The sequence below is a fragment of the Magnetospirillum aberrantis SpK genome (assembly GCF_011022235.1).
GTDB lineage: Bacteria > Pseudomonadota > Alphaproteobacteria > Rhodospirillales > Magnetospirillaceae > Magnetospirillum > Magnetospirillum aberrantis.
The window spans coordinates 1-55,590 of sequence record NZ_JAAIYP010000032.1; the positions used below are offsets into that span (position 1 = coordinate 1).

Here is a 55,590-nt window from a genome sequence, read left to right on the forward strand (position 1 = left end):
ACGCCCCCCGCATGGGGGAGCGACTCTTTCAAGAGCCGTGCCGAAACGCCCTTTCCGGTTTCAATCCACGCCCCCCGCATGGGGAGCGACACGACAAGCGGCTGGGCAACTTCGACACCCCCGAGGTTTCAATCCACGCCCCCGCATGGGGAGCGACGCCGCGACGCCATCGAGTTCGTGGATCGCGTGGAGTTTCAATCCACGCCCCCGCATGGGGAGCGACACCTACAGACACCGCCACACGACGCGAGGCCGCAAAGTTTCAATCCACGCCCCCGCATGGGGAGCGACTCCTTAGCTCTAACATTTTGAGGTGCTTTGGTAAAACAGTCCGCTTCCGCGAAGGGCGGGGGCGTTCGGTCGGACAGTGGGGTGGTTGGGTGGGGCCACGGGGAATTGTTGAGCCGAACCAAAAGGATGGCTATTCCGCGAACGTTACGCCCTTTAAGTGGGGGCTCGTGGTTCGCGGTTGTCTCAGAAGATCAGAGGGCCATCCAGGTCCAATGGCTGCTTGGCGCCGTGGTGTTCGACACGACGTCGGCCATCAGCGCCCAGGTTGTAGAACCGCAGAGAGTCACTCTTGCCGTCGATGATGGAAAGCAGGCGGGCGCGCAGTTCCACCCAGCGGGCGGGCGGAAGTTCGCATTCGAAGACCGAGAACTGCACTCGCTGACCATAATCCTGGCAGGTCTTGGCGATACGGCGCAGACGCTTGCGGCCCGCATTGTCGGTGGTTTGGACGTCGTAGCTGATGACCACCAGCATAGCTCAGGGCCACAGCAGCGCGGGATAGCCGTCCAGGTCACCGCGAACATGGCGCGCCATCAGCAAGGCTTGCAGATGGGGAAGAAGGCCGATTTCAGCGTCTTCGCCAAGGAACGGGTGGCGAATGGTTTCGCGCTTGCGGGTCTGCCAGGCCTCGATCACGGTGTGCCGGGTTGCGTCTTCCATGACCACTGCGCCGCTGTCCAGGGTCTTGAAGCCGTCCAGCGCCACCTGTCGACGGTTGACCAGCGACAGCACCAGCCGGTCGGCCAGCACATGGCGTAGTTCCTCCATCAGGTCAAAGGCCAGACTGGCGCGGCCGGGCCGGTCACGATGCAGGAACCCCACATAGGGGTCCAGGCCGACGCCTTCCAGGGCCGAACGGACATCGTGGGCCAGCAAGGTGTAGACGAATGACAGCAGGCAGTTGACCGGATCCAACGGCGGTCGCCGATTGCGGCCACGAAAGGTGAAATCGGCATTGCCGATCAGGAAAGGGAACGCCGCCCAATAGGTGGCACCGGCATCGCCTTCGACGCCGCGCAGTCCGTCCAGGTCACGCTCCCGGTCCAGTCGGGTCAAAGCGGCGGTCATCGTGTCGGCGGCCTGGGTCAGGGGCGTGGCGCGGGCGGGATCGCGGTTGTCACGGGCGCCCCGACGCAGCACGGAACGGGCGTTGCCCAATTTGCCCTTGAGCACGAAACGCGCCATCGCCGCCGAACGCTCGGGATCGTCGGCCCAGCGGAATTGCTGGCGGCGCAGCAGCACGTTTCCCTTGGTCTCGCCATGCACCGAGGCGAGGAACCGCCCGTTCTCGCTCATCCAGCTCAGCGCCACGCCGTGCTCGGCGCAGGCGGCCATCAGATAGGGGCTGACGTTGACGCGCCCCAGGCAGACGATGCCCTCCAACCCCATCAGCGGCAGGCGCCGGGGTGACTGCCCCTCGATTCGCACCGACACGCATTGGCCATCCTTGCCAAGATAGGAATCCGAGGTCAGCACATAGAGGACGTTGAGCAGCTCTTTCACGGCTCCTCCAACTTGCGGACGAAATAATCGGCGACCGATGGTTTGGCCAGGGCGTCGGGCAAGCACAGATCGGCCAGCGAGCAGCGTTCGCAAGACGGATTGGGAACCGGTGGCGGTGTCTGGCACTGGACCAACATGGCGCGGATGGCGGTGGCGGCCTGTTCGACCCGTGCGCGCAGGGCCGGGTCGAACAGCACCCTCTGACGCCGCCGGGTTTCGGCATAGAACAGGGCACCCTCGGGCACCGGCACGCCCAGCGCTTCCTCCAGACACAGTGCCTGGGCACACAGTTGCACCTTGTCGCGGTCGTCCCGTTTCTCACGGCCGCGCTTGTGCTCGATGGGAAAGGGAACCTCGCCATTGCCATCGGGAGCAGGGCGGAACTCCACCACGTCGGCCCGCCCCGACAACCCCAGACGTCTGGATCGCAGGGGCAGGCCGGTAATGCGGCGGACACCGTGGCGGCTTTCGCCGCCCTGCCGGTCCACCGCCTGATGCAGTACGTTGCCCTCTGCGGTCCGTTCGTTGTCGCGCCATATCTGTTCCAGATGGATCAGGGCGCATTGACGCGGACAAACAAGCCAATGCTGGAGGGCCGACAATGGGATCAAGTCGTCCTCCTCCTCCATGGCGGGCCTCCGGCTACAGGATTTCGGTGGGTTCGACCCCCGCCGGAATAGCCGCGCGATCAATGGCGACGGCGTAATCCTTGAACGAATTGGCTGGGCCTTCGGTGACGCGCTTGACGTCGATCGCGTCGAACAGCACCGGCGCGGGGGCGTCGCCCAACTTGCTGGCATGTTTGAAGACGATCAGCTTACGCGCCGACATGATGCCGCGCGCCGCCGAGCGGTCGTGGTCGAACATGTTGACCAGGGCCTTCCACAGCAAGGCCAGGTCGTCGTCGGAAAAGCCGGTGCGCTCGGCCAGATGGGCCGAGATGAAGCCGTCACAACGATACAGGCCATAGCGCAGAATGTGTTTGCGACCGATGGTCCGTTCCTTCTCGGCGTCCTTTTCGTTGGTCACCGCCATGCGGGTGATGGCGATTTCCTGGGGATGCACTTCCTCGATGGATTTGGCGAAGGTCAATTGCACCGGACCACGCACCTGACCGCAATTGACCTCGGTGGTCATGACCGCGCCGAAAGCGCGGATATCGAAGAAGTTGGCGCACATCCAGGCGGTCAGCTCGCGGGCCTTGGCCTCGTCCTTGGGCAGCTTGCTGTCGGGCTTGAGCCCCAGCGCCTTGTACGCCTGTTCGTTCTCGCGGTTCAGCACGCCTTTCTCGCGCACATAGATGTTCAAGCCGTCTTCCACCCCCAGGTCGGCGCGCACCAGATCGACGTAATTGCGCACCTTGCGCTTCAGGCAGACATCGGTGACCAATCCATGGTTGGTCTGGTAATCCAGGCGCGGCATGTTGCCCGCGTCGGGGTCGCCGTTGGGGTTGCCCATGGCCACGTCGAACAGATAGGTGAACTCGTAGCGGTTCTGGATCGGCTGGGCCATGGTGTCACTGCTCCGGGTTGGTCGGTTGGTCGGGGGTCTTCTTGGACCGCCACAAATCGTTGCGCTGGTGGTAGTAGCCGATGGCGAAACGCCCCTGCTCCTCCAGCGTCAGCATGGCCGGCAGGGTAATGGGCAAGGCGTCGGCGATGTCGCCGATCATCTTGTCCAGCCACCCGGCATCGGCCTTGGACAGGTGGTGTTGGGCCAACCGGATCAGGTTGGGGAAGACCGCCCCCGGCGACGCCGAGGCGGCGCCGAAATAACGGTCCTTGATGGTGGCGTTCAGGCCCGTGCCCAGGGCCAGTTGCTGCGCCCGTTCCAGGGCGGCGAACAACCGTCCCAGGCGATAGGCGGTATCGGTTTCATCGGTGTTCAGGCTCACGGGTGGTCTCCACGCGTCGGAACGGAACAGGCAGGCCTTGACCAGGGCAATACGCAGGTAGGAAACGGAATCGTAGGGGCCGTGCTCGGACCGCATGCGCTCCAGCGCCATGGACAGCAACGGCCGGGGATAGGCGGTGCCGGTCAGCACCGCGCGGGCCAGGGTGCCGGGCAGAGGGCCGGGAATGTTCTCGTCCTTACCCAAGGGAGCGACGGCACGCAGCAGGGCGCGCATGCCGGGGAACGTCGGTTCGCTGTCCAGCGTTTTGTCGGGAAAGCGTTTTTCCACATGCAGGGCGCTCTGGTGGGCGGCGACCCTGCCGACCAGTTCGCCCAGATTGGATTGCAGCCAATAGCGTAGCGACACCCGACTGCCACCGGGAGCGGCGACACCCAAGACGAAGTAACGCGATTCCAAGGGTAGGTTCCCCAGGCTGTCGCGCGGCGTGACACCACGGCGGATCGAGGTCAGGATCTTCTCGACGCGGTCGCGCAGGTTTTCGTCCAGACCGCCGTCGCTGTCGTCCAGCCCCAACAAGGCGGCGACCACGTCTTCCTCGTCGTCTTGGGGCTTTTCCGCCCAAAAAGCCAACACGGTATCGCCCAGATTCAGACGGTGGCGACTGCCCGGCTTGACCAGGGTGTTGAGGGCGGCGGCGTAGCGAAAGGCGGCGCCCTCGCCCACCGGAGCGTTCTGCCCCTGGTCATGGCCGTAAGAGGTGAAGGCATCGGCGTTGAAGCTGATGACCGGGGCGCCGTTGCCCTGGGTGCCGGGCAGCTTGATACCCATGTGCAGACGGGCGACCGGGGCCTGTTCGCCGGTGACCAGGCATTGCCCTTGGGCAGCGGCGGGACGGCGGGCGAATTCCGCGTCCCACAGGGCGACCAGGGCCGGGCGCTGGTGTGCCCAATCCGGCGTCCCCTCCAACCCGAAGACCAAATTTGTGCCCGAGACCTCTTTTTCCCAATCCAATCCGTGTTTCGCGCACAGATCGGCGGCACTTTCGGGGCTCCACCGGGTGAAATGGGCCAGGATGGCCGTCGCCAGCGGCTCGTCGCAGCCGGTCAACAGGCGCTTATGCAAGACGCGGGCATGGGCCATGTATTCCAGCGCCTTGTCCCCTGTCTTGGCGTTGGCGCCCAACAGAAAGGCGGTGCCGTCGCACAGGAAGTAAGGCTGAGTCTTGGCGGCCGAGGTCCGCACCTCGCCATGGTCCGGTACCAGCATTTCCTTGGGAAACGGCTTCTTGCCGGTCCTGTCGCGCAGGTCGGCCAGCCGCGCCACGCTGCCGTCGCCGTTCAGCACCAGGGCGAAATGCACGCTGCGGCGATTCCAACCAAGGCGGGGCGTGCCGTCGGGGTCGGCCTCGGCCAGACGGTGATAAAGCTGTTCCAGCGCCGCCAGGATCACCGGCTTTCTCCGCCCAGGGGGAAACGGGTGTCGATCACGCCGTCGCGCATGACCGCACGGAAAAAGCGCGGGGTACGGCCGTGGGCGTGGTCGACATCGTGCAGCATGAAGCCCAGGTCTTTCTCACCCATCAGTTCGGCGGCGGGAGACGGGGCCTCGCCCTCTTCCAACAGGCGGAAATGGGCGGGAAACTCGCGACAACCGAAGCTGGGTTGGTGAAAGCACTGACCCTTGCGGGCGCGGCGGGTGAACATCTCAAGGTGTTTGGCGGGATTGTCCTCGGCCCCGGCCCGTGCGGTCATCTCGAACCGCGCCTCGATCACATAGGCCACGTCGCGCAGGATCATGCTGACCCGTTGCGCCCGCCAGTCCTCGACCACCAACTCGGTCCGGGCACCACCGGCCATGGCGCGGGCGGCAAGATCGGCCGAGGCCTTGACGCTGACCTCGTTGCGGCGGATGGACTCGAAACGGACGGGGTTAAGGACGGTGACGCGCTCGATCTGCCAACGGATGGCCGGCTTCCAATGAATGGCCTCCAGGATGCCGCGCGCCGCCGAGGGGGTGATGACGTCATAGGAAACCCGCTCGGCCTTCATCTCGGGGCGGGTGAAACAAGCCCGTTCCCCCCAGACGTGCAGCCGGATTCCGTGTGCCATGTAGCCCCCCCCCTTTCCATGACGAAATTAATCGTAACGGGGGAAATTGAACATTTCAATGCGTGTTCTTGCATGTCTCTTAACGTCTACAGGTGGAGCGTAAGGTCCGCGATGAAAGCGCCGCGGCTTTGCCGGCGGGCCTTGGCCAGATCATCCAGACGCCGCAGCACGCGCTTCGGCAGGGTGATGTTGACACGTTCGATGGTGTCGTCGAACAAGGCAGGGTCCAACTCGACAACGCCGACACTCCAGCCCTCGTATCCGGGAAGACGGCGGACATCCTCCAGCTTGGACGGAGCCGGGATGGCGGTGCCGTTATCCAGCGCGCAATCCACCCAGGCCGCCACGGCCTCCTTGGCGCTCTCCATGGCCTCATCCAGCGTGTCGCCAGCCGAGAAGCAACCGGGCAGATCAGGAACCACGATTCCGAAGGCCGTGTCTTCCGAGCCTTCTTCAATCAGGATGGGATAGCGCATCATCCCCTCACCCCCATCTCCCCGTCATACGCCGCCGCGTCCAACACCCACACCCGCTCGGCCACCAGTCGCAGCGCATTCCCCAACGCCTTGGCCTGGGCGGGACGGATTTGCACGGTGTGGGGGTGCAGGTCGCGCAGCAAGGCGGGATGGGGGCCTTCGGCCTCCAGGCGGCGGATCAGGTCCTGGGCCTGGGCGGTGCGGGGAATGGTGACGTCCACCTGTCCGCCCTCGATCAACTGGAACGCCTGGGCCGCGCTGCGGAAGGCGAAAGCCATTTGCTTGGTGGCCTCCAGAAGACGGCAAATGCCGTGAACGTCGCGGTTCTCGTCGCGAAACAGGTTCTTGAAATACCACGCCACGGCCTCCGGCGCCGCCGGGTCGGCGGCGAACGCCCCGGCCAGCACCTGACGGGCCAGATTGGCGTGGTTGGTCCACAGGGAGGGAACAGGATGGCCGGGTGCGGAAAACACCGTCACCACCGCGTCATTCCGCCCGCCCGAGCGGTTGCAGCGTCCCCCGGCCTGGATGATGGAATCCAGCCCGGCCAACGAGCGGAACACCACCGGAAAATCCACGTCGACGCCGCATTCCACCACCTGGGTCGCGACGACCCGGCAGGGCTGCCCCTTGTCCAGCGCACTCCGAATGTCGGCCAGAACCTGGGTGCGATGGGCCGGGGTCATGGCCGCCGACAGATGGAAGGCGCCGGGATTGCCCCGGATCAGGGCGAACAGTTCGCGGGCGTGGCGGCGGGTGTTGACCACGGTCAGAACCTGCGGCCGCGCCAGCATGCGTTCGGCCACCGCCCGGTCATCCAAGGGCCCGGCCCATTCATAGCGGACACGGCGCATGGCGGTGTGCAGGGCATGGGGGTCCGAGACAATCTCGGTCACACCCGTCAGGGCGCAGCCCGGCAACCAGTCGGGATCTGTCAAAGCCGGTTGCGTCGCGGTGCTCAATACGATGGTGCAGCCGTAATCGCGGGCCAAGGCTTGCAGAACGTGCAGACAAGGATTCAGAAAGGCGGTGGGCAGCAATTGCGCCTCGTCCAGCACGATCACCGCGTCAGCCAGATTGTGCAGCTTGCGACACCGTGACGGACGGTTCGAAAACAGACTTTCGAAGAATTGCACCGAAGTGGTGACCACCACCGGCGCATCCCAGTTTTCTTCGGCCAGCCGTAATTTCTCCCGCGCTTCCGGCTCGGGGCCATCGCGGTCGGCGGGATGGCGGAAGGCGCTGTGATGCTCCAGCACGTTCTCCGCCCCCAGGGCATCGCGGTAGATGGCGGCGTTCTGCTCGATGATGCTGGTATAGGGAATGACGACGATCACCCGACGCTTGCCCCAGCGTTTGGCATGGGCCAGGGCGAAGGCCATGGAGGCCAAGGTCTTGCCGCCGCCGGTGGGTACCGAAAGGGTGAACAAGCCGGGAGGCGTCTCGGCCTTGCGTCGACACTCGTCTAGAATCCGCCGCCGAAGCTGGTTGACCTCGGTCGGCGGCGCATCCGCCATCTTGGTGCCCAGATAGGCGGACAACCTGGAGAGCAGCACGTCCGCGTCGAACGGGGTTCCCCGCAAATGTGGCACTTCGGGCCGGTAGAATGCCTCTGTGGCCAGGAAATCGGCATCCGTCAGGCAAGAGAAAACCATACGGATAAAAAGCGCGGCTCCCTGATCGTTCATCCGAACCGGCGGCGAGCCGAGGGGCGGCAGTGGTGGCTGCGCAGCTTCATCGAAGGGCGCGGGCCGCGTGATCCTTTCCGCCAGTTCCCCGGCGTCGGGCATGCCGCCATGGTGTCCTGCCACTGCATAGGCAAGCAACTTGCCGAGAGGAGACATCCGCACAGCGGCCTGAATTCCGGCGGATACGTGGTCGACCGAAGCGGGGTCGCCCTGCAATCGTCTCTGGAACGCATCGCAAGCCTTTCCCAGGTCGTGCAGCAACCCCGCGGCCTGCCCCCAGGCACCGGCCCTGAAAGCGGCGGCGAAGGTGCCGGCCATGGAGCCGACTTCAAGCAGATGGCGCTCAAGAGCTTCATCCCCATCGCCTGATGAATGCGCGAACCACACCACGCCCCGCCTCCGCAGCCAGACAAAGACTAAAAATGCGCTGGGATGATTTTAGCTTTCTTTCATCAGAACGTACAAAACCCTCACAGAGGTGACCTCGTCTCCGAGGCATGCCCCGGAGACGGTGTCGGCGCGGTTTGGCGATACGTCTCGCCCCAACAAATTTTGATGGGGTGGACGGCCCCTGCTGACCGGCATCGAAGTGCCCTACCGTGGTCGTCGGAAAGATCGCCGCAACCGAGGGAACCGTCCGATGGAAGTTTGCATTGTTGGTCTTGACCTTGCCAAGAGCGTGTTTCAGGTCCACGGCACCGATGCCGAAGGGCGCGTTCTGATCCGCCGACAGCTGCGTCGCGGCGAGGTCGGCAAGTTTTTCAGCGCGTTGCCGCAAGACCCTGCACGACCGCATGCTCAAACCATGACATCGGGGAACTCCGTCTTCGTTGGACGAAACCCTTACTGAATTTATTTCAGCGGTCCCCGCTACCGGCTTTCTTCAAATGCGCCCCCCTAATAGGTCGCCGGATCGCAGGCCTGACGGTGCAGTTTCAGGGTCTTGCACAGCTTGCGTGCCGCGTCCTTGTCCGCCAGCGGACCGGCGACCACACGATACCGTCCCTTGACCTTCTTGATCCGTGCGTCGAAGCCGCCCAGTTCCTCGGGGAATTTGGCCTTGATGCCGGTCCACAATTTCCGCGCCCCGGCTTCGCTTTTCGACGAGCCCAGCGAAACACCCCAGCCGGACGCCATTTCTCCGGCGGGCGCCATGGGACCGGCCGAGCCCGGAGCGCCGGGCCGCAACCCGGTGACGGTACCCGACACGGGTTGCCCCGCCAGTTGCATGTCGAGGGATTTTCCGATGGCGTCGCGTTCCTTGCGGGCCTCCCCCTCGGAAACCAAGCCGGCAGCCAGCAGACGCTCCACCCGACCGACCGCCTGGGCGGCCTCGATCATGTCCTTGGGCGGCAACGGCGCATTGTCGAGGCGCCGGAGCTTTTCCGGCAACAGGGCGTCAAGGATCATGGTGCGCTCGGCCACATGCTCGGGCGCGCTCATTTCCCGACGCTCAAGGGCGTCGGCCAAATCGCGCAAGCGACGGACCAACGTCTCGTCCCCCGGAATAGGCCGGTCCAATCCCACCGATGGTGGCGATTGGGTGAAAGGCAGCAAGGCCCCAACATTGGCGGCACGGCGACGGTTATATTCGTCCGGCGTGACCAAGCCCTCGTCCAGCAGACGCTTAAGAATGCGGAACCGGCCGGCCACGTTGGTTTCCGCGTCGGAAACCTTGCCGGGGGAAGCATAGGATGTCCCCACCGGTTGCAGGTCGCTGGCGCTGACCATCGGGCGTGGCGGCGACCCGACCGGCACGACCGACGGCAGCGGGGGCGCCCCCACTCCCGGCGCCCCGGTCGCCGTTCCCGATTCGCGAATGGAGCGCGCGGCCGAACGGCCGGTGATCTTGTCGACCAGCGCCATATTGGAACGCGCCACGTCGACGATGGAGCGCGGCATCACCGCGCCGCTGTCGACGGTGCTCATGATGGTGCCGGGAATCTGATTGGTGACGATCACTTCATAATATTGCCGCGCCAAATCGTATTGGCCCATGCCCTGATAGGCCAAGCCGGCATTCAACAACGCCACCGGATCGCGCGGATTGTAGCGCAGGGCGGCGATGGCGTAGCGTTCGGCCGCAGGAAAGTCGCCACGGGTCAAAGCCGCCGACGAAGCGTCCGCCGCTCCGGCATTGACCATGCCGTTGACCGTGTCCTGGGTGCCACGCGGGTCGAGGATCGGAGCACAGCCGGCCAGCGTCGCCAGGGCGACCAGTGTCGCGGCCGTGCGTCCAAGACGAGTAAACGACCTCATCGAGCTCCCCCACACCATAAACGCCAGCCCGGCTCCCCCTGGTCCTTCCTGATACACCGAGAGGCCGGGCAAGGCTACACCCTGGCAGAATGAAACAGGGCGGGTTCATACTTTGTTAAAAGCATGCGACATAACCGCCCGCACCGTTCAACCGGCGACGCCAAGATGATATAGCTGGTCACGCCGAAAACGCGAGGCCCCATGAACGGCGACGAAATCGAACTCAAGCTGGCCATCGCCCCCGAAAGCCGGACCCGGCTGGGACGGTTGCCCCTGGTGCGCGACCACCGTGTCGGCACCACCGTCAGCCGGATTCAGAAATCCGTCTATTTCGACACCCCCGACCTGACCCTGGCGCGGGCCGGTGTGACCGTCCGTTTGCGCCAAGGCGGCGGCCCGGTTCAGACGGTCAAGACCGCCGGCGAGCGCGTGTCGGGATTGTTCAACCGGCGTGAATGGGAGTGGCGCTTGAACGGCCCGAGCCTGGACACTGCCGTCCTGGCGTCAACCGGCCTCGGGGTGTTCGCCTCCCCCTCCGTACTCACCACCCTGGAGCCGTGTTTCGTCACCGACATCCGACGCAGCCTGACCATTCTGGCCGGTCCCGGCTGGCGGATCGAGATGGCGCTGGACCGGGGAGAGATCCGGGCCGGGGAACGCACGGCCCCGGTCTCGGAAGTGGAACTGGAATTGCGCGAGGGCGCGTCCATCCATCTTTTCGCCCTGGCCCGCCACATCGCCCAGGCGATTCCCGTGCGGCTGCTACCGCATTCGAAATCCGATCGCGGCCACGCCTTGGCGGCAAACCGGCCGGCCGCGGCGGTCAAGGCGACAGCCCCGGCCCTTGATCCGGGCATGACGCTGTCCGACGCTTTCCGCGCCATCGCCCACAATTGCCTGCATCACCTTCTTGCCAACCAGGACGCCTTGCGGGAGCGGGGCGACGGCGAGGCCGTGCATCAGATGCGGGTGGCGTTGCGGCGCCTGCGCTCTGCCTTTCGGATATTCAGACCGATGCTGGCCGGACAGGAACTGGACGCTTTGCGTCCGCGCCTGGGCTGGCTGCTGTCCCAGCTTGGCCCCGCCCGCGACGCCGAAGTATTCCTGGCCGAAATCATCGCCCCGGTGGTGGAGCGCCATCCCGGCCATGCCGCGTTGACCACGCTTCGCGAACGTTGGCGGGTGGAATGCCTGGATCATCTGGCGATGGCGCAGACGGCTGTCGCCGACCCGCGCTTTTCCCTGTTGCTGCTGGACCTGGGGGCCTGGGTCGAGGCCGGAGAATGGCAGGCCTCTCCCCTGGCCGGGCAACCGTTGGCGCCCTTCGCCGCCAAGGTCCTGAACCGGCTTGCCCGCCGTCTCAGAAGAGCTGGCGGCAAACGCCCCGACCGGTTGCCGCCGGCCGACCTGCATCGCGTGCGCATCGCCGGCAAGCACCTGCGTTATGCGGGAGAGTTCTTCGCCGCCCTTTACGGCAAGCGGGCCCGCGACACCTTGACCGTCCTGGCCCGTCTTCAGGATACCCTGGGCGAGATCAACGACATCGCCGTGGCCGGGCCCCGCCTGGCGGCCTGCCACCATCTGGGCGACGCCGCCTGGGCCGCCGGGTTGGTCACCGGCTGGCACGAGGCACGACGGCCGGAACTTCTGGCCACCGCCCGCACCCTGTGGGGTGAGTTGCACCGCCGCCGCCGGTTCTGGCGCGATTAGCTTTCGTCCTCGACCTTCTTGCCGTCAAGACCACGCTTCAGCAATTCCGCCGCCTGACGTGCGGCTTCCTTCTCCGCCTTGGTGCGGCCAAAGGCGACACGGTTGGCGTCCGCCTGCTTGGTCTTTTCCTCTTTCGCCTTCGCCTTGCGCCAGCGGTTGAGGTTGACGATTTCGGCCATGCCCGGGTCCCCTTGGAAAAGCGTGCCCAAATCATAGCCCGAACCAGGAAAATGCGCCCTGGGAAAAAATCACTGCTTGCGCAGCCGAAAAGAGCCTGTTATATCCCCGGCCCTCACACCGGAGCGGGTGTAGCTCAGTTGGTCAGAGCGCCGGCCTGTCACGCCGGAGGTCGCGGGTTCGAGCCCCGTCACTCGCGCCACTCCTTGTGTGAGACTTGATACCGGATCACCGATCCGGTCTGGTTGCGGGTGTAGCTCAGTTGGTCAGAGCGCCGGCCTGTCACGCCGGAGGTCGCGGGTTCGAGCCCCGTCACTCGCGCCACTTCTTTTGAAGCCATCGGGCAACTCGCCCTGGCGCCCCCTCCCCGATCGCATTACTTTCTCTCCGGCCTTACCACTCGTCTGTCCTTCGGACCGGGAGAAGCATATGAAAGTCACCGTCGTTGGAGCCGGCATGGTCGGCGCATCGGCCGCGTTCGCCATGGTAATGCGCGGCGCCGCCTCGGAAGTGGTGCTGGTCGACCGCAACCGCGCCCTGGCCGAGGCCCAGGCCCAGGACATCCTGCACGCGACGCCTTTCGCCTTTCCCACCCGCGTCACCGCCGGCGACTGGGCGGACGTGGCTGGATCGGGCGTGGTGGTCCTGTCCGCCGGCGTCGGGCAAAAACCCGGCGAAACCCGGCTGGAACTTTTAGGCCGCAACCGGGCGGTGTTCGCCGACATCGTGCCTCGGGTGCTTGAGGTGGCGCCCGACGCCGTGTTGTTGGTCGCCAGCAATCCGGTCGACGTAATGACCGCCATCACCACCGAACTGGCGGGGTTGCCACCCGCTCGTGTGATCGGTTCGGGGACCGTTTTGGACACCGCGCGTTTCCGCGCGCTGTTGGGGGAATTCCTGGGCATCAGCCCGAAATCGGTTCATGCCTGGGTTCTTGGCGAACACGGCGATTCCGAGGTTCTATGCTGGTCCAGCGCCTCGGTCGGCGCCATCAGCGTCGAGGCGCTGGCGCTCCAGCATGGCCGGCCGCTGACGGCTGACGACCGCGAGGCCATCGACAAGGGGGTCCGTGGCGCCGCCTATAAGATCATTGCCGGCAAGGGCGCCACCTGGTTCGGCATCGGTGGCGGTATCGCCCGCATCGTCCAGGCCATCGCCGGCGACGAACGGGCCGTCCTGACGGTTTCCACCTTGATTCCCGAGGTGGAGGGCGTGACGAACGTCGCCCTGTCCCTGCCCCGCGTCATTGGCGCCAAGGGCGCCGGCGACGCATTGTGGCCGGAACTGGACGCCACCGAACGTACGGCCCTGCGCCACAGCGCCGAAGTGTTGAAGGCGGCAGCGGCAGGGTTGTGACGCCCAGCCCCATGCCGGGCCTTGGTCAGGCCCGGTTTTCCTGCATGGTGTTGGCGTAGTCGAACAACTGGATGGCCATGCTGATCAGCGAATCGGCGTCCTCGGGGCGATTGAGCGCTTCCGACATCAGACGAGCGGCCTCGAGCTTGATGTCCAGGGTGTTGTTTCCGTAGAGCACGGCAAACTTTTCCGAGCTGCCCATGGTATTTTTCTCCGAGTGTTGAGGCGAAACCCCAGGCTTTCCGCCAAGATCCCGCTGTGACCTGACCAACACTTTGCAGGTGGCGTGCCAATTTGGCGGCCACTTTTTCATGCTCAAAAAAACGACAATAATAATTTTTGCACAAACACTGTGCTCAGGCATGGCTGCCGCCCAACATCGGCGGACAAACAGCCTATTCCATGAGCCATATCAGCGCATGAATGCCCACATCCTGTGCACGGATGTCGTGCTCACATTTTAAACACACCGTAATCCATTGTTATGAAATGATTTTCTGAAAGCACCCCATTTGGCACGACACTTGATAGCCGCGCTCGCATCGCCACGCGCGAATAAGGGTTCATACGAGGTCGTACAATGGAATCGATGAAAACTGGGGTGGATGTACTTTTCGTCCTTTTGGGCGCGGTCATGGTTCTGGCGATGCACGCCGGATTTGCATTTCTTGAGGTCGGCACCGTCCGAAAGAAAAACCAGGTGAACGCCCTTGTGAAGATTCTCAGCGACTTCGCCGTATCCACCGCCGCCTACTTCTTCGTCGGCTATGCGGTGGCTTATGGCACCACCTTCTTCGCGCCGGCGGCAGTGTTGGCCGGCAAGGCCGAAGGCGGTGCTTTCGCCGCCGGCGGGTACGACCTGGTCAAATTCTTCTTCCTGGCAACCTTTGCCGCCGCCATTCCCGCCATCATCTCGGGCGGCATCGCCGAGCGCGCCAAATTCGGCCCACAACTGATCGCCACCTCGATCCTGGTGGGACTGGTCTACCCCATGTTCGAGGGTATGGTGTGGGGAAGCCGTTTCGGCTTTCAGGAGATGATGACGTCGGTGTTCGGCGTCGCCTTCCACGACTTCGCCGGTTCGGTGGTGGTACACGCGGTCGGCGGCTGGATCGCCTTGAGCGCCGTGCTGCTGTTGGGTGCCCGGCGCGGCCGTTACCGCAAGGACGGCCATGTGGTCGCCATTCCGCCGTCCAACATTCCTTTTCTGGCGCTGGGCTCGTGGATCTTGTGCGCCGGCTGGTTCGGCTTCAACGTCATGAGCGCCCAGAGCATGGAAAATATTTCCGGTCTGGTGGCCATGAACTCGCTGATGGCCATGGTCGGCGGCATCCTGGCCAGCCTGGTGGCCGGACGCAACGACCCCGGCTTCGTCCACAACGGCGCCTTGGCCGGCCTGGTCGCGGTGTGCGCCGGTTCCGACGTCATGCATCCCATCGGCGCCTTCGTCACCGGCGGCATGGCCGGCGGCTTGTTCGTGCTCGCCTTCAACCTGTGCCAGAACAAATGGCGCATCGACGACGTGCTCGGCGTTTGGGCCTTGCACGGGCTGTGCGGCTTCATGGGCGGCATCCTGTGCGGCGTGTTCGGACTTGAATCCCTGGGCGGCCTGGGCGGCGTGTCGCTGGGCGCCCAGGTGACCGGCACCGCCATCGGCGCGTTGTTCGCCCTGTGCTCGGGTCTGGCGGTCTATGGCGCCCTCAGGGCCACGCTGGGCATTCGCCTGTCCCCCGAGGACGAGTTCATGGGGGCCGATCTGGCCATCCACCAGATCACCGCCTATCCCGAAGAGATGACCAGCATCCACGACGAGGCACCGCTGGCCATCCGCGCCGCCGCCGCACAGGCCCCGGTGCACGGCTGATCCCGGCTATTTTCCGCCAAGCCGGCCCGCCGTTGAAATGGCGGGCCGGCTCTTTTTTCGCTGGCTGCCCTGCTTGAATACGCACAGCGAACGGATGCCATGACCCAAAGGTTGTGCTAGGTTTCCCCTATATTGTGCTCCCCACAGGGGACAGGGGTGAAATCTCATTCTTCCTGGGCTCGGCTGCGCCCTTCCACCAGCAAGGCGCTGGCGATTTTCGGCGGGATAGCCATGGTCGCGATCATGACCGTGACCGCGACCGAAATCTGGCGCCAGCGCACCACCACCGTCGCCGCCGCCGAAAAAAACCTTTCGGCGCTGTCGTTGGCCCTGTCCCAACAGACCGAGCGCGCTTTCCATTCCGTCGAACTGGTGGTCGAAGCCACGGCCCTGTCGATTGAGGCCGCCGGCGGCCTCGAACGCGCCGGCACGGAGACGCTGCACAATGTGCTGCGCGCCCGCATCACCGGCGTTCCGCAAATCTCCGGGCTGGCGGTCATCAACGCCCAGGGACGGGTGGTCAACGGCGCCCGCCTGTTCCCATCACCCACGGACGACCGTTCAGGGCTGGATTACTTCATCCAGCACCGCGACACCCTTTCCAACGCCATCCTGATTTCGCCCACGCGCCCGTCCCTGGTCGACGGCCGCGCCATCATCCCGGTCAGCCGAAGGGTGTCGGCACCCGACGGTTCGTTCCAAGGCATCATCGTCGCCACCGTCGACCCGGATTATTTCCAGCAATCCTTCCGCCGGGCGCTGCCGGCCGAGGGCGGCGCCAGCGCCATTTTCCGATCCGATGGCATCTTGTTGGCGCGCACGCCGGCGGTGGACGGCATGGCCCCCGGCCGCAGTTACGGCCATCTGCCGATTTTCCGCCCCGACGCCCCACGTCACGGCCTGGGCTGGGGTGCCAGTCCCATGGATGGTGCGGTCCGCATCCTGGCCTATGACCGTCTCGACCTTTACCCGCTGATCGTCAACGTGTCGCTTCAGGAAAGCGCCTTGCTGGCCGATTGGTACGGCAATTCCGGCCGGCTGGCCCTGGCGGCGGCGATGGCCACCCTGTTGTTGGGCGGCGCTGCGTTCATCTTGGTTCGCCAATCCCGTCGCGAAGAGGAATTCGTCGTCGCCCTGCGCGACAGCGAACAAAGGCTGCGCTTCGCCCAATACGCCCTGGACCACGCCGCCGACATGGTGTTCTGGATCGATGCCGAAGCGCGCATCCTTTACGCCAACGACGCCGCCGGATCGCGCCTGGGCTACGCCCCGACAGCCCTGGTGGGCATGCCCATCGACCGCATCGACCCGCATTTTTCATCCGATTTCTGGCCGCGCCTGCTGCGCCGGCTCAAACAGCGCGGCACCGTCCGTTTCGAAACCACCAACCTGACCGCCGATGGCGGCGCCTATCCGGCCGAGGTGGCGGCCAATTGCGTGGCCTTTGCCGGCGCCGATTATGTCTGCGCCTTCGTGCGCGACATCAGCCAACGCAAGCTGGCCGAGGCGGCTCTGGCGGAAAAAACCGCCAAACTTGAGGCATCCAACGCCGAGTTGGAACAATTCGCCTATGTCGCCTCGCACGACCTGCGCGAACCGCTGCGCATGGTCTCGAGTTTCGTCACCTTGCTGGCCCGCCGCTATGGCCCGCTTCTGACCGACGAGGCGCGCGAGTTCATCGCCATGGCCCAGGACGGCGCCGTGCGCATGGACCGCCTGATCCTTGGGTTGTTGGAATATTCCCGTGTCGGACGACAGGAACGCCCCCTGGTGCCGGTGCCGCTGGCGGAAATGACCGCCCAGGCCCTGCGAGCCCTGGCCGTGGCCGTCGAGGAAGCCGGCGCCACCGTCGAGGTGGCGCCCGACCTGCCCAGGGTGATGGCCAACGAGGAAGAATTGCTGCGCCTGATTCTGAACCTGTTGGGCAACGCCCTGAAATACCGCCACCCCGACCGCCTGCCGGTGGTCACGGTGGGATGGCGGCGCGAAGGGCCAGAGGTGGTGTACTGGGTCGCCGACAACGGCATCGGCATCGCGCCGCAATATCACGAACGGGTGTTCGGCATCTTCCAACGCCTGCATTCGCGCGAGCGTTACGAAGGCACCGGCATCGGCCTCGCCATCTGCAAGAAGATCGTCGAACGTGCCGGCGGCCGGATCTGGATCGAATCCACCCCGGATCTGGGCAGCACCTTCTATTTCAGCCTGAAAGTGGCCTGATCAGGTCCAGGATGGCATTCGTCACCGCCTCGGGCTGGTCGCGTTGGGGCGAATGACCGCAATCGGGCAGCAGGATCGCCCGCACGGGCCCAGAAACGCCGTCGGCCACCGCGTCCACCTGGGCACGGGTGGCGTATTCGTCGTCCGCGCCCTGGATCACCGTCACCGGAACGGTGATGTTTGCCAGCAACGGGCGGTATTCCATGGCCTTGAAACGTGGGTCGAGCCAGGTGTCGTTCCAGCCGTGAAAGGCGCAATCGACGTTGGCGCCATGATGGCGGGCCAGCCGAGGCCGCAAGTGTTCGGCATAGGTGTCGCGAACCTTGGCGATGGCGGCGACGCACATGTCCTCGACGAAAGTGTGCGGCGCCAGCGCCGCCACCGCCCGCACCACTCCGCCTCGGTCCTGCGCGGCATGGACCAGCGCGATGGTGGCGCCGTCGGAATGGCCGACCAGGACGGCCGAACGGATGCCGGCGGCTTCCAGCACAAGCGGCAGCACGTCGCGGGCCTCGCGCTCAAGGTAGTCCATGGGACGCGGCAACGGCACCGGGTCGGAACCGCCATACCCCCGACGCGAATAGACGAAGGCGGGCAAGCCGGCGGCGGCGGCCACCCGGTCGGGAAAGTCGCGCCACAACGCCGCCGATCCCAACCCCTCGTGCAGGAACACCAGGACAGGGGTATCGGTCAGGGGCATCCCGATCCAGCGGCATTCCAGACGCACACCGTCGATGTCGAGCGCGTCCACTCCCGCCCTCAGTCTCTTTCTGGACCGGGCAGCGGCTCGGGGCCGGCGACGTTGCCGTAAAGGCGCTGCAACAGCCCCTTGAGCACACGGACCTCGTCCTCGGTCATGCCGGCCACCGCCATGCTTTCCCAATCCATGGCGCGCGGCACGATGGACTCGGTCTTGGCACGGCCTTCGGGGGTCAACGCGATGATCACCGCCCGCGCATCCTGACCGGAACGGCGGCGGGTGACCAGATTGCGCGCCTCCATGGCGGCGGCGATGCGCGACAGCGTGGACAATTCGATGGCTGTCAACCGGGCCAGATCGCCCAGACGTTGCTCGCCTTCATCCAACAGCGCCGCCATCACCCGCCACATGGGCAAGGAGACGCCGAAGGCATCCAATTCGCGCGAAACATTGGTGGCCAGCGACACGCCGGCACGGCTTAGCAGATAGGGAACGTATTCCCCAAGTCGGAAGCGCACGTCTTTATCCTCCCTGGCCGTCCTCTATCGGGACGTGTCCTTTTGAATCGATCAATGATTTCCGACGCAAGGGAAGTCAAGGTTCTTGTGCGCGACCTGGATCAATTGGCCCGTGTTGATTGGCCTAGGTTGATCGGCCACGGCCCGCGGTGCATTCTGATATCCATCGCTGATCCGGGAGACGGCCGTTCCATGTCCATGCTGTTCACGCTACCCCAACCCGCCGTGCCGGTGGCCGGCGAAGACACCCTTTATCCGGTGCGCCGCGTCTTCTGCGTCGGCCGCAACTATGCCGGCCATGCCCGCGAGATGGGGTCCGACCCCAACCGCGAACCGCCGTTCTATTTCACCAAGGCCGCCGACACGCTGGTTCCCGGCGGCGGCGCCATCCCCTATCCGCCAGCCACCGCCAACTTGCATCACGAGGTGGAACTGGTGGTGGCGTTAGGGGCCTCGGTGTTCCAGGCGACACCCGAGCAAGCCACCAAGGCGGTGTTCGGCCATGCCATCGGCCTGGACATGACCCGGCGCGATCTGCAATTCGCCGCCCGCGACAAGGGGCGGCCGTGGGATTTGGGGAAATCGTTCGAGTTTTCCGCGCCCATCACCCCGCTGATCCGCTCGGCGCAGCCCATCGTTTCGGGCGCCATCACCCTGACCGTCAACGGCGAGATCCGCCAGCGTGGCGACATTTCCGACATGATCTGGTCGGTGCCAGAGGTGATCGCCCATCTGTCGCAATATTACCACCTGAGCCTGGGCGACCTGATCTACACCGGCACCCCGGAAGGGGTCGGCCCGGTGCGCCCCGGCGACCAATTGGTGGGCCGGATCGACGGCTTGGGCGAACTGGCCGTCACCATCGTCAACCCAGCCTGAACCGGGCGGACACAAGAAAGGGGGCCAAGGCCCCCTTTCATTTCACATCAGACCCCGCCGGCCCTCACATCGGGCTGAGCCCCAGACGCCCGAACAGGCTTTTGTCGTCGCCGGGCTTGGCGTTCTTGGCGGTCAGCAGCTTGTGGCCGCAGAACACCGAATTGGCACCGGCCAGGAAACACAGCGCCTGCATCTCGTCACTCATGCCCTCGCGTCCCGCCGACAGGCGCACGAACGACTTGGGCATCATGATGCGGGCGGCGGCGATGCAGCGGACGAAATCGAACGGGTCGGGCCGTTCGGCCTCGGCCAGGGGCGTGCCGGGAACGGGGATCAACAGGTTGATCGGCACGCTGTCGGGATGCTTTGGCATGTTGGCCAGCTCGGTCAGCATCTTGGCGCGGTCCTTGCGAGTCTCGCCCAGGCCGATGATACCGCCGGAACAGACGTGCAGGCCGGCGTCGCGCACCACTTCCAGAGTGTCCAGGCGGTCCTGGTAGGTGCGCGTGGTGATGATTTCCTTGTAATGCTCGGGGCTGGTGTCGAGGTTGTGGTTGTAATAGTCCAGGCCGGCTTCCTTGAGCCGCTGCGCCTGCCACTTGTCGAGCAAACCGAAGGTGGCGCAGGTTTCCATGCCCAGGGCCTTGACGCCCTCGATCATGGCCACCGCCACCTCGAAGTCGTCGCCCTTGGGGCCGCGCCAGGCGGCGCCCATGCAAAAGCGCGAGGCGCCCTCTTCCTTGGCCTTGCGGGCGGCTTCCACCACCTCTTCCACCGCCATCAGCTTTTCCTTTTCCAAGCCGGTGGCGTAATGGGCCGATTGCGGGCAGTACGAGCAATCCTCGGGGCACGACCCGGTCTTGATCGAGATCAGGCGCGACACCTGGACCTTGTTGGCCGGGAAATGGGCGCGGTGAACCTGTTGCGCCTGGATGATCAGATCCATGAACGGCATGGCGAAAAAGGTTTCGACCTCCTCCACCGTCCAGTCATACCTGAGTTCCGCGTCACCGGGCGTAATCTGGGCCGCTGCCGTCACGATACCAACCTCCTTAAAGCCTTACTGCGCAAAGGGTCTTGCCCTTTTTGCGGGGAGCGCAGATTAGAACCGCAGACAGTCCCTTTGCAACAAGCGCGAAAAGCCTCTAGAACACGGGACCCATGCACGACCTCGATTCCCGGCTCGACACAGCCATCGCAGAATTGACCGCCCAGGGCCGCCGCCGCAGCTTGCGCGGCGTGGAACCGCTGGACGGCGGCCGTATCCGCGTGAACGGCCGCGAATTGGTCAATTTCTCCTCGAACGACTATCTGGGGCTCAGCCGCCATCCCATGGTGGTCGAACGCGCCCGCGAATGGGCGGCGCGCTGGGGGGCCGGCTCGGGGGCGTCGCGGCTGGTGACCGGCCACATGGCGGTGCTCGACGCCGTCGAAGACAAGATCGCCGCCGCCAAGGGGGTCGAGACGGCGCTGATCCTGGCCTCGGGCTGGCAATGCAACGTCTCGGTTCTGTCGGCGCTGTTGGACCGCGCGTTATGGGGAAGCGAGCCGCTGGTGTTCGCCGACCGTCTCAACCACGCCAGCCTGCACATGGGCTGCGCGGTGGCCGGGGCGCGCCAGAGCCGTTTCCGCCACAACGACCTGGGCCATCTCAAGGATCTTCTGGCCCGCACCGCCCGCGAGCCGGGACCGCGTTTCATCGTCACCGAATCGGTGTTCTCCATGGATGGAGACGTTCCCGATGTCGACCAGTTGGCGGCCATCGCCGAGGAATGGAACGCGCTGTTGTACCTGGACGAAGCACACGCCACCGGCGTCCTGGGCCCCAACGGCTTCGGCCTGTCGGTGGGCGCGCATGTCGATTTATCCATGGGCACCTTTTCCAAGGCCATGGGCAGCTTCGGCGCCTATGTGGCATGTTCCAGGTCTGTTCGGGACTGGCTGATCAACAAGGCGTCGGGGCTGATCTACGCCACCGCGCTGCCGCCGGCCACCCTGGGCGCCATCGACGCCGCCATCGATCTGGTGCCAAGCCTGGGACCGACCCGCACCCGTCTGCAAGCCATGGCGACGCATGTGCGCGAACGCTTTCATGAGGTCGGGCTGGACACCGGAGCATCCAGCACCCAGATCGTGCCGGTGATCCTGGGCGACGAGGAACGCACGCTCAAGGTGGCTGCGCGGCTTGAGGAACAGGGGCTTTTGGGTATCGCCATCCGGCCGCCCACCGTGCCCAACGGCACCAGCCGCATCCGCTTCGCCCTGTCGGCGGCCCATTCCGATTCCGACATCGAAAGACTGATCGAAACCACCATCGACGCGGTGAGGACGGCATGAGCGCCAAGCGGACCCTGATTTTCGTCCACGGCTGGGGGTTCGATTCCAGCTTTTGGCAGCCGGTGGCGGAATTGCTGCCGGAATTCGCCCGCGTGTTCGTGGATTTCGGGTTCCGTACCCAGCCGGCCCACCATCCCAAGGTGCCGGGCGCCATCGTCGTCGGCCATTCCATGGGTTTCGCCTGGGCGCTGGCCAACCTGCCCCGCCCTTGGGCCGGAGCGGTGGCGGTCAACGCCTTTCCCCGCTTCACCCGCTCGCCCGACTTCGTCTCGGGCGTGGCGCCGCGCATGGTCGAACGCATGGTGTCGCGCTTCACCGAGGACCCGGCCGCCGTCACCACCGACTTCCTGCGCCGTGCCGGCGTGGAACAGCCCAACGTCGACGACATCCATTCCAACACCCTGGGCGAGGCGCTGGAATGGCTGGCCAATTGCGACCAACGCGCCGCCATGCGCGAGTTGGAATGCCCGATCCTGGCGCTGGCCGGCACCCGCGATTCCATCGTCCCCGAAGCCATGAGCCGCGAAGCCTTCGCTTCGGTGCCGCTGGTCCTGGCCGAAGGCGCCGACCATCTGTTGCCGCAAAGTCATCCCGATTGGGTGGCCAGCCAGATCAGATTGTTCTCGGCCCAATTGCGATGAACCGGAAGCAACTGGTGGCGGAATGTTTTTCCGCCGCCGCAGCAACCTACGACAGCGCCGCCCAGGCGCAGGCCCAGGCCGCCGACCGCATGGTCGAACTGGTGGCCGGGCTGAAGTTGCCGCCGCGCCCGACCGTGCTGGAAGTCGGCTGCGGCACCGGACTTCTTACCCGCCGTCTGTTGCCGCGTTTGGGCGGCGACTGGATGGTCACCGACCTGTCGCCGGCCATGGTCGCCGCCGCCGCAGCCGCCATCGGCCCCGACCAAGCCCGCTTCCGCGTCATGGACGGCGAATCCCCCGACGCCATGCCGGGCCTGTTCGACCTGATCGTCAGCAATCTGGCCGTCCAGTGGTTCCACGACCTGGGCCGCGCGGTCAACCGCCTGCGCGCCCGGCTGGCGCCGGGGGGAACACTGGCGTTCTCGACCCTGGGGCACGGCAGTTTCGCCAATTGGGTCGACGCGCACGCCCAATTGGGATTGCACGCCGGCACCCCCGCCTATCCCGACACCGAGGCCCTGAAGGCACGGCTGCCACGCAATGCCCAAGTCCTGACCGAAACCGTAAAGGTGCGCCATGCCGACGGCCGCGACTTCGCCCACGCCCTGAAACGTATCGGCGCCGGAACACCGGTCCCCGGCCACATCCCGCTATCCGCAGGCGCGCTGCGGCGGGTCTTCAAGATACTGGGCGGACCGTTCGATATCGACTATGTCATCCATTACGCGTTGATCCCGGCGGAGTGAAGACAATGCGCGGCGTATTCGTCACCGGCACCGACACCGACGTCGGCAAGACCCTGGTTTCCGCCTGGCTGACCCAGGCCTGGGGCGCCGATTACTGGAAACCGGTGCAGACCGGCGCCGCCGAGATCACCGATTACGGCACGGTCGGCCATCTGGTTCCCGACGCCGTCATCCATCCCGCAACCTATGTGTTCCAAGCCCCCCTGAGCCCGCACGAGGCGGCGCGGCGCGAGGGCGCGCGGATCGATCTGTCCGCCCTGGTGCCGCCCAAGACCGACAACGTGCTGGTGGTGGAAGGCGCTGGCGGCGCCATGGTGCCGTTGAACGAGATCGCGCTGACCGTCGATTTCATGGAACGCCTGGGCCTGCCGGCGCTGGTGGTGACGCGCTCGAACCTGGGAACCATCAACCACACCCTGATGACGCTCGAGGTGTTGCGCCGCCGCCGCATCCCCATTCTGGGCGTGGTGATGAACGGCCAGAAGAACCCGGCCAACCGTCAGGCCATCGAGCATTTCGGCGCCGTGCCGGTGTTGGCGGAGATCCAGCCGTTGCCGGCGGTGACCGCCGCCACCGTGGCCGGTCTGCCCCGCCCCACCTTCCAGCCGATCGGGGAGTAAGCCCATGTCGAATCCATCCCACGACGAAGTGTTGGCCCACGACGAAGTGTTGGCCCACGACGAAGTGTTGGCCCTCGACGCCCGCCATGTCTGGCATCCGTTCACCCAGGCTGGCGTCGCGCCGCCGCCCTTGGTGGCCACCGGCGGCAAGGGGGTGACCATCACCGACGCGGACGGCCGCGACTATATGGACGTCTGTTCGTCGTGGTGGGTCAACCTGCACGGTCATGCCAACCCGGTGATCGCCCAGGCGGTGGCCGATCAGGCCGCACGGCTGGAACAGGTGATCTTCGCCGACTTCACCCACGAACCGGCGGCCCGGCTGGCGGCCGGCGTGGTGCGACACCTGCCGGGCGATCTGGACCGGGTGTTCTTTTCCGACGACGGCTCGACGGCGGTCGAGGTGGCGCTCAAGATGGCCCGCCAGTTCTGGACCAACCAGGGTCAGGACCGCCGGGTTTATGTGGGCTTCCACGGCGGCTACCACGGCGACACCGCCGGTTCCATGTCGGTGGGACGCTCGTGCGGCATCTTCAATGCCTGGGAAAACATGATGTTCCCGGTCGAGGTGGTGCCCTATCCCGTCACCTGGGACGACGATCCCGAGGTCGAGGCCAAGGAGCAGCGCGCTTTGCTGGCCCTGGATGAAGTGCTGGAGAAGAACGCCGGCAAGGTCGCCGCGGTGATCATCGAGCCGTTGATCCAGGGCGCGTCGGGCATGCGCATGTGCCGGCCCCAGTTCCTGCGCGCGATCGAGGCCCGTGTACGCGAGGCCAAAACCTTGTTGATCCTGGACGAAGTCATGACCGGTTTCGGCCGCACGGGGAACATGTTCGCCTGCGCCAAGTCCGGCATCCATCCCGATTTCGTCTGCCTGTCCAAGGGATTGACCGGCGGCTTCCTGCCCATGGGGCTGACGGTGACACGCGAGTACATCTACGAAGCGTTCGTCGCCCCCGACATCGCCAAGGCCTTCCTGCACGGCCATTCCTATACCGCCAACCCGCTGGGCTGCGCCGCCGGACTGGCCTCTCTGGCGCTGCTTGAAGCGCCGGAATGTCAGCAACGCCTCAAGGACATCGAAGCGCTGCACCGCAGCCGCCTGCCCGGCGTGGCGCGACGTCCCGGCGTGTCCAAGGCCCGTATCTGCGGCACCATCGCCGCTTTCGACCTCAAGGGCGACGGCTATGGCGGCGAATCCAGCCGCCGGCTCAAGGAAACCTTCATGGCCAAGGGATTGCTGATGCGTCCCATGGGCGACGTTCTCTATTTGCTGCCGCCCTATTGCATCACCGATATGGAACTGCACCGCGCCTGGGATATCATCGACTCGGTGGTTTCCAAACTGTAGGAGAACAGCCATGCCGCGCAAGACGATGGACGACAATGCTTCGCATTGAGGAAATCGTCGGCGCCATGGACGACGAGTTCCGCTTTGCGTTGGAGGCGTTCGACGACGTCAAGCTGGCGGAATTGGCCGCCGACAAGGCGGCGTTGCGCCGCCTGCGTCCGGTTGGGGTGTCGCAGGCCGAGGCCATGTCCATGATCGCGGCGATCCAGGAGCGCCGTGCCGCCCAGGCACGGTATCGGGAGAAATGCCGTCGCCGTCAGGAGGCCGCAGGCGACCGCCGGGCACGCCGTACCCCATTCGTCAGAACCACCCCACCCCCGCAACCGATGGTGCCCGCCATCCTGCCGCCGCCACCATCCGCACCACGTCTGGCGCCCCCTGTCGCCACCGGCCCGGCCATCCGCCTGGGAGGCCCGCACACCACGGCAACCCGCCCCATCATCCTGCCGCCGCCATGTGACGAAACGGCAAAGGACCAAGAGCCGGAAGCGGAGTTGAAGCTGGAGCAGGAACAGGTGCCGACCTCACCACGGCATCGGCCGTGGAGGATGGCAGCGATCATCGCGGGATTGTCGGGATTGGCCGCAGCCCTTGCCCTGTGGGCGTGGGTCAGTAGCGGAAATTAAGGACGCTGCCGGGGCGCACCGCGCCCGGCATGGTGCGGCGCATATTGGATTCGTAAATGCCGATGCCGCGCATCAGGGTATCCAGGAACACCTTGCCACCGGACCCGCCCGCATCCGACGTTTCCTCCGCCTCTTCGACCTTGAAGCCGTTGGCGGAACGCACGATGAAGGGGGTCGCCTGTTTTTGCTGGTCCTGACCATGGTCCAGGTTGAATTCCTGTTCCTCGTCATAACGCCAGAGACGATTGTCGTTGACGCCGATCTGAGACGAGAATTCGGTACTTTCGATCCCGGCCGAACCAACAGACGCGACGTTGCGGCCACCCGACGCGGGGCGGGCCGTGGCCGCCGCCGCCATGCCGGGCGATGCAATCGCCGAGACTTTGTTGGTTCCCATAGCCATGGCTACACTGACCCTAAATTAACTCGATCTTAAGTATATGGACGCCCTGGCAATAAATCCATCTATTTCCGTCAACCACTCAGATAAATCGACTTTTTCCAATCCTCTCAGACATCAGTCACCGCAGAAATGAACGGATGACAAACAGGACCGCGAAAATATCAAACAGGGATAAAACATCCCCCCACACAATCATCGGCACCGGCATTACCAGTGGCTCCACATCCTCTTCGCAGTTGCGAAATTTTCATAATAGCCTTGTGGCACTACGGTTATAGTAAGGACGCGGTCCGACACGACGACCGGCCGATAAACGTGAGGAAGCGACGCCATGACAGAACTCAGCCCGCAATCCCCAAAGACCGACCGCGCCACCGTCGCGACGAAGGCGACGGAACCGCGCCCGGTCCATCCGATGATGGCGGTTCCGCCGACCTCCGAGCCCTTCACGGCCCCCTTCCCCATCTTCACCGAATCGACCGACCGCCTGATGCACGCCCTTCAGGGCCGTTTCACCATGGCCATGTCCCCGGCCTCGTTGATGCTGGCCTATCTGGACTGGCAGGTGCACCTCGCCAACTCGCCGGGCAAGATGGGCGAACTGGCTCAAAACGCGCTGTCCAAGGCGCTGCCGCTCAGCCGCTACGCCCTCGATTCGTTGATGGGACGCACCGACCCGGACCCGTTCGTGCCACTGGCCCAGGATTCCCGCTTCGCCAGCCCGGAATGGCAGCGTTTCCCCTACAACGTGATGTCCCAGGCGTTCCTCTATACCGAACAATGGTGGCATTACGCCACCACTGGCGTCCGTGGCGTCGGCAAGCATCGCCAGCAGGTGGTCAGCTTCGCCGCCCGGCAGTTGCTCGACATGGTCTCGCCGTCCAACTGTCCGTGGCTGAATCCTGACGTCCTCAAGGTGACGGCAGAGCAAGGCGGCCAGAATCTGGTGCGCGGCTGGCAGAATTTCTGCGACGACATGACGCGCAACCTGACGGGACGCGACTATTCCGCCGACGACACCTACGCGGTGGGCAAGGGCGTGGCGGTCACGCCGGGCAAGGTGGTGTTCCGCAACCGCCTGATCGAGCTGATCCAATACGCGCCGGCCACCCCCGACGTCCACGCCGAACCGATCCTGATCGTGCCGGCCTGGATCATGAAGTACTACATCCTGGACCTGTCGCCCCACAATTCCATGGTCAAGTGGCTGGTGTCCAAGGGCCACACCGTGTTCATGATCTCGTGGAAGAACCCAGGCCCCGAAGACCGCGACATGGGCATGGCCGACTACCGCCGCCAGGGCGTCATGGCGGCGATCGATGCCATCAACGCCATCGTTCCGGGGCAGAAGGTGCACGCCGCCGGCTATTGCCTGGGCGGCACGCTGCTGTCCATCGCCGCCGCCGCCATGGCGCGCGAGGGTGACGAACGGCTGGCCAGCGTCACGCTTCTGGCGGCGCAGACCGATTTCGAGGACGCCGGCGAGATCATGCTGTTCGTCGATGAAAGCCAGGTCACCTATCTGGAAGACGTCATGTGGGACCAGGGCTACCTGGATGCCAAGCAAATGTCCGGCGCCTTCCAATTGCTGCGCAGCAACGATCTGGTGTGGTCGCGCATGGTTCGCCAGTACTTCCTGGGCCAGACCGACCACGCCAACGACCTGATGGCGTGGAACGCCGACGCCACCCGCATGCCCTACAAGATGCATTCGGAATACCTGCGCCGGCTGTTCCTCAACAACATGCTGTCCAAAGGACGCTACACGGTCGAGGGACGCCCCATCGCCCTGACCGACATCCGCGCCCCCATCTGCGCCGTCGGCACCACCAAGGACCATGTGGCGCCGTGGAAGTCGGTGTACAAGATCGGCATCCTCACCGACACCGATTCGACCTTCATCCTGTGCAATGGCGGCCACAACGCCGGCATCGTGTCGGAACCGGGGCACAAGCACCGTTCCTATCAGATCGCCACCCGCACCGACGCCGACAAGTACGTCGATCCCGACACCTGGGCGGCGCTGACCCCCAAGCACGAGGGATCGTGGTGGGAGGCGTGGCAGGAGTGGCTGGTGTCCAATTCCACCGGCAAGACCCAACCGCCGGCCATGGGCGCCGCCGAGCGCGGCTATCCGGCGGTGGCCGACGCGCCGGGCCTTTACGTGCTGATGCCGTAACCGGGAATTAACCTTTGCCGTGCGTCAATGGGGCCGGACTCCCATCCACCAAGGATCCGGCCCCATGGCTAACGATACCATGGTCGGCGACAAGCCGACCGAAGCCGTCTACGGCGTCGATGTGGAATGCATCGCCGTTCTGGGCACCGCCAACTTGCCCATCGCCCAATTGCTGAAGCTGGGCCGCGGCGCCGTGGTGGAACTGGACCGCAAGGTCAGCGACCCGGTGGACCTTTACGTCAACCGCAAGCACATCGCCAAGGCCGAGGTCGTGGTGGTCGAAGACCATCTGGCCGTCACCATCACCGAAGTCCTGAAACGCGCCGCCGATTGATCTTCACGGATCGGTCATTGATTTAACGCGGCCAGCCGCTAGGCTGTCCGGCGTATCCGTTCGTCATCACCAAGGGGAGCCGCCACCATGAAGTTCTTTCTCGACACCGCCGAAATCTCCGAGATCAAGGCGTTGGCCGACACCGGACTGGTGGACGGCGTCACCACCAACCCGTCGCTGATCGCCAAGTCGGGCCGCAACATCCTGGATGTGGTGTGCGAGATTTGCGACCTGATCCCCGGCCCGGTTTCGGCCGAAGTCGCCGCCACCGATTTCGAGACCATGCTCGAGGAAGGCCGCAAGCTGGCGGCCTTGCGTCCCAACGTCGCCGTCAAGGTGCCGCTGACCCCCGACGGCCTCAGGGCGTGCAAGGTGCTGTCCGATGAAGGTCGGCTGGTCAACGTCACGCTTTGTTTTTCGGCCAATCAGGCGATCCTGGCGGCCAAGGCCGGCGCCGCCTTCGTCTCGCCCTTCGTCGGCCGTCTCGACGACATCGGCCAGGACGGCATGCAGTTGATTTCCGACATCGTCGAAATCTTCGCCCAATACCCCGACTTCACCACCGACGTTCTGGTGGCCAGCGTGCGCAGCCCCATGCACGTCACCGACGCCGCCCGCCTGGGCGCCCATGTGGTGACCATGCCCCCGGCCATCCTGCGCCAGATGTACAACCATCCCCTGACCGACAAGGGGCTGGCCGCTTTCATCGCCGACTGGGCCAAGACCGGCCAAAGCATCCTCTGATCCCAACGAACAAAAAAGGGCGGCATTCCGTTACGGGTACCGCCCTTTTTCTTTGTCTGGAAACCCTGTCCGGCGGAACGCATATGCGAATTTCAAGATACTTGCATATGCATGAATATGGCCGCAGGAGCGTCTCAAACGCAAAATCGTTTCAATTAACCGCCAAAATTTGAAATTGCAACAGATAAGTTCGCCCTAGGCAGCCGCATCCTTCGCACTTCCGTAATGGACACCCATAGCCATAGGGTTGAAGCACCCAAAGGGTTTCATTGAAGCGAGGCAACGGATGTATCGGGACCGGATCGGGTTGAAGTCGCTGTGGGGCAAGGTTGTCGGCGCCGAAGAGGCGGCTTTGCTGATCAAGGATGGCATGACTGTCGGCATGAGCGGCTTCACCCGCTCGGGCGACGCCAAGGTCGTGCCGATGGCGTTGGCTGAACGCGCGTCCGAAGCGCCCATGAAGATCACGCTGCTGACCGGCGCGTCCTTGGGCTCGGACATCGACAAGACCCTGGCCGAGGCCAAGCTCCTGTCCCGCCGCATCCCCTTCCAGGCCGATCCGGTGCTGCGCAAGGCGATCAACGCCGGCGAAGTGATGTTCGTCGACCAGCACCTGTCCGAAACGGTGGAAATGCTGCGTTCGCGCCAACTGCCGCCGGTTGACGTGGCGGTGATCGAGGCGGTCGCCATCACCGATGAAGGCGGGATCATCCCCACCAGCTCGATCGGCAACTCGGCGACCTTCGCCATGCTGGCGGAAAAGATCATCGTCGAGATCAATATCCACCAGAGCCTGGATCTGGTCGGCCTGCACGACGTCTACATCCCGACGCGGCGTCCGCACCGTGAGGCGATCCCGCTGACCAATCCGCAGGACCGCATCGGCCTGCCCTATATTCCGGTCGACCCGTCGCGCATTGCCGCCATCGTGGTCACCGAGAAGATGGACAGCTTCGCCACCATCACTCCGCCGGACGAGGAAACCAACGCCATCGCCAGCCATCTCGTCGACTTCTTCCGTCACGAGGTCAAGCTGGGCCGCCTGTCCACCAGCCTGCAACCGCTTCAGGCCGGCATCGGCTCGATCGCCAACGCAGTGCTGCACGGCTTCATCGACAGCCCGTTTCATGACCTCAAGATGTATTCCGAGGTGTTGCAGGATTCGACCTTCGAGCTGTTCGACGCCGACAAGTTGAAGTTCGCTTCCGGTTCGGCGCTGTCGCTGTCCGAACCCTGCGCCCGCAACTTCTTCAGCAACGTGAAGAAGTACAAGGACCGTCTGGTGCTGCGTCCGCAGGAAATCTCGAACCACCCCGAGGTCATCCGCCGCCTGGGCCTGATCGGCATCAACACCGCGTTGGAAGCCGACATCTACGGCAACGTCAACTCGACCCACGTCAACGGCACCATGATGATGAACGGCATCGGCGGTTCCGGCGATTTCGCCCGCAACTGCTACCTGTCGGTGTTCGTCACCAAGTCGGTGGCCAAGGGCGGCAAGATCAGCTCGATCGTTCCCATGGTCACCCACGTCGATCATTGCGAACACGACGTCGACCTGATCGTCACCGAACAGGGGCTGGCCGATCTGCGCGGTCTGGCGCCGCGCGAACGCGCCAAGGTGGTGGTCGAGAACTGCGTCCACCCGGCCTACAAGGACATGATGCGCGATTATGTCGCCGAAGCCACGGCGCGCGGCGGCCATACCCCGCATTGCCTGGAAAAGGTGTTCTCGTGGCATCTGGCCGCCCAGCAACATGGCGACATGCGCAAGGTCGGCCAAGTGGTCAAGAAGGCCGCCGCCGAATAACGGCACCTGCGTAGAAAACGCCCCCCGGACCCCGGTCCGGGGGGCGTTTTTCGTTTCGGCCCTGCCCCCGCGCCGCAATGCGGCGTTGATCGGTTCAGATCAACGCGATTTGGTATAGCGCGTGGACATACCAGTCCGTGCTTTTTTACAGGCTGACATTTCACCATGGCCTCACTATATACCGTCCGGACGGTACAGTACCGTCCAGACGGTACAGCCAGCCCACGGGAAGCCATGTCGGAACCAACGCTTTCTACCCGCGACAGAATCATCGACACCGCCATGGACATCGTCCGCGACCAAGGCGTGGTCAAGCTGACGCTGGACGAGGCGGCCAAGTGCGCAGGCCTGTCCAAGGGCGGTGTGCTTTACCACTTCAAGACCAAGGACGAACTGATCCGCGGCATGCTCGAGGCCATGATCCTTCAGCACGAAGAAATTCAACTGGCCTATTACCAGCGCGAGCCCGAAGGCCCCTATCGTTGGGTCCGGGCCGTCGTGCGCACCGCCTACGATTCCGATGGCCTTGCCAAGGACCGGGTGGCCGCCGCCCTGATGGCGCTGGTCGCCGTCAATCCTGAATTACAAAAGACCATACAGGCCCATTACGAGAAATGGATCGCCCGTATCCGTGCCGACAGCCCCAACCAGATGTTGGCCGAGCTGATCTGCATGGCCATGGACGGCCAATACTTCGAAAGCATCCTGGGTCTTGAACTATGCGACACCACCGAGCGCGAGCAGATGCAGGCTTACCTGCTCGACCTCTTGAAGCGAGAAGACGGAGCCCTTCGATGAATACCAAGCGCATGGTCGTCATGCTGGCCGTCAGCGGCGTCGTCTTCGGCGGCGTGTTCGGCTTCGTCCAGTTCAAGAACATGATGATCAAGGACTATTTCGCCAACCTGCCCAAGCCGGTGATCACCGTGACCGCCCAACCGGCGGCGACCGAGAAATGGCAGCGCACGGTGCCGGCGGTGGGCACGCTTCAGGCGGTGAACGGCGTCGACATCTCGTCCTCGGTGGCCGGATTGATCAAGGAAATCGCCTTCCAGTCCGGGCAAAGGGTAAAGAAGGGAGACCGGTTGCTCCGCCTCGACGCCGATGTCGAACAAACAGATCTGCATTCAGCCCAGGCCGACGCAGAGTTGGCCCGCATTTCGGCGAAGCGGCAACGAACCTTGGTGCGCACCGATACGGTGAGCCAGGCGGCCGTGGACAAGACCGAAGCCGAACTGAAGGTCAAGGAAGCCAAGGTCGCCGGCATCCGCGCCACTATCGAGAAAAAAACGGTGTTCGCCCCCTTCGACGGCGTTCTGGGCGTGCGCAAGGTCGATCTGGGGCAATACCTCCAGCCGGGACAAGCCATCGTCAACCTTCAGGACCTTTCGGTCATGCTGGCCGACTTCACCGTGTCGCAAAAGGATCTGGCGGCGCTCGAGGTCGGCGCGGCCCTGGCCATGACCACCGACGCCTGGCCCGAACGCACGTTCGACGGCAGCATTTCGGCGGTGGAGCCCAAGGTGGACGAAAAAACCGGCATGGTCATGGTCCAGGGACGTTTCCCCAACCCTGATGGCATCCTGCGCCCCGGCATGTTCGCCCGCATCGAGGTGGTGCGCCCGTCACAGGCCGACGTGGTCACCGTCCCCATCAACGCCGTTTCCTACAACCTGCACGGCGACAGCGTGTTCGTGGTCCGCGATGGCACCGACGGCAAGGAAGCGGTGCGCACCTTCGTCAAGGTGGGGGAACGCCGCGACGGCAAGGTGGCGGTGCTCAGCGGCCTGAGCACCGGCGACGTGGTGGTGACCTCGGGTCAGGTCAAGCTGGAAACCGGTTCCTTGGTGGACATCCGCGCCGACGACCCGCTCAGGGCCGACGCCAGCCAGCTTGCCCAGCCGCCGGCCAAGACCGAATAGGGACCGCGCCTATGTTCGACATCTTCATCAAACGGCCAGTGCTGGCCAGCGTGGTCAGCCTGTTGATCCTGTTCATCGGCTTGCGCGCCTTCATGATGTTGCCGGTACGGCAATATCCCGAAATGAAGAACACGGTGATCACCATCACCACCACCTTCCCCGGCGCCGATTCCGACTTGATCCAGGGCTTCATCACCCAGCCGATCCAAAAGGCGGTGGCCACCGCCTCGGGGCTCGACTACCTGACGTCGAAGTCGCTTCAGGGCATGAGCGAGATCAAGGCCTATGTGCGGCTGAACGAAGACCCCGACGCAGCCATGACCGAGGTCATGAGCAAGGTCAACGAGGTGCGTTCCGTGCTGCCGCGCGGCATCAACGATCCGATCATCAAGAAGGAAACGGGCCAGACCTTCGCTTCGGCCTATCTCGCCTTCTCGTCGGACCGCATGAGCCAGCAACAGATCACCGATTACGTTACCCGCGTGGTCCAACCCAAGCTGTCGGCGGTGTCGGGTGTCGCCAACCCGGAACTTTACGGCGGCCAGAAATTTTCCATGCGGGTATGGCTTGACCCGGAAAAGCTGGCTCAATTCGGCCTGAGCACCGACGACGTGCGCAGCGCGCTGACCGCCAACAACTACACCTCGGCCGCCGGATCGACCAAGGGGACCTTCGACACCGTCACCACCCAGGCCGACACCGACCTCAAGTCGGTGGACGAATTCAAGCAATTGGTGGTGAAGAACGTCGGCGCCCGCCTGATCCGCCTCGAAGACATCGCCGAGGTCAGCCTGGGCGCCGAAAACGACGACATGAGCGTGTTCGCCAGCGGTCAGCGCGCCATCTTCATCGGTGTCTACACCACCCCCGAGGCCAATCCCCTGACGGTGATCCGCGAGATACGTGAACGCGCCTTGCCCGACATCGTCAGCCAGTTGCCGCCCGGCCTGACCGCCAAGATCGCCTACGATTCCACCATCTTCATCGAAGCCGCCATCGAGGAAGTGGCCAAAACCATCGTCGAAGCGGCGATCATCGTCATGGTGGTGATCTACCTGTTCATGGGCAGCCTGCGTTCGGTGGCCATTCCGGTGATCACGGTGCCGCTGTCGTTGATCGGCGTCGGATTGTTCCTGATCGCCCTGGGCTTCTCCATCAACCTGTTGACGCTGTTGGCCATGGTGTTGGCCATCGGCTTGGTGGTGGACGACGCCATCGTGGTGGTCGAGAACGTCCACCGCCACATCGAAGAGGGCTTGAGTCCATTCCAGGCCGCCATCGTGGGAACACGCGAAATCGCCGGCCCGGTCATCTCGATGACCATCACGCTGGCCGCCGTCTACGCCCCCATCGCCTTCATGGGCGGGCTGACCGGCGCATTGTTCAAGGAATTCGCGTTGACCCTGGCCGGTTCGGTGATCATTTCCGGCGTCATCGCGCTGACGCTGTCCCCCATGATGTCGTCGCTGATCCTCAAGCACGATGCCGACCGCAAGGGGCTGTCGGCGCGTATCGACGCTACTTTCGACCGGGTGCGCGGGATTTACGAACGTTGGCTGAACGCGTCGTTGCATGACCGTCCGACCACGTTGATGTTCGCCGTGATCGCCTTGGTCAGTCTGCCGTTCCTGTTCCTGGCGGTGCCCACCGAGCTGGCGCCCGAGGAAGACCAGGGCGTGGTGTTCACCGCCTTCAACGGTCCGGCCTCGGCCAACACCGAGTTCATGGAAGTGTTCAGCCATGAAATCGACACCAAACTGCGCACCCAGTTCCCCGAGATCGAGGATTCGTTCCTGATCAACGGCGTCGGGTCCATGAGCAATGGTTTCGGCGGTCTGGTGCTGAAATCGTGGGACGAGCGCAAGCGTCAGGCCAAGGAACTGACCGCCGCGTTCCAAACGACCTTGGACACGGTGTCGGGCGTCAAGGCCTCGGCCTTCCCGCCGCCGGCCCTGCCCGGCGTCGATGGCTTGCCGGTACAGTTCGTGATCTCGACCATCGCCGACTACAAGCAACTCGAGGAAGTCCAGGCCGAGTTGATGAAGCGGGCCACCGCTTCCGGCATGTTCGCCTTTATCGACGCCGACCTGAAATATGAAAGCCCGCAGACCAAGGTGGTCATCGACCGCGACAAGGCGGCGGCCTATGGCATCACGCTGCAACAGATCGGCGACGCCCTGGCGACCATGACCGGCGGTAATTACGTCAACCTGATCAACCTTCAGGGCCGGTCGTATCAGGTGATCCCGCAGGTGCCGCGCGAATACCGCCTGGACCCGCAGCAATTGGGGCGTTTCCACGTCCGCGCCTCGGACGGTGCCGCCATTCCGCTATCGTCCCTGGTGTCGCTGGCGCATGCGGTGCAGCCGGTGTCGCTCAACCAGTTCAACCAGTTGAACGCGGTCACCATCTCCGCCTTCCCCATGCCGGGCGTCACCTTGGGGCAGGCCCTGACCTTCCTTGACGACACCGCACGCCAAGTCCTGCCCCAGGGCTATACCGTCGATTACGCCGACCAGTCGCGCCAGTACATCCAGGAAGGCAACGCGCTGGTGCTCACCTTCGTCTTCGCGCTGGTCATCATCTTCCTGGTGTTGGCGGCTCAGTTCGAAAGCTTCCGCGATCCGCTGGTGATCATGGTCTCGGTGCCGCTGTCCATCTGCGGCGCGCTGATCCCGCTGGCGCTCGGCGTCGCCACCATGAACATCTATACCCAGGTGGGATTGGTGACGCTGATCGGCCTGATCACCAAGCACGGCATCCTGATCTGCGAAGTGGCGCGCGAACGCCAGGAACAGGAAGGGTTGGACCGCATGGCGGCGGTCAAGGTGGCGGCGGGCCTGCGGCTTCGCCCCATCCTGATGACCACGGCGGCCATGGTCACCGGCCTGATTCCGCTGTTGATGGCCAGTGGCGCCGGCGCCGCCAGCCGGTTCTCGATCGCCGTGGTGATCGTCGCCGGCATGAGCATCGGCACGCTGTTCACCTTGTTCGTGCTGCCGGTGATCTACACCTTCCTGGCCTCGGACCGACGCAAGCCGACCCGCGAAGAGATGGACGGCAAGAAGCACAAACCCCTGGAACCGGCCGAAGCCGGCGAATAGCGACAAAAACGGCCGGGAACGTTCCCCGGCCGTTTTTTTTATTTCCCGGCCGACTGGACAACGCCCGCGGCCGCCCCCATGTCCGATTAGATGCATAGAGGCATCAACGCCATGGTTGCCTGTCCCCCTTTCCGCTGGAAAGGGGGACTTTTGTTCGGATCAGTGGCTGGTGCCGCTGGAATAGGTGATCTTGTTCCAGACGTTGTATTTACCGATGGGCGCGCTCATGGGCAGGCGCTTGACCTCGGCGAAGCTGTCGGCGTCCATCACCAGCACGGCCCCGTCCTTTTCCGACAACGACACCAGAGCACGCTTGCCGTCGCGGGTGAACTCCACATGCCGGGTCAGATGGCCGGGGACCGGGCGGATGGTCCGCACGATTTCCAGCGTCCGGGTGTCGATGATCTGAAGCGCGTCCTTTTCCGGCCCCATGGACACGTCCACCCAGGCATAGGGGGTGTTCTCGTGCCCCCGCATGAAGAAACCCGGCCCCAGGGTGGGAATACGCTTGACCGTTTCCCAGGTAGTCATGTCGATGACGCTGACCACCGCCTCCTTCAGATGCGGCGTCGCCATCATCATGCGCCCATCCTTGTGGAAGACGATGCCCGAGCCCAGATGCGGCATCCCCGACAAGTCGAGATCGGCCACCTTGCGCTTGAGGTCGAGATCGACCACCAGCCCCTTGCCGCCGCCCCGCGCCGCGCCCATCACCCGTTCGTAGCCGGGATCGAAAAAGAAATCGTCCATGAAATCGGGCACACGGATCCGCAACGCCTGAAAGCGACCTTGGGCGGACACGCCTTCTTCCAAGCCCTTTTCGTGGGAATGGGCCAGACCGTTGATCACCGGCCCGGCGTCGTCGGCATAGGGAATTTCCCAAATTTCCTGCAAGTCGCGCAGGGCGACCACGAAGGAATGCCTGGGCGGCGCGGTATAGACCGCCGACACCCGGCTGGTCTTGCCGTCCCCGGCCACCGGCATCACCTGAAGCGGCGTCAGGTCGCCGGCGTCAAGCGCCACCAGGGTATGGGGCAGGACGTTGCCGACCATGAGGAAGCGGCCATCGTCCGACACCGCCACGTTGCGGGTGTTGATGCCGGCGCGGATTTCCGCCATCAACTTGCCCGTCCACATGTCCACCTTGGACACCCAGCCATCGCGCGAGGCGAAATAGACGAAACGGCCGTCTGGCGAATACTTGGCACCGCCATGCAGGGCGAAACGGCTTTGAAAGCGGTAAAGCGGCGCCATGCGGTCACCATCGACGATGCTGACGTGATGGTCGCCGCCTTCGACGACGGTGAACAGGTTCAAGGGATCGGATTTGAACGGCGGAGCCTTGGGCAGGCTGGCCGGATCGGTCACCACCAGGTGGCTGGCCTTGATTTCGGCCATGCCCCAGGCCGGCACCTCGGGCAACGGCGTCATGACGTATTTGGCCAAAGCCTTGATCTGGCCCTCGCTCAGACGATCACGAAATCCTTCCATCTGGGTGGCGGCGCGGCCATCGGCGATCACCGTCTCGGTCTCTCCGGGCTTGATGCGCCCCAAATTCTCGGGCAACAACGCCGGCCCGATGGCCCCCAGCCGGTCGCCGCCATGGCAGGCGGCGCAATGTTGGGTGTAAAGCCGCTCGACCTCCGGCTCGGCCCAGGCCGGCGCGGCGGCGGTCACGGTCAAGGCCAGGACGGCAAGGGCGGCGGCCTTCATGCGGCGATCTCCGCGTCGGTGAGGTAACAGCCGGGATCCTCGCCCCAGCGGTCATCATGAATGCGTTCGGCCCGGACCCGGCTGTTGCCGTTGCACAAGGCCAGATGGGCACACGAGCCGCAGCGCCCCGAAAGCCTGCGCGGAAATTGCTTGAGCCCGGCCATCAGCGGGTTGGACAGGTCGCTCCAGATGGCCGAGAACGGCCGCTGGCGCACGTTGCCCAGGCGTTCGTGCCACCACATGGTGTCCGGGTGAACCCAGCCCAGGTTGTCGATGTTGGCGACGTTGCGGCCCGAAGCGTTGCCCCCCCATTGCGCCAGTTTGGCGCGGACGTGCCCGGCGCGTTCGGGCCGGCGGTTTTCCACCCATTTCAGGAAATAGGCGCCATCGGCGTCGTTGTTGCCGGTGACGAACTCGACCTCGGGCATGCGACTGGCGGCGTCGAACAGACTGTCCATGGCACGGCGCGTCATGCGGTGATGGGCGTCTTCCTCGCGGTTGGCGTTGCCGCGGCCGGCATAGTTGAGGTGCGAGAAATAGAACTTTCCCACCCCCATCTCGCGCGCAAGGTACAGCACGTCGGGCAGATGATGGGCGTTGTCGCGGGTCATGGTGAAGCGCAACCCCACCTTGACCCTACGTGCGACACATCGCCTGATGCCGCCCAAGGCTTCGGCGAAGGCGCCGGGCCGGCCGCGAAAGGTGTCGTGCACCGCACCGATGCCGTCCACCGAGATTCCCACATAGTCGAAACCGGCACCGCCAATCCGGTCCGCCATGGCGTCATCGACCAGGGTTCCGTTGGTGGACAGCGCCACGCTGGGGAAACCCAGGGACTTGGCCTCGGCAGCGATCTCGAACAGGTCGGAACGCAACAGCGGTTCGCCCCCCGACAGAATCAGCGCCGGCACGCCAAAACCGTGCAAATCGGCCATCACCGTCTTGATCTCGTCCGTGTTCAACTCGCCGCTGAAATCCTTGTCGGTGCTGCCGGAATAGCAATGTCGGCATAACAGGTTGCAACGCCGCACAAGGTTCCAGATCACCACCGGCCCCTTGGGATCGCGGCGCGGCGCCACCGCCGAGGGAACATCCAACTCGCGCAGGAACTGGCTCAGCCGGAACATGGTGTCCCTCCCCCTTGTTGCCGGCCCAACCGAAGACCGGTCTTTTTCAGGATGCGGGTGGAAAACAAGACGCGATGACCGCGCGCCAACGGCCCCAGCGCCGTCGCCAGCCGCTCCACCAACGCGGTCGCGGCGGCTTCGTCACGGGCATGGATCATGGCGAAGATGTTGTAGGGCCAATCGGGCAACAGCCGTGGCCGCTGATAACAATGGCTGACGACACCCGTCGCGCAAAGCCGCCGCCCCGCCTCTTCCACATGGTCGTCGGCGACGTCCCACACGGTCATGCCGTTGAAGCGGTAGCCCAGGGCGTAATGATTGGGGACCACGCCGATCCGACGCACGACGCCGTCTTGTTGCATGGCGTCAAGGCGGGCGATCACCACCTCGGCCGACAGGCCCAAGGCGTCGGCGACCGCGCCGTAAGGATCGGCCACCAGCGGCAGGCCACCTTGGGTGGCGATGACGATGGCGCGGTCGATGTCGTCCAGCTTCGTCATGCCTCGAACCTCAACTGGACCAGGAACTCGCGCTGCTTGGGCATGTCGTGCACCGAAATCCCGGTCCGCGCCGCGATTTCGGCCAAGACCTCGTCCACCCGGACACGGCTTTCGGCGGCGACCACGAACCACATGTTGAAGCTGTGGTCGCGGGCGTAATTGTGGGCGACTTCATCGAAGGCGTTGACCAGTTCGGCCACCTCGTCGAAACGCTCTTCTGGCACCACCATGGCCGCCAGGGTGTTGTGCCCCCCGAAACGGTCGGCGTTGAACATCGGGCCGAAACGGCTCAGGACACCGCTCTCCCGCAGCTTTCGAATGCGGCCGATCAATTCGGCCTCGCTCAGGCCCAACGGCGCCGCCGCGTCGGCGAACGGCCGCCGGGTCAGCGGAAAACCGCCCTGAAGCGCATTGACGATACGGCGGTCGATGTCATCCATGGTCATTCCGCCGCCGTCTTGGGGATATAACGGGCGCCGCATTGCTTGAAGCGGCGGGTGCTGAACAACGCCTCGTGCGGGTAATGGGAGACCCCCTCACGCATCGCCAGCGCCGCCAGACTGGCTTCGACCTCGGCACGGTCACGACCATGGATCATGGTGAACAGACAATAGGGCCAACCGGGCAGCCGGCGCGGCCGGCGATAGCACAGCGAGACCTCGGGACACGCCCCCAGCCGCCGGCCGATTTCGGCGATTTCGTCGTCGGGCACGTCCCACACCACCATGGCGTTGGCTTTGTAACCCAATTCGTGGTGACGGACGATGACGCCCAAACGGCGGATGATCCCGGCCTGCCGCAACGCCCGCAAGCGCTCGACCACCTCGTTCTCGTCCATGCCGATGGCGCGGCCCAGGACGTAATAGGGCCGGCTGTCCAGCGCCAGACCGCCACACAACGCGGAAATCAGGTTCAAATCGCGGTCATTCAGTTCCATCGCAGGCCAAACCCCAGGTCGATGTGGAACTGTTCGACCATGGGCAGGTCAAGAACGTCGAGGCCGGTACGGCGGGCGATGTCGTCCAGAACCGCCTGGACCTCGTCACGGCCGGTGGCGGCGACCACGAACCACAGGTTCAGACGGTGGTCGCGCTGGTAATTGTGGTTGACCTCGGCGTAGCCGGAGACCATCTCGGCCACATGCTCCAGCCAGTCGGGCGGCACGGCCATGGCCGCCAAGGTGGAGTGGCCCACCGCATGCGGGCGGATCACCGCCCCGACACGGCTGACAGTCCCCTTTTGCCGCAAGCGTTCCAGACGGGACAGAACCTCGCTCTCGGCGATGCCCAGACGCTTCGCCATGGCGGCATAGGGGCGCGGGTCGAGCGGAAAGTCATGCTGGAAGTCGTCCAGCAAATGGCGGTCGATGGCATCGAGCTGAGCCATGGTCACAACCCGATGCGATGGGCGCGGGCGGTGAAGAAGATGCCCGACGGCTTGGACGCCGGCAGCTCCGCCACCTGTTCCAGGGTTTCGGTGTCCCACACCGTGACGTGGTCGGCGTCGCGCGACGACAACCACACCCGTTCGCCGCGCGGGGTGAATTCCATGTGCAGCACCCCCGGCCCCGGCTCGATGGTCTTGACCACGCTGAGGCTGGGCACGTCGATCACCTGGACCTTGCCGTTGTCGGGCAAGGCGAAATTGACCCACATCTGACGGCCATCGGGGCGCAGCATGGCGAAGACCGGTTGGCCCGCCACCGCGATACGGCCAACCTCACGCCAGGTGGTGGTGTCCACCACCAACACCTCGTGACGGCCGATGGCCGGCAGGAACGCCTGTGTCCCCGAGGCGGCCCAACCTTCCAGATGCGGCATCTTGTAGACCGGCAGCGGTTGCTGTCCCTTGCCGTAATGGTCGAGGATGCGCCGAACCCCGGCCTCGGGGTTCCACAAATCCACCATGGCGATGCCGTCCTCGCCGAACAGGCCGGCCATGTAATAACGGCCGTCCTCGGTCACCAGCGCGTCATAGGGCTGTTTGCCGATCCCGGTGAACTTGCGGATGGCCGGCTTTTTCGGGTCCTTGAGGTCGGCCAGCCAGATCTCGCCCGAATCGTAGAGGGAAAAGACGAAGCGGTTGCCCGGCGCGTCCTCAAGCCCCACCACCTTGCTGGTCTGGCCGTCGGCACCCAAGGCCGGGATGTCGGCCACCATCTCCAGCGTGTCGGTATCGAACACCCGGACACCGCCAGGGGTGTAATTGGCCACCGCCACCAACCGCCCGTCCTGGGAAATGGCTCCACCGATGGAATTGCCCGACTGCATCACCCGCCCGACCACCCGGCCCGACAGCATGTCCACCTTGCTGAGGCCGCCGTCACGGCCGAACACGAAGGCGTATCGTTCGTCGCGGGAATAAACCACCGAAGCGTGGGAAAGGTCGCCCAAGCCAGAAACACGCGACAGCCGGGTGTTGTGGCTGGTCTCGACCAGTTGCAGCGCGCCGTCGGCGCGTTCCACCACCAGGCCAAGGTCGCCGGTAGCGCGCATGGGCGCCTCGGCACAAGCTGAAAGCGCAACCAAAGCGGCCACGACGGCAAGGCGCTTCATGGCATTTCTCCCTTGAGGTGGTGAACGATCCACAGGGCGTCGTCTTCCGACAGCAACGCCCGCCAGGGCGGCATGGGGGTGCCGGGCCGGCCATCCAGAATGGTGGCGACCAGGGCTTCGTCGCCGATACCGGCCAGGTTCTCGGCCAGAAGCGGCGAGCCCAGCCCCCCCTTGCGGGTCATGCCGTGACAGGACCCGCAATCCTGGGTCACCAGGGCCCGCAACTGCTCTTGGCGGGCTGGTGCAGGAATTGGGGCGGCGCTGACGGACGCCGCCCCCAGCGCCGTCGCTCCGACCAGGAACAGGCCTGGGATGACGGCGGCTTTCATTGCGCGGCCTCGTGCACCAGGGACCGCAATTGGGGAAGCGTGACATGGGCGACCACTTGGCCGATGACCAGAAGCGACGGCGGCTGCGGTCGCCACGCCGCCATGTCGGCGGCAAGCCCGTCCAAGGTGGAATAAAACGTGCGCTGATAGGGCGTGGTGCCCCGTTCGATCAGCGCAACGGGCGTCTCGCCGGCGAGCCCCGCGCCCCGTAGGCCGCCGGCGAGACGCTCCGCGCTTGCCACCCCCATGTACACCACCAGGGTGCAGCGGGGATCGGCGAGCGAAGTCCAATCCAAATCCAGGTCGCGGTCGTCCATGCGATGACCGGTGACCAAACGCACGCTTTCCGCCACGCCACGCTGGGTCAGCGGAATACCGGCGCTGGCGGCGCAGCCGGCGGCGGCGGTGATGCCCGGCACCACCTCGAACGGCACGCCGGCGGCGGCCAACGCCTGGGCTTCCTCGCCACCACGGCCGAAAATGAACGGATCGCCGCCCTTGAGCCGCACCACGTCGTGGCCGGCCAACGCCAGATCCACCAACAATCGGTTGATCTCGTCCTGCGGCAGCGAATGCCGCCCGGTCTGTTTGCCTACGTCCACCCGCATGGCGTCGGGGGGGACCATGTCCAGCACCGCCTCGCCCACCAGCCGGTCGAACACCACCAGTCGCGCCCCGGCGATCAGACGGGCCGCCCGCAACGTCAGCAATTCCGGGTCACCGGGACCCGCCCCCACCAACGCCACCTTGCCGCGATTCGTCATGGCAGCTTCCCCCTTCAGTTCGCCACCTCGACCATTCCCATCATGTCGGGATGGGGACCGCATCGGATCGGGAACCGGCCCGGCCGGTCGAAACGAAAGCGGAAGCTTTCGCCGGGAAAAAGCCGCTCCGATTCCGACTGTCCCTCGACGATCACCGAATGGCTGGTGCGCTTTTCCGCATTCAGCCACTCGACCACCGTTCCCGGCCGCACCGTCACCGTCCTGGGCTGGAACTGGTACTTGTCGATCACGACCTGCACCACCTCGTCGCCCCAGGCGGGCGCCGCCAACAGGGAGAACAGCGCCGTCGCGACCTTGATGCGGTTCATGGCGTGTCCTCCCCTTCCTGGCTGCGGCCTATTGCTTGACCGCCTTGATCTCGCCATCGGCGCCCAGCCCCAGCCGCATGTCCAGGGACACGTGGTGGAAGCGGCCCCAGGCGTGGTCGTCATGGATGGCGAAGCCGACGGTGTAGGTCTTGCCCGCCTGCAACACATGGTCGCCGGGCTGACCGGAATTGAGTTTCCGGGTCATGGTCACCACCCAGGTATCGCCTTCCCTCTTGCCTTCGAACTTGGCCCCCGCGTCCTGCTTCAGCACGCGCTCGGCCAGCACGTAGCCATCCTCGGAAACGCCGCCCTTGCCGCTCTTGTAGCGGGCGAGATCGAGGAACTTGCCTTCCTTCAGCATGGCGTCCAGTTCGGCCTGGGGCTTGAGCTTGTCCCAGCCACCGCGCGGCTCGTCCTTGATCGAGACGCTGGTGCGCGATTCGGGGATGTACTTGGTAACGAAGCCATCCTTTTTCGGCGCGCTCGGCATGTCGCGGGCATCGGCGTGGCACGAGCTCCAGCATCCGGCGCGGTCGGCGTTGGGCACCGAACCGTCGTCGATCATCATCGCCAGCTTGATCTCGTTGTCGGGGTCCATCTTGCCGCCCGGCGCATTGGGAGCGGCGTTGTGCGGGCCGGCCGGGAACTCGAACCGCATGTAAAGGTTCTCGGCGTCGAAAGCCGCCTTGATCTTGAGCGGGATCGAGCCGCGCTTGCCGGGAATGACGGTCGGCTCGATCTTCTGGCCGGTGACCATCTTCTTGCCCATGTCGGCGGCTTCCTCGGCATGGCAGTCCGAGCACTTGTCCCCCTTCTTGGTGAAGGAGCGGGCGCCGCCATGGTCGGTTCCGGTCTGGATCCATTCGAACGAGGCCTGGCCGGGATAAAACAGCACCGCCTTGGCCTCGGGCAGCTTGGACCAATCGACGGCCTTGCCGGCGGCCCAGGCCGAGCCCATGCCCAGCATCAGCGCGCAAGAGGCGGCGCCCAGGGTGGTGAACAGGGAACGCTTGCTCATCGTCCTCACTCCTCGTCTTCTTCAAGGCCCTGGTGGACCGGCTTGTGGGCAATGCCCTTGTGGCAGTCGATACAGGTCATGCCGTCTTCCTGGGCGTTCTCGTGCTGCTTGCGCGCCCGTTGCTTCTGCTTTTCCGGGTCCATCTGGTCGAAGGCGTGGCAGTTGCGGCATTCGCGGGAATCGCTGGCCTTCATGCGCGCCCATTCGCGCTTGGCCATCTCCAGACGGTTGGCGTCGAATTTCTCGGGGGTGGAAACGGTGCCGACGATCTTGTGGTAAAGCTCGTTCGAGGCCTGGATCTTGCGCAGGATCTTGTGCGTCCAGTCCTTGGGCACGTGGCAATCGGGACAGGCGGCCCGCACGCCGGAACGATTCGTGTAATGTATGGTTTTCTTATATTCCTGATAGACGTTGTCGCGCATCTCGTGGCAGGAAATACAGAAATCAAGGGTATTCGTGGCTTCCATGCCTGTATTGAAGGCACCCCAGAAAACAATTCCCCCTACGAAAAGGATAGAGGCCCCGACCAGGGTCGCTCCCAGGATCCGCATCCTGAACAGACGTGACAGCAAGGATTGGTTGGACGCCATTGCCTTCCCCCGAAGGGCTCCTCTCTCGTGTTTTTCCCGAGGCTTAGCACGAAGACCCGGCAAACGGATTTGACGTTGGACAACCGGAACAGGCCTGTCCGGCACGATGTGGCGGCACCCTATCGCGACGAAGGCAGGCGCTTTTGTGACCTTGGTCAATTTGCGTTACGTTGTGCAGCGCGGTAGTTTTCCGCACGGGGACTTTTCCGGTCCACTATTTGACTTTGGTTAAAGAGGCCCCCTTCCCGCCCCTTCATCCTCACGATCATTCGAAGCGCTGGGTCCCTTGGGGGGAATTCCGGCACCCGAACATTGTGGAGGTAGAGGATGTGGAAGGGACTCAAAGCCGCGCTGTTGGCGTCGGTGCTGCCCATGGCGGTCGGCACCGCCTTCGCTGACGAGCCGTCGCTAGGCAAGGACGCCAAGGACGCCAGCGCCAAGATCTATTTCGAACGCTGCGCCGGTTGTCACGGTGTGCTGCGCAAGGGCGCGACCGGCAAGAACCTGGAGCCGGAGAACACCCGCAAGCTGGGTCAGAACCGTCTGGAAAAGATCATCACCAACGGTACCGACGGCGGCATGGTCAATTTCGACGACATCCTGAGCAAGGATGAGATCAAGAACATCGCCACCTACATCCAGATGACCCCCGACACGCCGCCGGAATGGGGCATGAAGGAGCTGACCGCCAGTTGGAAGGTAGTGGTGCCGCCCGAGAAGCGTCCGACCAAGCAGATGAACAAGATCAATCTGCAAAACGTCTTCTCCGTCACCTTGCGCGATTCGGGCGAGGTCGCCCTGATCGACGGCGACACCAAGAAGATCGTCAACATCGTCAAGACCGGCTATGCCGTGCACATCTCGCGCCTGTCGGCGTCGGGCCGCTATGTCTACGTCATCGGCCGCGACGGCAAGCTGGACATGATCGACCTGTGGATGGAAAAGCCGGCGGTGGTGGCCACCATCAAGACCGGTCTGGATGCCCGTTCTGTCGACACCTCGAAGTTCAAGGGATTCGAGGACAAGTACGCGGTCGCCGGCTCGTACTGGCCGCCGCAATACGTGATCATGGACGGCCAGACCCTGGAACCGTTGAAGGTGGTTTCGACCCGCGGCATCACCGTGGACGGCCAGTACCATCCCGAGCCGCGCGTGGCGTCCATCGTTTCCTCGGTGATCAAGCCCGAATGGGTCATCAACATCAAGGAAACCGGCCAGATCAAGCTGGTGGATTATTCCGACATCAAGAACCTGAAGGAAACCACCATCGAATCCGCCAAGTTCCTGCATGACGGCGGCTGGGATTCGACCAAGCGTTACTTCCTGGTCGCCGCCAACGCCTCGAACAAGGTGGCGGTCGTCGACACCAAGGAAGGCAAGCTGGCCGCGCTGGTGGACACCAAGGCCAAGCCCCATCCGGGCCGCGGCGCCAATTTCGTCCATCCCAAGTTCGGCCCCGTCTGGGCCACCTCGCACCTGGGCGCCGACGTGATCACCCTGATCGGCACCGACCCGGAAAAGCACCCGGAATACGCCTGGAAGGTGGTCGCCGAACTGAAGAACCACGGTTCGGGCTCGCTGTTCGTCAAGACCCACCCCAACTCCAACCACCTGTGGGCCGACGCGCCGCTGATGCCGGAAAAGGAATCGGCTGAATCGGTGACGGTGTTCGACATCGACAATCTGGACAAGGGACCGCAGGTCATCAACGTCGCCGCCATGGCCGGCCTGCCCGATTCCAAGTCGGTCAAGCGCGTGGTCCAGGCCGAGTACAACGAGGCCGGCGACGAGGTCTGGTACTCCATCTGGGCCGGCAAGACCGAACCCTCGGCCATCGTGGTCATCGACGACAAGACCCTGAAGCCCAAGGCGGTGATCAAGGACCCCAAGCTGATCACCCCGACCGGCAAGTTCAACGTGCACAACACCCAGCACGACATTTATTGATAACCCCACCTCGTGCCTTGTCAGCCCCGGAAGCAACGTCTTCCGGGGCTTTTTTTTCGACGCCTGACCAAAGTCAAGGGCGTGCGGGCGCGCCCGCGCGACCCTTGCCGTCACCGCTTAGGGATCGGAGGGGGAAATGAAATCCGAGGCCCTGGAGGCGTTGCGCTGTCATCCACTGTTCGCGGCCCTGCCGGCCGCCGAGCTGGCGGCCGTGCTCGACCTGCCGGAAGTCCTGGCGTTCGCCAGGGGAGAAACGTTGTTCCGCCAAGGTGACGAGGCCAGACGGCTGTACGTCATCGTGCGCGGCCGCGTCGAATTGCAGATCGAACGCCTGGACCGCCCGCCCGAAGTCCTGGCTCAGTTGGTGGCCGGCGAAAGCGTCGGCGCCGACGCCCTGTTGCCGGCCGGACGCCACGCCGCCACCGCAATTGTCGCCGAACCCGCCGAAGTCGCCGTGATCGCCGCCCATCGTCTGGTCGCCCGCCTGGATCAGGAATTCGACCTGGCGCTGATCATGCTGGCGGAAATGGCCGGCTCGCTGCGCGGTCAGGTCAAGGAAATCACCGAACTCAAACTGCAATCCACCAGCGAACGCCTGGCCAGTTATCTGGCGGCGCTGGCCGGCGATTGCTGTGGCCGCGCGGTGGTCCGCCTGCCCTGCGAGAAACGCCTGCTGGCCGACCGGCTCGGCATGGAACCGGCGACACTCAGCCGCGCCTTCGCCAAGCTGCGCGACTGGGGTGTGGAAACCGGGCGGGGCGACCGTGTCGACATCGCCGACGTTGGCGCATTGCGCAAGCTGTCGGAATCCCTGGCCACCGACGGCGACGGAGATACGCCATGACCTGTCCCTGCCGTCAAATATGCCTGATTCCCAAACCGGCCTGTTCGCGCCCCCATGCCAGCCTGCCGCGCCATCGCGCCGCCGGACCGCAACTGGCCGCCCAGGTGATGGCCCTTCCGCTGTTCTGCGGCCTGGAGCACGCGATCCTGGAACGTCTGATGGCCGACGCCACCGCCTTGGCCTGTGAGCGCCGGACCTTGCTGTTTTCCGCCGGTGCGCGGGCCGATTGCTTCTACATCGTGCTGGACGGCCAGGTGAAGCTGTTCGCCCTGACCCCCGATGGCCGCGAAAGCATCGTCGAAGTCTTCACCCCCGTCTCCAGCTTCGGCGAAGCGGCCATGCTGTCGCACGGTCCCTTTCCGCTGCATGCCGAGGTGATCGAAGACGCGACCCTGATTCGCGTCGGACGCCGCGCTTTCGTCAACACCCTTCGCACCGACCATGCCGTGGCCTATCGCATGCTGGCCAGCATGTGCCGCTGGCATCAACGGCTGTCGGGAGAAATCCGCCACCTCAAGCAGGTGCCGCCCTGGCAGCGCGTGGCGGAGTTCCTGTTGGCGCTGACCGAAGCCCGCGAGGGCGAGGCGCTGGTCGCCCTGCCCTTCAACAAGGAAGTGCTGGCCAGCCGGGTCGGCATTCGTCGGGAATCCCTGAGCCGGGTGTTGGCGCGGCTGCGCGACATGGGCGTGCGCACCGAGGGCAACGCGGTGCGCATCGACGACGTCGACAACCTGCGCCGCCGCTGTTCCCAGCAATCAGCCTGAGGTCAGTTCGCCGCCGACCTGTAACAGCACCAGCACGCCCAGAATGGCGAACAGCGCCGCGGCCACCGCGTGAACCACGCGCAAGGGAATCTTCTTGGCCGCCACCTCGCCCAACAGCACCGCCGGGACGTTGGCCGCCATCATGCCCAAGGTGGTGCCGGCCGTGACCCACATCAACGAATGAAAGCGCGCGGCCAAAGCCACGGTGGCGATCTGGGTCTTGTCGCCCATTTCCACCAGGAAAAAGGCGACCACAGTGGCGACGAAGGCACTGGCGCCCCCCTTCACCCCCTCGTCGTCATCGACCTTGTCCGGGATCATCACCCAGGCCGCCATGGCCAGGAACGACAGTCCCAGCACCCAGCGCATGATCTCTGGCCCGACCCAGGCGGCCACCGCCGCCCCCAAGGCGGCGGCCAAGGCGTGGTTCGCCAGGGTCGCGACCAGGATGCCAAGAATGATGGGAACCGGCTTACGGAAACGCGCCGCCAGCATCAGGGCAAGCAACTGGGTCTTGTCACCGATCTCGGCGATGGCGACCACGACGGTCGAGGTCAGCAAAGCTTCCATGAAAACACCACAGGGGGCCGGATGGACAGACCAATGGCTTGCCGCCCCCCGGCCCCCGGGTGTGGCGGACAAAACCAAAGGTCTCGCCAAACTGCCTTGCAGTCGGACACGCCATGGGCCGCGGCCCAAGTCTGTTGACGTGTCCCCCTCTTCGCGAGGGCGGCTACTCCCCAATGACGCGGGCACCATAATGACGCTTCAGCGCTTGCGCAAGTCCTCAACCGAGATGGCGTGCGACCCGTTCAAGCCCCTGGTCGGGAATGCCCAGACGGCGCAGGGCATCCACCGTGCGCCAGAGGTAGTCGCTGTTGCGCCCCAACGGCCCTTCGGCCGCCGCCACCGCCGCCGCCACCCGTTCTGGAGCAAGCGCCCCGGCGAAAGTGGGATGGCGGGAATTGGCCACGAAGGTCACAGCCCGTACCACACCTTGCGGCGTCGCCACCGGCAACAGGCGTGGCGCATAAGCGCCGGTCACCATCTCACGGCGCCACAACAGCGACAATTCCTCAGCCGCGCGGTCGGGTGCGATACGCAGCACTTGGCCCCGACAGGTGCCGCCCGGCATCAGGCCCATCATCAAACCGGGATGCCCCGGCGAGGCACGGCCGGCATGAATCCAAAAACAGAAGCGACGGTGATAGCCGGCAAGACGGGCATCGCGCCGTTCGACCGGATCGAACAGCGGGTTCCACAGCAACGACCCATAGGCGAACACCCAGCAGGCGTCGTCAGGCGGGCGGACCGAAGCCAGAGATTGCGCCAGTTGCCGTTCATCCAGCAACAGATGCCCCCAGCCCGATTGGGCGATCATCCGGTGCAGGTCGCCCCGTTCCAATCCCTGACGGGATACGCTTATTTCCTGTTCGTCTTTCATCCCTTCAAGTCTTAGCCCAGGCATCGCGGACGGGCAAAGCGAAACGCCCTGCGCCGCCGGATCAGGCCCGCGGTGCGGAGGGATTTCAATCCCCCCGTCCCCGCACCACCAATGGCGTGGTGAAGGTCTGAACCGTCTCTCCCAGGTGGTCCTGGGTTTCGACACGCATGCGCACGATGCCGTAGCCGGGCTTCGAACGCATGGCCCGCGTGTCCACCACCTCGGCCCGGACCTTGAGCACGTCGCCGGGACGCACCGGACGGAACCATCGCAATTCCTCGACTCCGGCACCGATCATGCCGCCGGCGGGGCGCAATTCTCCGGTCACCAACAGGCGCATGGTGATACAGGCGGTATGCCAACCGCTGGCGGCCAGTCCTTGAAAAAAGCTGTCCTCGGCCTCGACCTCGTCCACATGGAAGAATTGCGGGTCCCATTGCCCGGCGAATTCCTTGATGTTGTCCACGGTCACCGCATAGGAATCCGAGCCGAAAACCTGGCCCACCGCGAAATCTTCCAGATACCGCCTTGTCGTCATCTTCTTGGGTTCCTCTGCCTCGTTCGGTTGCGGGATGGATAAGCACAGCATGGATGCAGTACCATCCAAGAATGAATTTTTCTAAATCGGGGGGATAGAAACCATGCGGGTGGGAATTCTGGCGGCGGCCCTGGTGTTGACGGCCCCGGCGATCGCGGTCGCCCAAGGGTCGCTGCTCGACATGGGCAAGGCCGTCCTGCAACAGAAGGTGGGCGGCACCGGCGGCACGACGTCCTCGTCCAATTCCGGCGGGCTTGGTGCCGCGCTGTCCACCTCGGACATCGCTTCGGGCCTGAAAGAGGCGCTGCGCCAGGGTTCGGCGGCGGTGACCCAGCGCCTGGGCCAGGCCGATGGCTTCAACGCCGATCCCAAGGTGCACATCCCGCTTCCCGATAGCCTGCGATCCGTGCAGTCGGCACTCAAGATGACGGGAATGTCCGGTTTGGCCGACGACCTTGAACTCAAGCTCAACCGCGCGGCCGAAGCGGCGACCCCCAAGGCGAAGCAGATTTTCACCAGCGCGCTGGAGAAAATGACACTGGACGACGCCCGCGCCATCCTGAACGGCCCCAAGGACAGCGCCACCCAATATTTCAAGAAGGCGATGACCCCCGACCTCAAGACCGCCTTCCGCCCGGTGATCGACAAGACGGTGGCCGAGGCCGGAGCGGTCAAGTCGTTCGAGACGCTGACCAGTTCGGCCAAGGGACTGCCCATGGTGGGCGACGCCCGTTCCATGCTGACCGACCACGTTCTTGACGGCGCGCTTTCCGGCATCTTCGCCTATCTGGCCGAAGAGGAAGCGGCCATCCGCGACAATCCGGCCAAACGCGGCAGCGAATTGCTGCGCAAGGTTTTTGGAAACTGATCCAGGAGGAGAACGCCCCATGAAGAAACTCGCAATCGTCCTGGGGGCGCTGGCCGTGCTGGTGGTCGCCGCCCTGGTGATCCTGCCCAGCCTGGTGCCGGCCGACAAGATCCGCGCCGAGGTGGTGTCCCAGGTCAAGGCGGCCACCGGCCGCGACCTGACCATCGATGGCAAGGTTGCGGTATCCGCCTTCCCGTCGTTGTCGGTTCAGGTCAACTCGGTGGCGTTGTCCAACCCGGCCGGGTTCCAGGGCAAGGAACTGGTGCGCCTGGGCGCGCTGGACCTCAAGCTCAAGCTGTTGCCCATCTTGTCGGGCAAGGTCGAGGTGGACAGCTTCGTCCTGGTCGACCCGGTCATCAGCCTGGAGGTCGACCGTCAAGGGCGCGGCAACTGGGTGTTCGAAACCGCCAAAAGCGAGGCCAAGTCGGCCGAAACCAAGACCGAGGGCAAATCCGCCGACAGTTCTGGCGGGGCAACCTTGTCCGACATCAGCCTGGGCGAAGTTCGCATCGACAACGGCAAGCTGACCTTCGTCGACGCCAAGGCCGGCACGCGCGAGGAAGTGGACGCCATCAACCTGGGCATCGAGCTCAAGAACCTGGACACCCCGCTCAAGGCCAAGGGCGGCTTGCGCTATCACGGCAAGGTGATCGACATCACCGCCGACCTGAGCAAGCCACGCGCCCTGATCGAGGGCGCGACGTCGCCGCTGGACCTGTCGGTCGCCGCCGACACGGTCAAACTGGCGCTCAAGGGCCAGGCCAGCCTGGGGGCCGTCGAAGGCGACCTGGATCTGACGGTTCCTTCGGTGCGGGGTCTGGTGCTGTGGGCCACCGGCAAGCCGCTCGACGCCCCCGGTTCCGGGCTGGAGACGTTCGCGGTCAAGGGTAAGCTTGCCGCCGGCGGCACCAAGGTCGCGCTGTCACAGGCGGCCATCGCGCTGGACGCCATCAAGGCCACCGGCGACTTCGCCGTGGACACCGGCGGGGCGCGTCCCAGCCTCAAGGGCAAGCTGGACGTGGCGGCGCTCGACGTGAACCCCTATCTGCCGCCTGAACAACCGGCGACGGCCAAGAGCGGTGGCGGCGGTTCGGCCGGCGGCGGCGCGGCCGGAAAGTCCGACTGGAGCGATGAAACCATCGACGCCTCGGGCCTCAAGGCGGCGGATGTCGACTTCGCCCTCAGCCTGGGCTCGCTGACGGTCAAAAAGATCAAGGTCGGCAAGAGCGCGTTGCGGGTGGTGCTGGTGGGCGGCAAGATGACCGCCGATCTGTCACAGTTCGAACTCTATCAGGGAAGCGGCAAGGGTAAGGTCATGCTGGACGGCAGCCAGCCGGGAATCGGCCTGGACGCCACGTTCCAACTCAAGAATCTGGCGGCAGAGCCATTCCTGGCCGACGCCGCCGGTTTCGACCGTATCGCGGGCACCGGCGCTTTCGACATCCAGGTGGCGGGACGCGGCAAGAGCGAACGCGCCCTGGTTTCCAGCCTGAGCGGCAAGGGTGCCGTCACCTTCCTGAACGGCGCCATCAAGGGAATCAATCTGGCCGAGATGGTGCGCAATGTCGGTTCCGCCTTCACCACCGGCGGCGGCACGCAAAAGACCGACTTCGCGGAACTGGGCGGCACCTTCACCATCACCAACGGCATCGTCACCAACAAGGATCTGGCGCTGAAGTCGCCGCTGTTGCGGGTCGAAGGCGCCGGCACGGTGGAATTGCCGCCGCGCACGGTGCATTACCGCGTCACCCCCAAGGCGGTCGCCAGCCTTGAAGGCCAGGGCGGCAAGTCCGACCTGGGCGGCGTCGCCGTGCCGGTGATCGTCGAGGGGCCGTGGGAGAACCTGAGTTTCCGCCCCGACCTTGAGGCGTTGGCCAAGGGCAAGGCGCAAGAGGCCCTGCAAGGCGCCATCGACAAGAAACTGGGCGGTTCGACCGGCGGCTCGAACATTCCGTTGCCGATCAATCCCGGCAGCCTGTTCGGGCGCTAATACCGCTGACAAAGCCCTCGCCATAGGCGAGGGCTTTGTACCTCCAGCTTATCCCACCACGGCCCTTATCCCACCACGGCCCTTATCCCACCACGGGTCGAACCACCGGGCGCACCTCTGGCAATTCGTCGGCGGTGAACACTCGCGAGCGGGTGGCGAAGCGCACGCCGTCGGCGGCCTCCAGCGAAAAGCTGTCGCCGCCCCCTTCCTCGATCAGGTCGATGGTGATCTCGCTGGACGCCCAGGCCTCGAACTGGGCGGCGCTGATATAGACCGGGCAATCCTCGACCTCGCCCAAAAGAACGTCGGAACCACCGATTCGAAACTCGCCCTTGCGGAAGCACATGGGGGCGCTGCCTTCGCAGCAACCACCCGACTGGTGCAGCAACACCGGCCCGTGGCGGGCCACCAGCCCACGCAGAACCTCGGCCGCCGCCGACGTGATGCGGACCCTTTCGATCATGGTCGTTCCCTTCGCGGGCCGGCGGCGGATGCCGCCGGCCCGTCACGGTTCAGGCTCAGAAGAAGCCCAAGGCCTTGGGGCTGTAGCTGACCAACAGGTTCTTGGTCTGCTGGTAATGGTCCAGGATCATCTTGTGTGTCTCACGCCCGAAGCCCGATTGCTTGTAACCGCCAAAAGCGGCGTGGGCGGGATAGAGGTGGTAGCAATTGGTCCACACCCGGCCGGCCTTGATCTCGCGGCCGACCCGATAGGCGGTGGTGCCGTCGCGCGACCATACCCCGGCACCCAGGCCGTAAAGAGTATCGTTGCCGATGGCGATGGCTTCTTCCAACGTCCTGAAGGTGGTCACCGACAGTACGGGACCGAAAATTTCCTCTTGGAAGATCCGCATCTTGTTGTGGCCGACGAACACCGTCGGGCGGACATAGAAGCCGTTTTCCAAATCGCCGCCCAGATGGGCGCGTTCGCCGCCGGTAGCCAGTTGCGCGCCTTCCTGACGGCCGACATCGATGTAGCCGAGAATCTTCTCGAGCTGGCCACGCGACGCCTGTGCCCCCATCATGGTGGCGGGATCAAGCGGGTGCCCCATCTTGATCGCCTCGACACGGGCGACGGCCTTTTCCATGAAGCGGTCGAAGATGGATTCGTGGATCAGCGCCCGCGACGGGCAGGTGCAGACCTCGCCCTTGTTGAAGGCGAACAGGGTGAACCCCTCGAGCGCCTTGTCCAGGAAGGCGTCCTCGCGGTCCATCACGTCGGCCATGAAGATGTTGGGCGATTTGCCGCCCAGTTCCAGTGTCATGGGAATGATGGTTTCGGCCGCATACTGCATGATCTGGCGGCCGGTGGTGGTTTCGCCGGTAAAGGCGATCTTGGCGATACGCGGGTTGGCGGCCAGGGCCCGTCCCACCTCGGCACCGCTGCCGGTAACCACGTTGAGCACGCCGGGCGGCAGAATGTCGGCGATCAGATCCATGAACACCGCCAGACTGAACGGCGTGTCCGAAGCCGGCTTGATGATGACGCAATTGCCGGCGGCCAGGGCCGGGGCAATCTTCCACGCCGCCATCAGGAACGGGAAGTTCCATGGGATGATCTGGCCGACCACCCCCAGGGGTTCCTTGAAATGATAGGCCACGGTGTCGTCGTCCAATTCCGCCAAGGTTCCTTCCTCGGCACGGATGCAGGCGGCGAAATAACGGAAATGATCGGCCGCCAGCGGAATGTCGGCGGCACGGGTTTCACGGATCGGCTTGCCGTTGTCGATGGTTTCGACATGGGCAAGCAGTTCCAGGTTTTCGTCGATGCGGTCGGCGATCTTGTTCAACAGCCGGGCACGCTCGGCCGGCGCGGTGCGGCCCCAGGCGTCGCGGGCCTTGTGCGCGG

General features: G+C 64.6%; 55 protein-coding genes, 2 tRNA genes, 2 pseudogenes and 1 riboswitch (1 of these 60 only partly in view). Of the genes and pseudogenes, 26 read left to right on the top strand and 33 right to left on the bottom strand.

Annotated features, from left to right (window positions below; all coding sequences use genetic code 11):
* Window positions 1-474 precede the first annotated feature (474 nt).
* From cas2 to G4223_RS20430, 9 genes and pseudogenes are all read right to left on the bottom strand, one after another.
* Complete coding sequence (gene cas2 / locus G4223_RS05370) at window positions 475-765, bottom strand: CRISPR-associated endonuclease Cas2 (protein WP_163676100.1); 291 nt, start codon at window positions 763-765, stop codon at window positions 475-477.
* 3 nt (window positions 766-768) lie between these two features.
* Window positions 769-1,794 carry a type I-C CRISPR-associated endonuclease Cas1c gene (gene cas1c / locus G4223_RS05375; RefSeq protein WP_163676103.1) on the bottom strand — a complete coding sequence of 342 codons (1,026 nt, stop codon included), beginning with the start codon at window positions 1,792-1,794 and terminating at the stop codon, window positions 769-771.
* Window positions 1,791-2,423, bottom strand: a complete 633-nt coding sequence (gene cas4 / locus G4223_RS05380) for a CRISPR-associated protein Cas4 (protein WP_163676107.1) — start codon at window positions 2,421-2,423, stop codon at window positions 1,791-1,793. Before cas4 ends, cas1c begins: the two co-directional genes overlap by 4 nt.
* A 13-nt stretch (window positions 2,424-2,436) precedes the next feature.
* Window positions 2,437-3,306, bottom strand: coding sequence for a type I-C CRISPR-associated protein Cas7/Csd2 (gene cas7c / locus G4223_RS05385; protein WP_163676110.1), 870 nt, complete (start codon window positions 3,304-3,306; stop codon window positions 2,437-2,439).
* A gap of 4 nt (window positions 3,307-3,310) precedes the next feature.
* Entirely contained in the window at window positions 3,311-5,098 is a 1,788-nt protein-coding gene (cas8c, locus tag G4223_RS05390) for a type I-C CRISPR-associated protein Cas8c/Csd1 (RefSeq protein ID WP_163676113.1), read from the bottom strand.
* Complete coding sequence (cas5c, locus tag G4223_RS05395; protein ID WP_163676117.1) at window positions 5,095-5,757, bottom strand: type I-C CRISPR-associated protein Cas5c; 663 nt, start codon at window positions 5,755-5,757, stop codon at window positions 5,095-5,097. Before cas5c ends, cas8c begins: the two co-directional genes overlap by 4 nt.
* An 86-nt stretch (window positions 5,758-5,843) precedes the next feature.
* The gene (locus G4223_RS05400; RefSeq protein WP_338086820.1) at window positions 5,844-6,236 is read right to left on the bottom strand and encodes a type II toxin-antitoxin system HicB family antitoxin; all 393 of its coding nucleotides are present in this window, start codon (window positions 6,234-6,236) and stop codon (window positions 5,844-5,846) included.
* On the bottom strand, window positions 6,233-7,789 hold the full coding sequence (cas3, locus tag G4223_RS05405; RefSeq protein WP_338086821.1) for a CRISPR-associated helicase Cas3': 1,557 nt from the start codon (window positions 7,787-7,789) through the stop codon (window positions 6,233-6,235). Before cas3 ends, G4223_RS05400 begins: the two co-directional genes overlap by 4 nt.
* 117 nt (window positions 7,790-7,906) lie before the next feature.
* A pseudogene (locus G4223_RS20430) lies at window positions 7,907-8,239 on the bottom strand (CRISPR-associated endonuclease Cas3''); the annotation flags it as partial.
* 322 nt (window positions 8,240-8,561) lie between these two features.
* Here G4223_RS20430 and G4223_RS19900 point away from each other — a divergent pair.
* Window positions 8,562-8,696 (top strand): annotated as a pseudogene (locus G4223_RS19900) (IS110 family transposase); the annotation flags it as partial.
* A gap of 122 nt (window positions 8,697-8,818) precedes the next feature.
* Here G4223_RS19900 and G4223_RS05415 read toward each other — a convergent pair.
* A complete protein-coding gene (locus G4223_RS05415; RefSeq protein WP_163676125.1) occupies window positions 8,819-10,180 on the bottom strand; it encodes an SPOR domain-containing protein in 1,362 nt (453 codons plus the stop codon).
* A gap of 201 nt (window positions 10,181-10,381) precedes the next feature.
* Here G4223_RS05415 and G4223_RS05420 point away from each other — a divergent pair, with 201 nt between their 5' ends.
* Complete coding sequence (locus tag G4223_RS05420; RefSeq protein WP_163676128.1) at window positions 10,382-11,890, top strand: CYTH and CHAD domain-containing protein; 1,509 nt, start codon at window positions 10,382-10,384, stop codon at window positions 11,888-11,890.
* On the opposite strand, the gene G4223_RS05425 is transcribed toward G4223_RS05420, so the two are convergent.
* Window positions 11,887-12,069 carry a DUF4169 family protein gene (locus tag G4223_RS05425; RefSeq protein ID WP_163676131.1) on the bottom strand — a complete coding sequence of 61 codons (183 nt, stop codon included), beginning with the start codon at window positions 12,067-12,069 and terminating at the stop codon, window positions 11,887-11,889. The two genes, G4223_RS05420 and G4223_RS05425, sit on opposite strands and share 4 nt — an antisense overlap.
* A 123-nt stretch (window positions 12,070-12,192) precedes the next feature.
* Between G4223_RS05425 and G4223_RS05430 the strand changes: the two genes are divergently transcribed.
* The 3 genes from G4223_RS05430 to G4223_RS05440 all read left to right on the top strand — a co-directional run bounded on the left by G4223_RS05430 (window position 12,193) and on the right by G4223_RS05440 (window position 13,423).
* Window positions 12,193-12,269 (top strand) — tRNA-Asp (locus tag G4223_RS05430).
* A 45-nt stretch (window positions 12,270-12,314) separates the two neighbouring features.
* Window positions 12,315-12,391: transfer RNA gene (locus tag G4223_RS05435), tRNA-Asp, on the top strand.
* A 105-nt stretch (window positions 12,392-12,496) separates the two neighbouring features.
* Window positions 12,497-13,423: an L-lactate dehydrogenase gene (locus G4223_RS05440; protein ID WP_163676134.1), complete on the top strand. Its 927-nt coding sequence runs from the start codon at window positions 12,497-12,499 to the stop codon at window positions 13,421-13,423.
* 25 nt (window positions 13,424-13,448) lie between these two features.
* On the opposite strand, the gene G4223_RS05445 is transcribed toward G4223_RS05440, so the two are convergent.
* Entirely contained in the window at window positions 13,449-13,625 is a 177-nt protein-coding gene (locus tag G4223_RS05445; RefSeq protein ID WP_163676138.1) for a hypothetical protein, read from the bottom strand.
* Window positions 13,626-14,003: 378 nt separating this feature from the next.
* Here G4223_RS05445 and G4223_RS05450 point away from each other — a divergent pair, with 378 nt between their 5' ends.
* Together G4223_RS05450 and G4223_RS05455 are read left to right on the top strand one after the other, a co-directional pair.
* Window positions 14,004-15,287: an ammonium transporter gene (locus G4223_RS05450; protein ID WP_163676141.1), complete on the top strand. Its 1,284-nt coding sequence runs from the start codon at window positions 14,004-14,006 to the stop codon at window positions 15,285-15,287.
* Between the two features lie 243 nt (window positions 15,288-15,530).
* Complete coding sequence (locus G4223_RS05455) at window positions 15,531-17,507, top strand: sensor histidine kinase (RefSeq protein WP_163676144.1); 1,977 nt, start codon at window positions 15,531-15,533, stop codon at window positions 17,505-17,507.
* On the opposite strand, the gene G4223_RS05460 is transcribed toward G4223_RS05455, so the two are convergent.
* Together G4223_RS05460 and G4223_RS05465 are read right to left on the bottom strand one after the other, a co-directional pair.
* The gene (locus G4223_RS05460) at window positions 17,488-18,258 is read right to left on the bottom strand and encodes an alpha/beta fold hydrolase (RefSeq protein ID WP_338086822.1); all 771 of its coding nucleotides are present in this window, start codon (window positions 18,256-18,258) and stop codon (window positions 17,488-17,490) included. The two genes, G4223_RS05455 and G4223_RS05460, sit on opposite strands and share 20 nt — an antisense overlap.
* Before the next feature lie 8 nt (window positions 18,259-18,266).
* The gene (locus tag G4223_RS05465; protein ID WP_163676146.1) at window positions 18,267-18,725 is read right to left on the bottom strand and encodes a MarR family transcriptional regulator; all 459 of its coding nucleotides are present in this window, start codon (window positions 18,723-18,725) and stop codon (window positions 18,267-18,269) included.
* A gap of 198 nt (window positions 18,726-18,923) precedes the next feature.
* Between G4223_RS05465 and G4223_RS05470 the strand changes: the two genes are divergently transcribed.
* The gene (locus G4223_RS05470) at window positions 18,924-19,604 is read left to right on the top strand and encodes a fumarylacetoacetate hydrolase family protein (RefSeq protein ID WP_163676421.1); all 681 of its coding nucleotides are present in this window, start codon (window positions 18,924-18,926) and stop codon (window positions 19,602-19,604) included.
* Window positions 19,605-19,668: 64 nt separating this feature from the next.
* On the opposite strand, the gene bioB is transcribed toward G4223_RS05470, so the two are convergent.
* On the bottom strand, window positions 19,669-20,643 hold the full coding sequence (bioB, locus tag G4223_RS05475) for a biotin synthase BioB (RefSeq protein WP_420844433.1): 975 nt from the start codon (window positions 20,641-20,643) through the stop codon (window positions 19,669-19,671).
* A gap of 122 nt (window positions 20,644-20,765) precedes the next feature.
* On the opposite strand from bioB, the gene G4223_RS05480 reads away from it, so the two are divergent.
* Genes G4223_RS05480 through G4223_RS05505 form a run of 6 tightly spaced genes read left to right on the top strand, consistent with a single transcriptional unit; the run spans window position 20,766 to window position 25,925 of the window.
* Window positions 20,766-21,941 (top strand): aminotransferase class I/II-fold pyridoxal phosphate-dependent enzyme, encoded by a 1,176-nt coding sequence (locus tag G4223_RS05480; RefSeq protein WP_163676148.1) that lies wholly within the window; start codon window positions 20,766-20,768, stop codon window positions 21,939-21,941.
* Entirely contained in the window at window positions 21,938-22,582 is a 645-nt protein-coding gene (locus G4223_RS05485) for an alpha/beta fold hydrolase (RefSeq protein ID WP_163676151.1), read from the top strand. The genes G4223_RS05480 and G4223_RS05485 overlap by 4 nt, the downstream gene beginning before the upstream one ends.
* On the top strand, window positions 22,579-23,328 hold the full coding sequence (locus G4223_RS05490; protein ID WP_163676153.1) for a methyltransferase domain-containing protein: 750 nt from the start codon (window positions 22,579-22,581) through the stop codon (window positions 23,326-23,328). Before G4223_RS05485 ends, G4223_RS05490 begins: the two co-directional genes overlap by 4 nt.
* 5 nt (window positions 23,329-23,333) lie before the next feature.
* Complete coding sequence (bioD, locus tag G4223_RS05495; protein ID WP_163676155.1) at window positions 23,334-23,948, top strand: dethiobiotin synthase; 615 nt, start codon at window positions 23,334-23,336, stop codon at window positions 23,946-23,948.
* A gap of 4 nt (window positions 23,949-23,952) precedes the next feature.
* Window positions 23,953-25,299 carry an adenosylmethionine--8-amino-7-oxononanoate transaminase gene (bioA, locus tag G4223_RS05500; protein ID WP_163676158.1) on the top strand — a complete coding sequence of 449 codons (1,347 nt, stop codon included), beginning with the start codon at window positions 23,953-23,955 and terminating at the stop codon, window positions 25,297-25,299.
* Window positions 25,300-25,334: 35 nt separating this feature from the next.
* Window positions 25,335-25,925 carry a hypothetical protein gene (locus G4223_RS05505; RefSeq protein WP_163676161.1) on the top strand — a complete coding sequence of 197 codons (591 nt, stop codon included), beginning with the start codon at window positions 25,335-25,337 and terminating at the stop codon, window positions 25,923-25,925.
* Here the strand turns inward: G4223_RS05505 and G4223_RS05510 are convergent.
* Window positions 25,909-26,328: a hypothetical protein gene (locus G4223_RS05510; protein WP_163676163.1), complete on the bottom strand. Its 420-nt coding sequence runs from the start codon at window positions 26,326-26,328 to the stop codon at window positions 25,909-25,911. The two genes, G4223_RS05505 and G4223_RS05510, sit on opposite strands and share 17 nt — an antisense overlap.
* 331 nt (window positions 26,329-26,659) lie before the next feature.
* Between G4223_RS05510 and G4223_RS05515 the strand changes: the two genes are divergently transcribed.
* The 7 genes from G4223_RS05515 (at window position 26,660) to G4223_RS05545 (ending at window position 36,421) form a co-directional block, all read left to right on the top strand.
* A complete protein-coding gene (locus tag G4223_RS05515) occupies window positions 26,660-28,507 on the top strand; it encodes a PHA/PHB synthase family protein (RefSeq protein ID WP_241003968.1) in 1,848 nt (615 codons plus the stop codon).
* 64 nt (window positions 28,508-28,571) lie between these two features.
* A complete protein-coding gene (locus G4223_RS05520) occupies window positions 28,572-28,841 on the top strand; it encodes a FliM/FliN family flagellar motor switch protein (RefSeq protein ID WP_163676166.1) in 270 nt (89 codons plus the stop codon).
* Window positions 28,842-28,928: 87 nt separating this feature from the next.
* Window positions 28,929-29,585 (top strand): fructose-6-phosphate aldolase, encoded by a 657-nt coding sequence (gene fsa, locus G4223_RS05525; protein ID WP_163676169.1) that lies wholly within the window; start codon window positions 28,929-28,931, stop codon window positions 29,583-29,585.
* A 286-nt stretch (window positions 29,586-29,871) separates the two neighbouring features.
* On the top strand, window positions 29,872-31,395 hold the full coding sequence (locus tag G4223_RS05530) for an acetyl-CoA hydrolase/transferase family protein (RefSeq protein WP_163676172.1): 1,524 nt from the start codon (window positions 29,872-29,874) through the stop codon (window positions 31,393-31,395).
* A 234-nt stretch (window positions 31,396-31,629) separates the two neighbouring features.
* Window positions 31,630-32,193 carry a TetR/AcrR family transcriptional regulator gene (locus G4223_RS05535; protein WP_163676175.1) on the top strand — a complete coding sequence of 188 codons (564 nt, stop codon included), beginning with the start codon at window positions 31,630-31,632 and terminating at the stop codon, window positions 32,191-32,193.
* A complete protein-coding gene (locus G4223_RS05540; RefSeq protein WP_163676177.1) occupies window positions 32,190-33,317 on the top strand; it encodes an efflux RND transporter periplasmic adaptor subunit in 1,128 nt (375 codons plus the stop codon). Before G4223_RS05535 ends, G4223_RS05540 begins: the two co-directional genes overlap by 4 nt.
* An 11-nt stretch (window positions 33,318-33,328) precedes the next feature.
* Window positions 33,329-36,421 (top strand): efflux RND transporter permease subunit, encoded by a 3,093-nt coding sequence (locus tag G4223_RS05545; RefSeq protein WP_163676181.1) that lies wholly within the window; start codon window positions 33,329-33,331, stop codon window positions 36,419-36,421.
* Between the two features lie 159 nt (window positions 36,422-36,580).
* Here the strand turns inward: G4223_RS05545 and G4223_RS05550 are convergent, their stop codons facing one another.
* From G4223_RS05550 to G4223_RS05605, 12 genes are read right to left on the bottom strand one after another with little or no spacing between them, the layout of a single operon-like run.
* Window positions 36,581-38,134, bottom strand: a complete 1,554-nt coding sequence (locus G4223_RS05550) for a cytochrome D1 domain-containing protein (RefSeq protein WP_163676183.1) — start codon at window positions 38,132-38,134, stop codon at window positions 36,581-36,583.
* Window positions 38,131-39,261: a heme d1 biosynthesis radical SAM protein NirJ gene (gene nirJ / locus G4223_RS05555; protein ID WP_163676186.1), complete on the bottom strand. Its 1,131-nt coding sequence runs from the start codon at window positions 39,259-39,261 to the stop codon at window positions 38,131-38,133. Before nirJ ends, G4223_RS05550 begins: the two co-directional genes overlap by 4 nt.
* Window positions 39,249-39,761, bottom strand: a complete 513-nt coding sequence (ahbB, locus tag G4223_RS05560) for a siroheme decarboxylase subunit beta (RefSeq protein WP_163676189.1) — start codon at window positions 39,759-39,761, stop codon at window positions 39,249-39,251. The genes nirJ and ahbB (G4223_RS05560) overlap by 13 nt, the downstream gene beginning before the upstream one ends.
* Entirely contained in the window at window positions 39,758-40,201 is a 444-nt protein-coding gene (locus G4223_RS05565) for an Lrp/AsnC family transcriptional regulator (protein WP_163676191.1), read from the bottom strand. The genes ahbB (G4223_RS05560) and G4223_RS05565 overlap by 4 nt, the downstream gene beginning before the upstream one ends.
* A gap of 2 nt (window positions 40,202-40,203) precedes the next feature.
* Entirely contained in the window at window positions 40,204-40,698 is a 495-nt protein-coding gene (gene ahbB, locus G4223_RS05570; RefSeq protein WP_163676194.1) for a siroheme decarboxylase subunit beta, read from the bottom strand.
* A complete protein-coding gene (locus tag G4223_RS05575; protein WP_163676197.1) occupies window positions 40,689-41,147 on the bottom strand; it encodes an AsnC family transcriptional regulator in 459 nt (152 codons plus the stop codon). The genes ahbB (G4223_RS05570) and G4223_RS05575 overlap by 10 nt, the downstream gene beginning before the upstream one ends.
* A gap of 2 nt (window positions 41,148-41,149) precedes the next feature.
* Window positions 41,150-42,316 carry a cytochrome D1 domain-containing protein gene (locus G4223_RS05580; protein ID WP_163676200.1) on the bottom strand — a complete coding sequence of 389 codons (1,167 nt, stop codon included), beginning with the start codon at window positions 42,314-42,316 and terminating at the stop codon, window positions 41,150-41,152.
* Window positions 42,313-42,645, bottom strand: a complete 333-nt coding sequence (locus G4223_RS05585) for a c-type cytochrome (protein ID WP_163676205.1) — start codon at window positions 42,643-42,645, stop codon at window positions 42,313-42,315. Before G4223_RS05585 ends, G4223_RS05580 begins: the two co-directional genes overlap by 4 nt.
* Complete coding sequence (cobA, locus tag G4223_RS05590; protein WP_163676208.1) at window positions 42,642-43,409, bottom strand: uroporphyrinogen-III C-methyltransferase; 768 nt, start codon at window positions 43,407-43,409, stop codon at window positions 42,642-42,644. Before cobA ends, G4223_RS05585 begins: the two co-directional genes overlap by 4 nt.
* Before the next feature lie 14 nt (window positions 43,410-43,423).
* Window positions 43,424-43,738: a cupredoxin domain-containing protein gene (locus G4223_RS05595; protein WP_163676211.1), complete on the bottom strand. Its 315-nt coding sequence runs from the start codon at window positions 43,736-43,738 to the stop codon at window positions 43,424-43,426.
* Window positions 43,739-43,766: 28 nt separating this feature from the next.
* A complete protein-coding gene (locus tag G4223_RS05600) occupies window positions 43,767-44,756 on the bottom strand; it encodes an ethylbenzene dehydrogenase-related protein (RefSeq protein ID WP_163676214.1) in 990 nt (329 codons plus the stop codon).
* Window positions 44,757-44,761: 5 nt separating this feature from the next.
* Complete coding sequence (locus G4223_RS05605) at window positions 44,762-45,223, bottom strand: NapC/NirT family cytochrome c (RefSeq protein ID WP_338086823.1); 462 nt, start codon at window positions 45,221-45,223, stop codon at window positions 44,762-44,764.
* Between the two features lie 450 nt (window positions 45,224-45,673).
* On the opposite strand from G4223_RS05605, the gene G4223_RS05610 reads away from it, so the two are divergent.
* The 3 genes from G4223_RS05610 (at window position 45,674) to G4223_RS05620 (ending at window position 48,901) form a co-directional block, all read left to right on the top strand.
* The gene (locus G4223_RS05610; protein ID WP_163676222.1) at window positions 45,674-47,293 is read left to right on the top strand and encodes a cytochrome D1 domain-containing protein; all 1,620 of its coding nucleotides are present in this window, start codon (window positions 45,674-45,676) and stop codon (window positions 47,291-47,293) included.
* A gap of 136 nt (window positions 47,294-47,429) precedes the next feature.
* The gene (locus G4223_RS05615) at window positions 47,430-48,137 is read left to right on the top strand and encodes a Crp/Fnr family transcriptional regulator (RefSeq protein ID WP_163676225.1); all 708 of its coding nucleotides are present in this window, start codon (window positions 47,430-47,432) and stop codon (window positions 48,135-48,137) included.
* Complete coding sequence (locus tag G4223_RS05620; protein WP_163676227.1) at window positions 48,134-48,901, top strand: Crp/Fnr family transcriptional regulator; 768 nt, start codon at window positions 48,134-48,136, stop codon at window positions 48,899-48,901. The genes G4223_RS05615 and G4223_RS05620 overlap by 4 nt, the downstream gene beginning before the upstream one ends.
* On the opposite strand, the gene G4223_RS05625 is transcribed toward G4223_RS05620, so the two are convergent.
* The 3 genes from G4223_RS05625 to G4223_RS05635 form a co-directional block, all read right to left on the bottom strand.
* The gene (locus G4223_RS05625) at window positions 48,893-49,471 is read right to left on the bottom strand and encodes a TMEM165/GDT1 family protein (protein WP_163676230.1); all 579 of its coding nucleotides are present in this window, start codon (window positions 49,469-49,471) and stop codon (window positions 48,893-48,895) included. The genes G4223_RS05620 and G4223_RS05625 overlap by 9 nt on opposite strands.
* A 15-nt stretch (window positions 49,472-49,486) precedes the next feature.
* A riboswitch (yybP-ykoY riboswitch) is annotated at window positions 49,487-49,655 on the bottom strand.
* Between the two features lie 33 nt (window positions 49,656-49,688).
* The gene (locus G4223_RS05630; RefSeq protein WP_163676233.1) at window positions 49,689-50,345 is read right to left on the bottom strand and encodes a gamma-glutamylcyclotransferase; all 657 of its coding nucleotides are present in this window, start codon (window positions 50,343-50,345) and stop codon (window positions 49,689-49,691) included.
* 85 nt (window positions 50,346-50,430) lie between these two features.
* A complete protein-coding gene (locus tag G4223_RS05635; RefSeq protein WP_163676236.1) occupies window positions 50,431-50,883 on the bottom strand; it encodes a MaoC family dehydratase in 453 nt (150 codons plus the stop codon).
* A gap of 103 nt (window positions 50,884-50,986) precedes the next feature.
* Here G4223_RS05635 and G4223_RS05640 point away from each other — a divergent pair, with 103 nt between their 5' ends.
* Together G4223_RS05640 and G4223_RS05645 are read left to right on the top strand one after the other, a co-directional pair.
* On the top strand, window positions 50,987-51,751 hold the full coding sequence (locus tag G4223_RS05640; RefSeq protein WP_163676239.1) for a DUF4197 domain-containing protein: 765 nt from the start codon (window positions 50,987-50,989) through the stop codon (window positions 51,749-51,751).
* A 19-nt stretch (window positions 51,752-51,770) separates the two neighbouring features.
* Window positions 51,771-53,741: an AsmA family protein gene (locus G4223_RS05645; protein WP_163676242.1), complete on the top strand. Its 1,971-nt coding sequence runs from the start codon at window positions 51,771-51,773 to the stop codon at window positions 53,739-53,741.
* 82 nt (window positions 53,742-53,823) lie between these two features.
* Here the strand turns inward: G4223_RS05645 and G4223_RS05650 are convergent, their stop codons facing one another.
* Entirely contained in the window at window positions 53,824-54,204 is a 381-nt protein-coding gene (locus G4223_RS05650) for a DUF779 domain-containing protein (RefSeq protein WP_163676245.1), read from the bottom strand.
* 55 nt (window positions 54,205-54,259) lie between these two features.
* A protein-coding gene (locus G4223_RS05655) for an aldehyde dehydrogenase family protein (protein ID WP_163676248.1) crosses the window boundary here: on the bottom strand, window positions 54,260-55,590 show its 3' portion. 190 nt of this gene lie beyond the right edge of the window; only the last 1,331 of its 1,521 coding nucleotides appear in the window; the start codon falls outside the window, past its right edge — the gene reads right to left on this strand; it ends in the stop codon at window positions 54,260-54,262.

Coding starts and splice junctions, on each gene's coding strand:
- cas2 (WP_163676100.1), bottom strand. CDS start 765: ATGCTGGTGGTCATCAGCTACGACGTCCAAACCACCGACAATGCGGGC.
- cas4 (WP_163676107.1), bottom strand. CDS start 2,423: ATGGAGGAGGAGGACGACTTGATCCCATTGTCGGCCCTCCAGCATTGG.
- cas7c (WP_163676110.1), bottom strand. CDS start 3,306: ATGGCCCAGCCGATCCAGAACCGCTACGAGTTCACCTATCTGTTCGAC.
- cas5c (WP_163676117.1), bottom strand. CDS start 5,757: ATGGCACACGGAATCCGGCTGCACGTCTGGGGGGAACGGGCTTGTTTC.
- G4223_RS05400 (WP_338086820.1), bottom strand. CDS start 6,236: ATGATGCGCTATCCCATCCTGATTGAAGAAGGCTCGGAAGACACGGCC.
- G4223_RS05415 (WP_163676125.1), bottom strand. CDS start 10,180: ATGAGGTCGTTTACTCGTCTTGGACGCACGGCCGCGACACTGGTCGCC.
- G4223_RS05420 (WP_163676128.1), top strand. CDS start 10,382: ATGAACGGCGACGAAATCGAACTCAAGCTGGCCATCGCCCCCGAAAGC.
- G4223_RS05425 (WP_163676131.1), bottom strand. CDS start 12,069: ATGGCCGAAATCGTCAACCTCAACCGCTGGCGCAAGGCGAAGGCGAAA.
- G4223_RS05440 (WP_163676134.1), top strand. CDS start 12,497: ATGAAAGTCACCGTCGTTGGAGCCGGCATGGTCGGCGCATCGGCCGCG.
- G4223_RS05445 (WP_163676138.1), bottom strand. CDS start 13,625: ATGGGCAGCTCGGAAAAGTTTGCCGTGCTCTACGGAAACAACACCCTG.
- G4223_RS05450 (WP_163676141.1), top strand. CDS start 14,004: ATGGAATCGATGAAAACTGGGGTGGATGTACTTTTCGTCCTTTTGGGC.
- G4223_RS05455 (WP_163676144.1), top strand. CDS start 15,531: ATGACCGTGACCGCGACCGAAATCTGGCGCCAGCGCACCACCACCGTC.
- G4223_RS05470 (WP_163676421.1), top strand. CDS start 18,924: ATGCTGTTCACGCTACCCCAACCCGCCGTGCCGGTGGCCGGCGAAGAC.
- G4223_RS05480 (WP_163676148.1), top strand. CDS start 20,766: ATGCACGACCTCGATTCCCGGCTCGACACAGCCATCGCAGAATTGACC.
- G4223_RS05485 (WP_163676151.1), top strand. CDS start 21,938: ATGAGCGCCAAGCGGACCCTGATTTTCGTCCACGGCTGGGGGTTCGAT.
- G4223_RS05490 (WP_163676153.1), top strand. CDS start 22,579: ATGAACCGGAAGCAACTGGTGGCGGAATGTTTTTCCGCCGCCGCAGCA.
- bioD (WP_163676155.1), top strand. CDS start 23,334: ATGCGCGGCGTATTCGTCACCGGCACCGACACCGACGTCGGCAAGACC.
- bioA (WP_163676158.1), top strand. CDS start 23,953: ATGTCGAATCCATCCCACGACGAAGTGTTGGCCCACGACGAAGTGTTG.
- G4223_RS05505 (WP_163676161.1), top strand. CDS start 25,335: ATGCTTCGCATTGAGGAAATCGTCGGCGCCATGGACGACGAGTTCCGC.
- G4223_RS05510 (WP_163676163.1), bottom strand. CDS start 26,328: ATGGCTATGGGAACCAACAAAGTCTCGGCGATTGCATCGCCCGGCATG.
- G4223_RS05515 (WP_241003968.1), top strand. CDS start 26,660: ATGACAGAACTCAGCCCGCAATCCCCAAAGACCGACCGCGCCACCGTC.
- G4223_RS05520 (WP_163676166.1), top strand. CDS start 28,572: ATGGCTAACGATACCATGGTCGGCGACAAGCCGACCGAAGCCGTCTAC.
- fsa (WP_163676169.1), top strand. CDS start 28,929: ATGAAGTTCTTTCTCGACACCGCCGAAATCTCCGAGATCAAGGCGTTG.
- G4223_RS05530 (WP_163676172.1), top strand. CDS start 29,872: ATGTATCGGGACCGGATCGGGTTGAAGTCGCTGTGGGGCAAGGTTGTC.
- G4223_RS05535 (WP_163676175.1), top strand. CDS start 31,630: ATGTCGGAACCAACGCTTTCTACCCGCGACAGAATCATCGACACCGCC.
- G4223_RS05540 (WP_163676177.1), top strand. CDS start 32,190: ATGAATACCAAGCGCATGGTCGTCATGCTGGCCGTCAGCGGCGTCGTC.
- G4223_RS05545 (WP_163676181.1), top strand. CDS start 33,329: ATGTTCGACATCTTCATCAAACGGCCAGTGCTGGCCAGCGTGGTCAGC.
- G4223_RS05550 (WP_163676183.1), bottom strand. CDS start 38,134: ATGAAGGCCGCCGCCCTTGCCGTCCTGGCCTTGACCGTGACCGCCGCC.
- nirJ (WP_163676186.1), bottom strand. CDS start 39,261: ATGTTCCGGCTGAGCCAGTTCCTGCGCGAGTTGGATGTTCCCTCGGCG.
- ahbB (WP_163676189.1), bottom strand. CDS start 39,761: ATGACGAAGCTGGACGACATCGACCGCGCCATCGTCATCGCCACCCAA.
- G4223_RS05565 (WP_163676191.1), bottom strand. CDS start 40,201: ATGGATGACATCGACCGCCGTATCGTCAATGCGCTTCAGGGCGGTTTT.
- ahbB (WP_163676194.1), bottom strand. CDS start 40,698: ATGGAACTGAATGACCGCGATTTGAACCTGATTTCCGCGTTGTGTGGC.
- G4223_RS05575 (WP_163676197.1), bottom strand. CDS start 41,147: ATGGCTCAGCTCGATGCCATCGACCGCCATTTGCTGGACGACTTCCAG.
- G4223_RS05580 (WP_163676200.1), bottom strand. CDS start 42,316: ATGAAGCGCCTTGCCGTCGTGGCCGCTTTGGTTGCGCTTTCAGCTTGT.
- G4223_RS05585 (WP_163676205.1), bottom strand. CDS start 42,645: ATGAAAGCCGCCGTCATCCCAGGCCTGTTCCTGGTCGGAGCGACGGCG.
- cobA (WP_163676208.1), bottom strand. CDS start 43,409: ATGACGAATCGCGGCAAGGTGGCGTTGGTGGGGGCGGGTCCCGGTGAC.
- G4223_RS05595 (WP_163676211.1), bottom strand. CDS start 43,738: ATGAACCGCATCAAGGTCGCGACGGCGCTGTTCTCCCTGTTGGCGGCG.
- G4223_RS05600 (WP_163676214.1), bottom strand. CDS start 44,756: ATGAGCAAGCGTTCCCTGTTCACCACCCTGGGCGCCGCCTCTTGCGCG.
- G4223_RS05605 (WP_338086823.1), bottom strand. CDS start 45,223: ATGGAAGCCACGAATACCCTTGATTTCTGTATTTCCTGCCACGAGATG.
- G4223_RS05610 (WP_163676222.1), top strand. CDS start 45,674: ATGTGGAAGGGACTCAAAGCCGCGCTGTTGGCGTCGGTGCTGCCCATG.
- G4223_RS05615 (WP_163676225.1), top strand. CDS start 47,430: ATGAAATCCGAGGCCCTGGAGGCGTTGCGCTGTCATCCACTGTTCGCG.
- G4223_RS05620 (WP_163676227.1), top strand. CDS start 48,134: ATGACCTGTCCCTGCCGTCAAATATGCCTGATTCCCAAACCGGCCTGT.
- G4223_RS05625 (WP_163676230.1), bottom strand. CDS start 49,471: ATGGAAGCTTTGCTGACCTCGACCGTCGTGGTCGCCATCGCCGAGATC.
- G4223_RS05630 (WP_163676233.1), bottom strand. CDS start 50,345: ATGAAAGACGAACAGGAAATAAGCGTATCCCGTCAGGGATTGGAACGG.
- G4223_RS05635 (WP_163676236.1), bottom strand. CDS start 50,883: ATGACGACAAGGCGGTATCTGGAAGATTTCGCGGTGGGCCAGGTTTTC.
- G4223_RS05640 (WP_163676239.1), top strand. CDS start 50,987: ATGCGGGTGGGAATTCTGGCGGCGGCCCTGGTGTTGACGGCCCCGGCG.
- G4223_RS05645 (WP_163676242.1), top strand. CDS start 51,771: ATGAAGAAACTCGCAATCGTCCTGGGGGCGCTGGCCGTGCTGGTGGTC.
- G4223_RS05650 (WP_163676245.1), bottom strand. CDS start 54,204: ATGATCGAAAGGGTCCGCATCACGTCGGCGGCGGCCGAGGTTCTGCGT.